Source organism: Natrarchaeobius halalkaliphilus (assembly GCF_003841485.1).
Lineage (GTDB): Archaea > Halobacteriota > Halobacteria > Halobacteriales > Natrialbaceae > Natrarchaeobius > Natrarchaeobius halalkaliphilus.
The window spans coordinates 1-55,751 of the sequence record NZ_REFY01000008.1 but is presented as its reverse complement, the minus strand read 5'-3'; the positions used below and the strand labels follow the sequence as shown (position 1 = coordinate 55,751).

The following is a 55,751-nucleotide window of genomic DNA, read 5'->3' as shown; positions in this document are numbered from 1 at the left end:
GGGCGTCGACAGCTGGCACGCCGGACTATCACTCGAGGACTGAGTCCGACCGGGACGCCGATCACTCGTCCTTGCCAACGCTGATGACCTGTAACAGCGAGTAGACGGGAACGCCGTCGACCTCTTCGATCCCCTGTTTGTCCGCGAGGACGATGCACGCGAGCGGATCGCCACCCTGTGCACGGATCGCGTCGATCGTCTCGCGCATCGTGGTCCCGCTCGTGATCGTGTCGTCGACGACGTAGCATTCGCGGTTTCGAATTCCGGCGAAGTTCCGCGAAAACGTTCCGCCGAGATCGTCCATGTCGCCTTCCTCCCACTGATGCTTCGCCGGAGTGTACGTCGAGAGGTCGGTCTCGAGTTCGCGTGCGACGAGCGTCGCGACCGGGCCGCCGGCTTTCTCGATACCGACCGTCAGATCGACGTCTTCGCCGTGCTTGGCGAGCATATCCGCCATCGCAGCCGCGATGTATTCCATCCGCTTGCTGTCGCGGCCGATCGCGGACCAGTCGACGTGGATGTCCTGTGGTCCGCCGACGGATCGCTCGTTCGTGTCCGCGGCGCTTTGACCCGTCGGTGCCGTGTCGCTCCGTTCGACCAGCCAGCTCGCCGTCTCGCGGGAGACGTTGAGCTCGTCCGCGATCTCACCCTTGGACAGCCCGCGAGTGGCGAGCTCGGCTGCACTCTCGATCAGATCGTCAACGTTCTTCATATACCGGCGATTCGGTCGCCGTTTTTATAGTCGTATCGTCGTCCGGCGAGCGCCGTGGGGAACCTATAACTCCCTGAAACAGCCTGTTCGTGATATGGAACGATACGATCTCGTCTATCGGCTCTTCGATGAGTACGATACGCAGACGCTGCGCGAATATCAGGAGTTCGTCGACATCTTTCCGGCCGTCGACTCCCGAGTGGCACTCGAGCACTGGCAGACGGCGACCGAGGAACTCGAACGCCGAAAGGACGAGATCCGAACGGGCTTCGCAGCGGGAGAGACGTTCGCGGAGGTCGCCTCGCGGGCGAACCGGGATCAGGCGTTTACCGCGCTGGATCTCGAGACCAAGTACGGACGCGACGTGAACGTCCTCGTTCTCGACGTCGACGAGACGCTACGGTCGGCCGGCGGAACCGACAACGAGATCCCGCGGGAGACGCTGTACGTCCTGACGGAGTTTTACGACGCCGGCGTTCCGATCGTCATCTGTACCGGCCAGACACTCGAGAACGTCAAGGGGTTCGCGATCCAGGGTCTCGGAAGCGAAATCGTCCACTCCGGCGATCTCTCGATCGTCTACGAGGCCGGGACCGGAGTGTTCACGCCGGGCCACGGCGCGGAGACCAAACAGCTACTTTACGAGGACCTCGAGCCGGAAATCAGGGACGTTTTCGACGATATTCGCTCACGGGTGCTTCCGGAGGCTCCCGAGCAGCTTCGGCGGGGCTGTCACCTCCAGGGCAACGAGTTCAACGTGACGATGAAGCCGAACTACGAGACCGGTTCGACGAGCGCCCGGGAGATCATCGACGAGGCGCTGGTTTACCTGATCGACCTGCTGGCCGATGCGATCGCCATCGAACTCGACTCGATCGGTGTGAGCGACGACGGCGAGAGCGACTCCGAAGCCGTCGTCGACTGGACCCGAACCTTCTACGCCACCCAGGACCCCGAAATCCGGACCGTTCTCGAGCGCGAGGGTGCGTACCCCGACCTCGACGTCGGTGGCGTTCCGGACGAACTCTCGGCCGTCCTCGAGCGAATCGACGTCGCGTACTACGAGGCAGACGCGGCCGAAATCGGAAGCCTCGAGTTGAACAAAGTGGTCGGCGTCGAACGAGCGCTCGACGTACTCGGCGTCGACGATCCGTTCGCGCTCGTGATGGGCGATTCGAAGAGCGATCTCCGCGTCATGGAATGGGTCACGGAGAACGACGCAGGCATTTCGGCTGCGCCCGAACACGCCTCCGAGGACACCCTGGCTCACGTCCTCGAGACGGACGAACTCGTTTTCGATCGGGGACAGAGCGTCGACGTCCTCCGAACGGTGTACGCCCTCAACCGGCTGGCTCGCCTCGAATAGCGATTACCGGCAGGGCGGTCGTCTCACCGACTGCGATCACGACCGACAGTATATCGGCATCGACCACGAACTGCGGGTATGACCGACTACGACGCCGTCGTTTACGATCTGGATGGAACGCTCGTCGAACTCGACGTCGACTGGAACGCAGTCGCCGCCGACGTTCTCGCGGTGTACGACTCGGCGGACGTCGAACCGCCGACGACGGATATCTGGGATCTCCTCGAGAGGGCACCGGAGTTCGACCTCGAAACCGAGGCTCACTCGGCCGTCGCCGCCCACGAACGCGAGGGTGCGCCGACGTCCCCGCGACTGGCCCACGCGGACGACCTCGAAGAGCGGTCGGTCCCCGTCGGCGTCTGCTCGCTCAACTGCGAAACGGCCTGTCGAATCGCGCTCGATCGACACGGCCTCGACGAGGCGGTCGACATCGTCGTCGGCCGCGACACCGTTGCGCGCCAAAAACCCTACCCGGAGCCGTTACTCGAGGCAGTCGACAAACTCGACGCCGTCCCGGAGCGGACGCTGTTCATCGGAGACTCCCCGAGCGACGAACTGACGGCCGAACGGGCGGGAACGGCCTTCGAGTACGTCCACGAATAGATCCTCATCACCGGCGCACCCGGGCGACGTCACGTCGACCGGTGGCGGGTTTCCTCGCACTCAGTTCAGCGGTCGAGTTGGGTCACGTCCGGTCCGTCCGTGTCCGCTTTGCGTACACGAAGACGACGACGGCAGTCGCGAACCAGATCGGCGCACCCACCCGGATCGCGAACTCCGCTCGCACACCCCAGGTCGGAAGCTCGGCGGACAGCGAGAGTAGGGCGACGATCGGCGCGCCGACGACGATCGTGACGACGAAGGTAACTTGCATCACCCAGCCGTAGTCGACGCCGTCGGGCGTGGTCGTTTCGACGGGTTCTGGCACGACTGTCACTCCTGACCCGGTCCTCTTAAGCGTCGCGGGTCGTTGCGTGACCGCGCACGCCTCGTTCCGGAGAGCGTTCGTGCCGAGAGCGCCGCGGAACGATGGCGTTTAGTCCACGGAGGCGAATCAGCGTCTATGCCCACCGTACGGGACGTCAGGGCGAAATCCGGGGAGGAACCGATCACGATGTTGACGGCTTACGACGCCCCAACGGCCGAAATCGTCGACGAGGCCGACGTGGACGTGATCCTCGTCGGTGACAGCGTCGGTAACACGAGTCTCGGATACGAGACGACGCTTCCCGTCACCGTCGAAGACCTTGCTCGCCACGTCGGCGCGGTTTCCAGATCGACGGAGGACGCTCTCGTCGTCGCGGATATGCCCTTTCTCTCGATCGGCGTCGACGAGGCAGACAGCATCGAGAACGCCGGCCGAATGCTCAAAGACGAGGGTGCCCACGCGGTCAAACTCGAGTGCGGTCAACACACCGTCTCGCTCACCGAACGAATGGTTCAACTCGGCATTCCGGTGATGGCACACCTCGGCCTGACACCACAACACGTCAATCAGTACGGCGGGTATCCGAGACAGGGGACCGACCAGGACGGGGCCGAACGAATTCTGGAACTCGCGCGTGCACACGAGAACGCCGGCGCGTTCTCGCTCGTCCTGGAGCACGTCCCGTCGAACCTCGCGGCCGACGTCACCGACGCCCTCGACATACCGACGATCGGAATCGGTGCCGGCCCCGACTGCGACGGACAGGTGCTCGTCGTCGACGACGTGGTCGGGTTGAGTGCGTGGTCCCCCTCGTTTTCCAAACAGTTCGGAACGGTCCGCCGGGAGATGGAATCTGCGATCGATGAGTACGTTTCGGCCGTCGAATCCGGTAGCTTCCCCGCGCCAGAACACAGCCACGAAGCGGACGACCTCGAGGATCTGTACTGAGAACGCGCGGCGGTCTGCTGTAACTGTTTACCGGCGCACCCGGAACCCGGCTCCGGATACGCCGATACTGACTTACAGCGGACCGTATCAGCCCTCGACCGTCTCCAGAAACTCCCGAACGGTCTCGTTGAACGCCGCCGGTTGCTCCAACATCACGAGGTGGGCGGCGTCTTCGATGGTGACGACCGACGCGTCGGGAATCTCGTCGGCGAGGTACTCGTGAAACCAGGGCGGCGTTAACTGGTCGCGTTCCCCACAGATCGCGAGAACGGGAACGTCGATTTTTGAAAGATCGCTACGAACGTCAAACGTGTGGCAGGTTTCGAAGTCACGTCGGACGACCGGCTGTCCGCAGTCGCTCATCGCCGCCTTGGATCGCTCCAGTAACGCCGGCTCGGGGTCGGAAAAGAGACGTCCCGGTTCGTGGAGGAATTCGATCGCCCGATCGAAGTCGGTTTCCAGCCAGATGAGGAGGTCCTCGAGAACGCCGAGTCGTGCGCCGGCTCCGGTCAGGATCGCCGCATCGGGGCGGACGTCCCGTTCGACGATGGCGTGCATGATCGCTGCACCGCCGAGCGAACTTCCGAGCAGGACGCTCGCACCCGTCGCGTCGGTGACGGCGAGTACGTCGTCAGCGTACGCCGAAAGGGCCGAGTACCCCGCTTCCGCCTCGATATCGTCGGACGAGCCGTGGCCGCTGAGATCGAGGGCGACGAGCGGATTCCGATCCGCGAGAGGCAGTTGTGCACGCCAGCGAGCGTGCGTGGATCCGGTTCCGTGGACGCAACAGACCGACGGCCCGTTTCCACCCCGGTCGGTCACCTCGTAGGCGGTCTCGCGCCCGTGGTGTGATACCGTGTGCATACCATCTCACACGAGCGGCGACCGCATAAAGACTGGATTTCTGCCGGAGCCGGTGACCGCGACGGAGGTCGATCGATACGAATCGTCGAAATACCTGAACTACGAACAATGGTCTTTCGCCTATCGTACCGCCCTCTCCGTGTTATTGGGCGAAGGGTTTATATAGTTTGATAGCTTACTTCTGGTTAGTTACAACATGAACATCGAACACTTCGCCCACGAAACAGGCCAGGCGGTCCGACGCTATGAGTACGACGATCACTCGATGCTCGCGGTCGATTTCGGCCCACGAAGCGAGGCTACTGTCGATCTGGTCGGCGGCACCGTCATCGTCGTCGACGGTGGCGATCAGTACGAACTCGAGTTGCCCGACGACGCAGGTGACGCGCACACGTTTATGAAAAACGGCGTGCTCACTATCGAACTGGAGGCCGACCTATGAAACTCACCGTCAAACCACTCAAACAGAAGGACGCGAGTCGCGGATTGGCCGCGATCGATCGCGTCTCGATGAGCGAACTCGACCTCGAGAACGGGGACTATATCGTCATCTCGGGCAACGGCGACGGACAAGCGGTCGCTCGCGTCTGGCCCGGCTACCCCGAAGACGAGGGTCGCGGGATCGTGCGAATCGACGGTCGACTGCGCCAGGAGGCGAACGTCGGAATCGACGATCGCGTGACCGTCGAGCCCGCGGACGTCAAGCCGGCGACGTCGGTCACCGTCGCGCTGCCACAGAACCTCCGGATTCGCGGTGACATCGGGCCGCTCGTCCGGGATAAGCTGTCCGGGCAGGCCGTCACCGAGGGTCAGACGGTTCCGTTCTCGCTGTCGTTCGGACCGATGGCGAGTTCGGGTCAGTCCGTCCCGCTGAAAATCGCCGGCACGTCCCCGGAGGGGACGGTCGTCATCACCGAGTCGACGAGCATCGAAATCTCCGAGACGCCCGCTGAACAGGTCAGCGCCGGCGGTGGCCCCTCCACCGAGGGCGTTCCGAACATCACGTACGAGGACATCGGCGGCCTGGACGACGAACTCGATCAGGTCCGGGAGATGATCGAACTGCCGATGCGCCACCCCGAGTTGTTCCAGCAACTCGGTATCGAGCCGCCGAAAGGCGTCCTCTTGCACGGACCACCGGGAACCGGGAAGACGCTGATGGCGAAAGCCGTCGCCAACGAGATCGACGCCTACTTCGAAACCATCTCCGGTCCGGAGATCATGTCGAAGTACTACGGCGAGTCCGAAGAGCAGCTGCGCGAAGTCTTCGAAGAGGCCGAAGAGAACGCGCCCGCGATCATCTTCATCGACGAACTCGATTCCATCGCCGCAAAGCGCGAGGAGGCCGGCGGTGACGTCGAACGCCGTGTCGTCGCCCAGCTCCTCTCGCTGATGGACGGCCTGGAGGAACGGGGACGCGTTACCGTCATCGCCGCGACCAACCGCGTCGACGACATCGACCCCGCGCTCCGCCGTGGCGGTCGCTTCGACCGCGAGATCGAGATCGGCGTCCCGGACAAGGACGGCCGCAAGGAGATCCTTCAGGTCCACACGCGCGGCATGCCCCTGACGGAGTCGATCGATCTCGACCGCTACGCCGAGAACACCCACGGCTTCGTCGGTGCCGACCTCGAGTCGCTTACACGCGAAAGCGCGATGAACGCGTTGCGCCGGATCCGTCCGGAACTCGACCTCGAGGAAGACGAGATCGACGCGGACGTTCTCGAGTCGCTGCACGTCACCGAAGGGGACTTCAAAGAGGCCCTCAAGGGCATTCAACCCTCGGCGATGCGCGAGGTCTTCGTCGAGGTTCCCGACGTCACCTGGAACGACGTCGGCGGTCTCGAGGACACCAAAGAACGGCTCCGCGAGACGATTCAGTGGCCGCTCGATTTCCCCGAGGTGTTCGAGGCCATGGACATGCAGGCCGCAAAAGGCGTGATGATGTACGGTCCGCCGGGGACCGGGAAGACGATGCTTGCGAAGGCGGTCGCCAACGAGGCCCAGTCGAACTTCATCTCGATCAAGGGCCCGGAGCTCCTCAACAAGTACGTCGGTGAGTCCGAAAAGGGCGTCCGCGAGATCTTCGAGAAGGCACGGTCGAACGCACCGACCGTGATCTTCTTCGACGAGATCGACTCGATCGCGGGCGAACGCGGCCAGCGCCATGGCGATTCGGGCGTCGGAGAACGCGTCGTCTCCCAGCTGCTGACCGAACTCGACGGCCTCGAGGAACTCGAGGACGTGGTCGTCATCGCGACGACTAACCGACCGGATCTGATCGATTCGGCACTGCTCCGTCCGGGCCGCCTCGACAGACACGTCCACGTCCCCGTTCCCGACGAGGACGGTCGCAGACGGATCTTCGAGGTCCACACCCGCAACAAGCCGCTGGCCGACGCGATCGACCTCGACTGGCTCGCCGCTGAGACCGGGGGCTACGTCGGAGCGGACATCGAAGCGGTCTGTCGCGAAGCGTCGATGGCGGCAAGCAGGGAGTTCATCAACTCCGTCGGCGCCGAGGATATCACCGAGACGCTCGACAACGTCCGTATCGCCAAAGCGCACTTCGAACACGCACTCGAGGAGGTCCAACCGAGCGTGACGACGGAGACTCGAGAGCGATACGAAGAGATCGAACAGGAGTTCCAGCAGGCCGAGCCGGGTCAAGAACAGGATCAGCTCGGACGGACCTTCCAGTAAGTAGTCCGTCTACTATCGACTGGTTCGATCCTCGAGCGGGGGTAATGATCGAGAGAAGTATTGGGAACAGCTGTCCGAGATAGTACCACTACAGGAACCAGCTGTCGGCAGGTGGAGTAGAACTATTCCCAGGACTTAGCTAATCCATTACGCCGCTCGAGGGAGTCGGTTCCGCGCCCGAGGACTCGAGGGAGTCGGATTGATTTCGAACGAGTGTCCGCCGCCTTTTCGTTGAAAGGTTTAACACGGTGTCTACCGTGGATCAACTTGGCGTCTAGAGCCGTTCGACCACCGACTGAAAGCGGCTCTTCGATGAGGTGTGATATCATTTCACTCCTCAACACTTAACAGGAGAGACCCCATTATAAATAACAGGTGTAATCCATGACTGATCACGAACTTCCACCACTTCCATACGATTACGACGCACTCGAGCCATCGATCTCGGAACAGGTCGTCACCTGGCATCACGACACCCACCATCAGGGCTACGTAAACGGCCTGAACTCGGCCGAAGAAACCCTCGCTGAGAATCGCGAATCCGGCGAGTTCGGCTCGACCCCCGGCGCGCTTGGCAACGTCACTCACAACGGCTGTGGACACTATCTCCACACGCTGTTCTGGGAGAACATGGCACCGAACGGAGGCGGCGAGCCCGACGGGGATCTGGCCGACCGAATCGAAGAGGACTTCGGTTCCTACGAGGGCTGGAAAGGCGAGTTCGAGGCCGCAGCCGGTGCCGCCGGTGGCTGGGCACTGCTCGTGTACGACCCCGTCGCAAAGCAGCTGCGTAACGTCGCAGTCGACAAACACGACCAGGGCGCACTCTGGGGCTCGCACCCGATCCTCGCGCTGGACGTCTGGGAGCACTCGTACTACTACGACTACGGCCCAGACCGCGGCAGCTTCATCGACGGCTTCTTCGACGTCGTCAACTGGGACTCCGTCGACGAGGAGTACCAGAAGTGCCTCGACCACTTCGAGTAAGCGACGAGTCAGTCAATCTCGATTTTTTGGTGCCGATCGACGAGCAGCGACCGCGTCCTCGTCCGCCGGATAAACGAACGATTTAGGCACTCGAGGAAGTAACTATGGCGTATGCCCGTTCCGAAATCCGAGTTCGACAGTCTTTCACCCTGTGACTTCTATACGCCCGACGAACTCTTCGAGCAAGAGCAGATGTACACGGTCTACGAGATCGCCCGTCTGCTCCAGGGTCTCGATCCCGACGCGGAGATCGACCGGGAGACGGAGGACGTTCTGCTCGACTGGGCGATTCCGTGGATCATGACCAACGCGGACGATCTCGTCGTTGCTGAGCCGCGAAGCGGGGACGAACCCGGCTACTACGGCCTGACGGAGTGAGAATCCCGGATCACAGGCGTTAAGACCACCCGGTGGAACAACCGTGTAATGAGACGACGAACCTTCGTCGGTGCGATCGGTGGTGGAGCGACGCTCGGGTTTGCAGGCTGTGTAACTCGAGACGACGAAAACGGTGGGAACGGTGGGAACGGGTCGGACGACGGATCCGGGTCGGACGATCCCGCGGACGGAACCGACGACTCGAGTACCGATTCGGGCGAAGACGAGCTATCGGGAACGCTCGAGGTCGTCACCTACGAGTCGATGATCGACGGCGAAAATCCCGCCGGTCCCTGGCTCAAAGACGCCTTCGAGGACGAATATCCCGACGTCGAACTCGAGTGGACGCTCCTGCCGGACGGCGGGATCAACCACTACATCCAGCGGGCCGATCAGGGGGCGGACATCGATCCCGACGTCTATCTCGGATTGAACATCGACGATCTCGTCACCGTCGACGACAACTTAGCGGACGGCGGGCTGTTCCAGGAACTCGACACCGGAGCGATCGAACACGCGGATCGGATCCGTGACGGCCTCGACATGGGCGACCCACACGGTCGCGCCCTCGCCTACGACACGGGCTACATCAGCCTCGTCTACGACGAGAGTGAGGTCGACGCACCTGAGACGTTCGACGATCTGACCGAGCCGGAGTACGAAGACGCGTTGTTGGCTCAAAACGCCCAGACGTCCGACCCCGGGCAGGCGTTCCTCCTGTGGACGATCGACGCATTCGGAGAGGACGGCTATCTCGACTACTGGGGCGACCTCGAGGAGAACGGCGTTCGCGTCCTCGAAGACTGGACGGAGTCGTACTACGGCGCGTACATGGAAGAGGAGCGACCGATGGTCGTCTCCTATTCGACCGATCAGGTGTTCGCCGTCGCGGAGGGCAACGATATGACCCGTCACCAGATCGCGTTCCCCAACGATCAGGGCTATGCAAATCCCGAGGGGATGGCGATCTTCGACGACAGCGAGAGCGCGGATCTCGCTGCGGCCTTCTTCGATTTCGTCCTCTCGAACGAACCTCAGGCCGAGATCGCCCAGCGAAACGTCCAGTTCCCAGCGGTCGACGAGGAGTACGTCGACCTCGACGAGGAGTTCGACGAGTACGCCCACGTTCCCCTGGAGGCGGTGACGGTCGGTTACGATCAGCTCCGCGGAAATCTGGACGGGTGGGTCGACGACTGGGCACGCGAGTTCGCGAGTCAGTAACCGGACGCCGAATCCGTGCCCACAACGCGTCGTTTTCCCGCAGCGTTCGATCGCGTTCTGAACTGGCTCGAGCAGCGCCTGCTCTGGCTGGCTGCGATCGTCACGGGAGCCGTCCTCGTCGTGATGCTGTACCTTCCCGTCGGCGTCGTGTTCGTCGAGGCAATCCTCGAGGACGGAGCTCCGACGCTGGGACACTTCGCGGAGGTCCTGACCGATCCGTTCTACTTCGGCGCGCTGGCGGACGTCTTCGCGGATCCCCTCGCCGTCGGCACGCATCTCGGCTCGCTCGCGGGATGGCTCGGAGCGGTCTCGCTCTCGGTTTCACTCGAGTATCCCGTACCCGTCGTCGACGTTCCGGTGCCGTGGATCGCTCTCGAGACGCCCGGCGTTCGGATGGGCCTGTTCGGGTTTACGGCCTATCAGGCAGGGCTCTCGACGATCGCGAGTCTCGCACTCGGATTGCCGGCTGCGTACGTGCTCGCGAACTACGAGTTCTACGGACGACGCACGCTCCGTTCGCTGACGATCGTGCCGTTCGTCCTGCCGGGAATCATGGTCGCCGTCGGCTTCTACGCGATGTTCGGTCGGACGGGAACGCTCAACTCGATCCTCAGCGTCGTCGGGCTCGGCCCGTTCGCGTTCATCGAGGCCAACCCGCTCGCGATCGTCGTCGTCGCCCACGCCTTCTACAACGCGCCCCTGGTCGCCCGGATCACCGTCGCGGCCTGGGAATCGGTCGATAGACGAGCGGTCGAGACCGCCCGCAGCCTCGGAGCGAACGAACGCCGTGCGTTTCGAGACGTCGTCGTCCCACAGCTCACGCCCGCGATTTTCACCGGCGCGCTGTTGACGTTCATCTTTACGTTCATGACGTTCCCCATCGTCCTCGCGCTCGGCGGGCTCGGCCTCGCGACCGTCGAAGTCTGGATCTACGACCGGATCCAGCGACTGGATTACGCCGAAGCCGCGACGCTCGCGATCCTCGAGACGCTCCTCTCGCTCGGACTCACCTACGCCTATCTCAGGTACGAGTCGGCCCAGACGGGATTCGCCCAGAGCGCGTCGTCCTCCCCCAAGGAGCCGCTGTTCCCCGATCTTCGAACGACGTTCACGCCGAAACGACTCGCCGTCGTGGCGTACGGACTCGTCGCCCTCGTCGTCTTCGCCGGTCCGCTCGCGAGTCTCGTCGCCGGGAGCGTCACCGACGGGGGCGGGTTCACGCTCCGGAACTACGCGTTCTTGCTCGAGCGCCAACTGGAGGGGGCGAGCTTCCAGACGCTGCCGTTGCCGGCTATTCGAAACTCGCTGCTGTTCGGATTCGCGACGCTCCTCGTTGCGGTTCCGATGGGCGTCGTCATCTCCGTGCTCACGGTTCGTGCCGGCCGCAGTGGAACCGTCGTCGACACGCTCGCGATGCTTCCACTCGCCGTCAGCGGGATCGTCTTCGGGATCGGCCTGTTGCAGGGACTCGTTTTCGGCGTCTCGCTCCCCGGCGGCTGGCGGATTCAGATCACGGGTGCAGTCGCCATCGTCATCGCACACGCGGTCGCCGCCTACCCGTTCGTCACGCGAACCGTCTCCCCGCTGCTCTCGAGTCTCGATCCCGCGATGGTCGAGTCGGCCCGCGCGCTCGGCGCCTCGCGTTACCGCGCGCTCGTCGACATCGAGCTTCCGCTTGTCGCGAGCGGAATCGTCGCCGGCGCGGCGTTCGCGTTCGCCATCTCGATCGGTGAGTTCTCTTCGACGGTGATTTTGGCGAGCGGGAGCGACAGCTACACCATGCCGGTCGCCGTCGAACGATACCTCGGCCGCCGCTCGGGGCCAGCGATCGCGATGGGGACGCTACTGTTGCTCGTCACCGCGGCCAGCTTCGTCGTCATCGACCGCGTCGGCGGGAGGTACGAACTGTGACAGAGCTCCGACTCGAGGGGGTCTCGAAACGCTACGGTGCGAGCGGATCCGGGGCTGCCGACGACGAGGACGACGAGCGGACGGGAGAACGCCGGACGGTCGCGCTCGAGGGCGTCGACCTGACCGTCCGAGACGGCGAGTTCTTTACGCTCGTCGGTCCATCGGGCTGTGGAAAGACGACGACGCTCCGAACGATCGCGGGGTTCGAGGAGCCGACGACCGGAGTCGTGACGTTCGACGGTGAATCGATGGCCGGCGTGCCACCGGAGCGCCGTAATATCGGCGTCGTCTTCCAGAGCTACGCGCTTTTTCCACACATGAACGTCGCGGAGAACGTCGCCTACGGTCTCCAGTTCCAGGAGCCACCGGCGGGAACGACGTCAGACGAGCGCGTCAGCGAACTCCTCGAGCTGGTCGACCTCTCGGGAATGGGCCATCGAGATCCGGATCAGTTGTCGGGCGGCCAGCAACAGCGGGTGGCGCTCGCTCGCGCGCTCGCCCCGCAGCCGGAGTTGCTCTTGCTCGACGAGCCGATGAGCGCCCTCGATGCGCGCCTCAGGGAGTCCCTTCGCCTCCAGCTCGCACAGATCCAGTCCGAACTCGGAATCACGACCGTCTACGTCACGCACGACCAGGAAGAGGCGCTCGCGATCTCTGACCGACTCGCTGTACTGAACCGGGGACGAGTCGAGCAGATCGGGACGCCACAGCAGATTTACCACGAGCCGGCTACCAGATTCGTCGCGGATTTCGTCGGTGACAACAACGTCTTCGACGGGAGCGTCCGTCACTCGAGCGGGGACCGGATTCGAGTTACCGTCGACGGCGTGACGTTCGAGCTCGGTTCACCCGTCGATCGGACGGCGGATCCGATCGGACCCCCCACTGACCGGGAACGCGATCGGGTCAGTTTCTGCGTTCGTCCGGAGGCGCTCACACGAACCGCCGATCGAAATCGGTTCTCGGTCGCCGTCGAAACCTGTGAGTTCCTTGGAGAGAGCGTTCGCGTCCACGGGTGCTGGAACGAGGTTCCGATCGTGTTACGACTCTCGGACGTTCCGGACGGCGAAGAGGTAACTGTCGGATTCGATCCCGCGGACGCGCGGCTCCTGAACGCGACTCCGTCTCAGACCTGACGGGCCATCTCCGCCGATAGCTCGACGTGGTCGTACGGATCGACCGTCACGCTCGGCCCGTGGCCGGTGTGCATCTCTTCTAGGTCCTCGTCGATCCGGTCTACGAGGCGATCGATGCTTCGTATCAGCATCTCTCGGTTTCCTTCTTCGAGATCCGTTCGACCGAAGCTTCCGTTCTGAAAGACGAGATCGCCGGCCAACAGGACGCCCGCCTCCTCGGAATAGAAACAGAGGTGGTCGTCCTTGTGGCCGGGCGTGTGAAGGGCGACGTACTCGTGGTCGCCCAGCCGGACTGATTCGTCGTCCTCGATCGCGTGATCGACGCCGTCGACCGACGCGTCGTACCCCCACGCGTCCGCGTCGAACGCGTCTTTGACTGCCGCGAGATTACCGACGTGATCGGGATGTGTATGCGTGAGAACGACCGCATCGAGACCGTCGACGCGATCCCGAATTCGCTCGACGACGTCGAAGTTCGAACCCGGGTCTATCAGGACCGTTCGCTGGCCCTTGAGGAGGTAGACGTTGCTGGTAAACGCCTGTACACCCTGTGCGAGGTTGCTGAGCATAGCCGTGGATACAGCCCCGATCCGTTTGTGCGTATCGACACGGACTCGAGGACAAATCTGTCAGGCAGGATACTGATTCGGGCGAGATCGTAGACACCCGGTATTCACAAGGATTTTTAGCTCCGGCACGTAGTGATAGCACGAATGATTCGGTCGGTTTCCGTTGGGTTCGTCGTTCTTCTCGTCGTCCTCTCAGTCGCCGGTGTCAGTAGTCCGACGATGCTGACCCACACCGCGGCCGGAGACGGTTCCGAGACGTATCAGACGGTCGAGGAACCGATCGCTCCGTCGACGTTGCCGATCAGCCAAAGCGACATCGACTCGAGTGACTTCGACACGACGACCTTCGAAATCGTCGTCCACAAAAACGGTAGCGCGACGTGGACGTTCCGCCACGAACAGCGCCTCGACGGCTCCGAGGACGAAAGCGAAGCCGAGGCGCGCAGTACCTTTCAGGCGTTCGCTGAGGAGTTCGAATCCGAGGACGCTGAACCGGGGCTCTACCAGCGCTTTACCGACCAGGCTCTGGCCCTGACCGACAGAGGGAACGAAGTCACGGACCGCGAAATGGACGCCACCGATTTTACCAGATCCGCGAGGATCGACGAGCAACTCAACCCGATGGGGATCGTCGAGATGTCGTTCGTCTGGCACGGGTTCGCAGCCGCGGATAACGGCACGGTCGTCGTGGGCGACGTCTTTCAGGACATCTACATCACGGACGACCAGTCGATCCTCATCGAGGCCGACGACGACCTCGTCTTCCAGACCGCAGAACCCGATCCACAGTACGTCGGAGCGAACCTCGAGAACGCAGACTCGGTCCAGTGGAGCGGCGAGCGCGAGTTCCTCGATGGTCACCCACGGGTCGTATTCGAGCACGCGGAGCCCGAATCTGGCAACTCGAACACCGGACCGCTCTCGAGTGTCACCGGCGGAGACGACGGGGAACGCTCGTGGTCCAGTGTCGCGCCAGTCCTCGGCGGCGTCATCCTGACCGCGCTCGCTTCGGTCTTCGTCTGGCATCGTCGTCGAGGCACGAACGCCGACGACGATCACGGTGACGTCTCGCAGATCTCTCGGCCGGCCGAAACCGACGCTGTCGCAGCCGATAGCGGGGGTGCCGAACTCCGATCTGAGCCTGAGAAAGGCGTGGAGGCGGAGACGATATCCGACGGATCTCTGAACGACGACGACTTGCTCACCGACGAGGATCGGGTAATCAAGCTCATTCGAGAGAACGGTGGCCGAATGAAACAGGTCAACATCGTCGAGGATACCGGCTGGTCGAAATCCAAAGTCAGCATGCTCCTCTCGGATATGGAAGACGAAGGGACGATCAGCAAGCTTCGGGTGGGCCGCGAGAACATCATCAGTCTCGACGGGTTCGAACCCGAGGCGACGAAGTCGCCGTTCGAAAAGTAATCGTCCGTCAACTTCCTCACCTCATTCGCTTCGCTCGTTCCTCGAGAAAGAGGACTCCGCGCTACCGCTTCAGTTAAAACGTGAGACGAGTGCTCACGGGTAATTCGAAACGGAATGCTTAAACACCGTACGGCGCTACTGCAGAACGCACACGTCGCGCGCTCCGATGGTGTAGTCCGGCCAATCATATTGCCCTCTCACGGCAATGACCTGGGTTCGAATCCCAGTCGGAGCACTCCTTTCCCGACGCCTTCTTTCGGTTTTGGCCTGCGGAGGTCACCAATGTTCGACTCAACGCTCAGGCCAAGTAAACTCGAAGGATTCACATACAGCCACGCCTTCTTGCGATTCCGTTGTTTTGCCGGGCTATCCGATTCGCAGGACTCCGCAGCAAACTCGGAGTCGTCTGGTGATTTCGGGATTTGGCCACAATTGATGGATTCGCAAAAAGCTGCTCAAAGCCACAGGACGGAGGCGTAACAATGATCGATCTCGACGAATACCCAATCACTACCGAAAATTCGGAGTCGTACCTGAACAAACGACAGCTACTCGACTATCGATCAGAACGTGAGGAGTGTCTGGAGTGGCTACTTACGTTCGGAAAGAAGCCAGTGGAAGCGACTGGGTACGCCCCAGGTACGGTAAAACCGCGGTGCTACCGTATGGACCGCTTCTATCGGTACGTATGGGAGTTGGAAGACGGTTATACTGTGAATCTCACACACGAACATGCCGACTCCTGGATGAACCATCTCGCTCGCCGTGACGTGAGCGCCACGCACAAGCGAAACTGTATGAAGTCACTCATGATGCTGTACAAGTGGCTCCATCACGAACGCGGACTCGGTGAGTGGGAACCGGAGTTCAGATTCTCTGCTGATAGCAGTAATCAGCCTCGGGACTACCTCACCATGGAAGAACGACGGGAGATCCGTGATGCCGCGCTTGAGTACGGATCCGTACCTTCGTACAACAACCTCACCTCTGCTGAACGAGATCGCTGGAAACAGTACTTATCACAGAGGTTCGAGAAGCCGAAATCAGAAATCACACCGGACGATTGGGAACGAGCCAACGGGTGGAAATTCCCGTCACTCGTCTGGACGAGTCTCGACGCTGGGCTACGGCCTATCGAGGTCGAGCGGGCAACGCTCTCATGGGTTGATGCCGACAACAGTGTGCTTCGAATTCCGAAAGAGGAGAGCTCGAAAAACACAGAGCACTGGGTCGTCGGCCTGCGAGACCGAACCGCGGAAATCCTCCGAAAGTGGTGCCAGCAGCGCCGAACGTATCCGCAGTACGATGGAACTGACACGCTCTGGTTGACCCGTCAACGGAACCCGTATGGTCAGTCAGCACTCCGTGATGTCCTGCACCGACTGTGTGATATTGCTGGTATCGATATCGAACATCGTCAAATGAGTTGGTATACCATACGCCACTCCGTTGGCACTTATATGACTCGTGAAGAAGATCTCGCTGCAGCGCAGACACAACTTCGTCACAAGAGTCCGGAGACAACAATGAAATACGATCAAACTCCAGTTGAAGACCGACGGGACGCTCTGGATCGTATGGGATAACTCTTCACCATCACATAATCTCAGCCGCTTCGCGTTTGAGTTCCGGCAACTTGTGAACATACTTACTCGCAGCTTCAGTCGTGTTCTGTCTGAGTTGCTCTGCAACGATTTCGAGATCCCGGTATTCGTCGTAGATGTAGGTCCCGATCGCATGCCGAAATGAATACCAGACAAGCATTCGGCCACGTGTTTCAATGCCAGCCTCCTCCATGAGGTTTCTTAGAAGATAATTCAACGGCCCGGAATCGTACGGGTTGCCTTTTCGGTTGAGCCAGATTTCATCGCGGCCATCATAGCACTCCAACAGTTCTCGCTGTTCTAACCAATTCTCAAGATAGAGGGCCTCTTCATCAGTCAGTTCAACGTTCCACGGATCATCGTTTTTCGGAGCTTCACCCGCCGGTATGTGAATTGTTTGGGTCTTCGGTTCGTACCACTGCAGCTTCATTCGTCCAACCAGATCCGGTCGCCATCCGTGCCCACGGCTCGTTCGGATGAGCGAGGGAATCTTCCAAGAGCGATTGATTTTCTCCCAGTCATCGGGATGTACGTTTTCTTTTGGCTTGCCAAGCTCCTGAGCAATATAGGCTCTGCACCTGTCTCGTTCATCAGGCGTCTGATTGCTGTAACTCTTGATGGACTTGTAGGTGAGTGCTGCTTCCGTCAAGAGCTTCAGTTCCTCCTTCGTAAACGGATCTGGTCTGTTTTCCTTCTGTGGACCGTTATCACTGAACTCATACTCTGGCTGCCAATCTTCATTCTGGAATGAGCACCAGTTCTTCAGTACGTCGTTAAATTTACGTTTGCTACCGTCCACGTATGGATCTCCGTCGAACTTCTGGAGCTGATCCTTCTCTAGTGCAAGATTGATTTTGTCTAGATCATCGGTACCAATTTCCGTTATAACTTCTTCTGAGGTCCAGAGCCACTTTATCATCCTGTGGAAGCGAGAAACTCGCTCGGCAACTACACCGTCCGAGTAACCGATATTCCGTTTTGGCTCTTTGGCTTCGGTCGCTAGATACTCACTAAATCGAACCAACTTTGCGTTGTAGACCTCTTTTTGCCGCGCATTGAGCAGCGCTAACTGGTCGTCAGAGACGGGTTGCTCAGGATCTTCTTCACGGCTGCTCATTATATACCTCCTTGTGATGGCAATTGCCCACCGATAGGCGTGGTTAGATCGAGGCGTTGAATGCAGGATAAATACAGCCTGCGTCTGCCCAATTGCGTGGTACGACGCCTGTCGTTCATTGCACACAGCCCAATGAATTGGGTACTTAAAATCTCTCGCCGTGTGAGATGCAGCGGATGACAATTCGATGAATATCGCCTTATCAAGGTCTGTACCAACCGAATTAATTATGCCATTTTGAAACGGGGATGATATATTACTTGATTAGCTGATTATAGAGAGACGACCAATCGTGTTGTGTTTTACAATTTCAGGTGTTTCTATCGATCGATTAGTTAATGATATCCATCGGAGAGATCTTCTTCGGTCCACTCCCCGATCCCAACAATCACCTATACATATCGGGTATCTCTACTATGAAGTAGAAAATGGGTCATGTCTACTATCATCACCCAGGGGACAAGCAATTCTCACTGGATTATATTACCCAAACTCCCGAGGAGGTAGTCTCTCAAATCACCTCATACAGAGATGATGTGTCGGTAAAGGTGAGCGAATATGACCTCGACGAACACTTCTACGCGATATATACCTCCCGTGGAGGGGGGAAGCCGGTAAGTGAACTGGAGTTAGATGTCTCCGAGGCTCTCGAACAATTAGAAGCTGAGAACGGCCAAATCGTTGCGCGCCTGTTAGAAACCTATCGTGCTCTCATTCAGCGGAATGAAGAAGAGGAGGGGTCGCCAGTGATCGCCTACAAAGACCCCGACATTGAAGCATTAGGGGAGGTTCTCGATCGAGTTTCGTGGACTGGCTCTGCAACTGATGTCGCAGGTCGCCTGTCCTCAAACCTGATCCTGAAACATGCTCTCCCGAATGCCAATCATCGAGCTGCGGTTGCAGTTATCCAGGTCTATCTGCGATGTTACGATCCTGATTTCTCACTGCCAGAAACCAAAGGAGAGGCTGGTCCGAATGAATTCGATTGGCAGGATTGGGTAAATGCGTACATCAACGAATCCAAGCGAATCCTCACCGTTAGACGAAAGAATGTGATTTTCAAAATCCTTCGTCAATTTGGTGCAACCACTGTAGAACGAAAGCACAACGTCGAAATTGATCTTACGTCGTATACCCTCGATCTGTATCCCAGCGAAGCAAAAAAGCGATACGCCGAAGAGCACGAGCAACTGTGGATATCATTCGTCGAAGAGGTTGTTGAACGTGTTGAGCGCTCAGATCTAAAGGACACGCCCGCGCTGTCTAAGTCGGCATTTGCAGAGGAAATCAGAAACCTCGATTAAAAAGACTCGTCAGTCCTGAAGTGTGGCGACTGTTTCACCCGCTTCTTCCGCCTGCTTACTACGCTCCATATCGTACGTAGCAAGTGCTTCTTCAACTGCCTCATCAAGGCTCATTTCTACCAAAATATTGGTTTCGAAGGGATAAAAGCCCTTGGTTGAAGGGCCGTGTTTAATCCCTAGACGGCGTCAGATCAGGTCGCCAGAGTAAGGAAGATGAAGCGGAAGAGTGCGGCTTGTGCCAACGCAAATCTTCCGCTTCACTGAACGTGTGGTCTTCGCAGTCAACTGGTCTACTGTCGTCGGAACAGCGTCGGTATCCAGTTCCCAGGGAACCGTATTGAATACGATCGCGAGAGTCGTGTCTGTATTCTTGCCCGTATCGAGACGGTAGAGACGATCGCGAACGAGGTCCTGGCCGAGAGCGGTGTCGAACCTCGATGCCTCGAAGGTTTTCGCCGTTTGAACGATCCAGTCACTCTCGTCCGTCTCGATGATGGCATCGACCGTCCGAGTGACTATTTTTCCGACGGAACTGTTCACTCCATGCGCAGGCGAGTCGGGAAGTTGTGACGTCCCGATAACAGCATCTCGATGAACAGTGCCGTCAACGACGTCTGCTGCGAGGAACTGCTCAAGGACGGTTCGCTCGCGTTCGTCTTCATCCATGTACTTCTCCTCGATCACTTCCAACCCGTGAGTGGCGACCTGATCGAGAAATCCGAGTGTGGTGTCCGTAGCGTCGACGTCCGGCCCATGGCCGATTGAATCACCGCGATAGGTCGTCGCCCAGATGAGTCCGTCGTCGATGATGCCAACGTATCCATCGATGTCGACGTGTCGGCCACTGGCTTTGAACGCCTGTGACGGCGATTCGTCGATGTTCGAGCCGAGCGTCCGGTTGTAGTGGAAATCCCGGTCGTAGACGTCTTCCGGCGAGTTCTCGCGTATACTTCCCGGAAATACCTGGATCGACCCATACCGGTTGTTCACTCGCTCGATATCGACTGTGATGCCGTACTTGTCGGAGATCGTGTACAGGAGGTCGATGATCTGCTCGTGATCGTCGACGTTCGGTGCGTCTGCATAGTATCGAAGCTTCATGGCTCTTCAGCTCCCCTTTCGTTGGACGCCCTCGCGTCAGTCAGTCGTCGTTCGACTTCCTCGAGACGGTCGGCTACCATCGTCGCTCCTTCGAGAGGACCCTCGACGTCCAGCGCTGCTCGGTACAGTTCCGCAGTACGCTCCAGCTCATCGATCGATAGTTCGTTGGGATCATCGAGCCAGTAGTTATCCGCGAGTTTCTTGTACGCCCAGGAATCCTCGGGATACTCCTCGATGAGCGCCTCGAACTCGGCCCTGCTGGCAGCGGTTCTGTCCAGTTCCGCGAGCGAGTCGGCGACGAAGTGGCGAAAGTCAAGCAGGAACTCCTCGTCTGCGTCCGGAAACTTCTCACAGACCTGCCGACAGAACTCGAGTCGGTGCTCGTGATACGTGGGATCGTCCTCAGCGACGGTGGCAAGATCGTTGTCGAACGATCGAATGAACGCCTCGAGCGAGAGAAACGTCGGTAATGTTCGGTCTGCCTCTTCGATGGTCGTACTGTCGTCGGGTATAACGGCGAGGATGTCCTCCCAGGCAGTTAGCCACTGATCGCAGGCCTCAGCGCGGTTTCCCTTCTCTCGGAGATCGCGTCCCTCCTGCACGAAGTCGTAGATCCGTTCTTTATTCGGAGTTTCGGGTGCCCACCGCTCCCAGAGTTCCTGTGCCGCCATCCAGATGAAGTCCTGATCGTAGCCCGTGGCGTCAACCTCGTATTCGGCTTCCCACTGCTCAGAGAGTGTCGTCGCCGAATCGAGGTCTTCAACTCGGTTCCGAAACGTCGTCTCGTTCGTTTCAATGCCGTGCTCTGTGAGTTTCGCGACGATTTCATCCGTCGAGAGTGCTTCGACGTCGCTGAGTTCCCACCTATCAGCGGGGTAGATACCGTCTGATGTATCGACTGTTCGTTGCTCACGCTGAATGGATTGATCGGGACTCTGCTCTTCCTCGTTGTCACTCTCGTCCAAGCCGTGTTCATCGACGTATTGCTCAACTCGCTTTTGGTCAATCCGACTGAATTCGTCACGTTCGTGGACCTCGTAGAGATGCTCACGGAGCGCAGACTCTTCCTCAAAGGTTTGCTCGCAATAGCGACACTGGACCATTATTTGAGAGCTATGTATGCAGGTGGAAAAAGCAACAGGTGTCAACAAGACGTGCACTACGAACCGACGAGAAAGCACGTACCCAGGACATCATTTCACCGAAGCGCCTACCTTACCAAGGAATTGGATCACTTCCGTTCGAGTCGGTTGGTAAGGCGGAAGCGGCGGGACGGCCTCTACGACGGAGTTGGGCCTATTCTATCTCTTCGGGAACTGGTTCCTCGAATTGGAGCGCCTCTCGGACGGCATCAGGAAGCGATGGTCGTGGAGCCGTTTCGTGTCGGCGAACTTTCTCTGATTTGTTCGTCTCTTCGTAGACTGCCCGGGCGACCGGGACACCGCGAAGGAAGTTGTGTTCGTACAGTACGTCGACGCCACGTTCGGTTGGGCCCCAAAACCGAGACGGCAGATCACGTGTGGAGATGTTGGGCTCGTGGACGTAGACGTCCAAGAGACCGGCCTCTTGAAGCGTCTCGAGTTGATCAAGAACCGCTCCCTCATTTTTCTGGATCATGTAGGTAAGTTCGGCAAGCGACGCAAGATGGTGAGGATGGCCCAGCAGACACTGGACGATCAGATGACGAGTCTCCTGGGAGAGTAGCTCCCGCATTTCGCGTTGCTCGGCGAAAGGATCGTCGAAGACATCGTCCGCCGTATGGCTCATAGTGGACTGTAGCAGAGCTCTGCATTTAACGATTTGGGATAACTAAGTGAGTAGATGCCCCGAATGACTAAGTTAATCAGAAGACGTATCACTGTACTAGTTGTCGAACAAAATATGACGACTCCATCTGTACCGCCGAACGCAGGACAAATCATGGGTGCTGTCCGTCGCGCTCTGCGCAACGTTGATGTCACACCGACAGAAGCGATGGATATTCTCTCGTGGGCTCAGGATGAACTTCCAGCCATCTACGAACGGGATCAGACGGCATATCTCGTCTTAGGAAGTTATCGGTCGCCCTATATTCGCCGGGTGCGGTCGGTAAGTGACCGACTCAACCGCCGCTACGGGACCTATGCATTCCTGATCGGTGACCTGGACGATATCGACGTATCACGACTTCCCGAGTTTCGCGTCAAGTTTCATCTGACAGCGGCGCTCGCTGACTACATCACGACCGTTATCGAGCAGGATGCAGGCGGCGAGATTAACGAACTGGGCAAACTTTCGGAGACAGAATATTTCAGGAAGGCGTATGTTCTGCCGCGAGGTTACCGGTGGGACACAGAATCAAATCTTCGAGACAGGGAAGACGTCCTCGCTGCAGCGGCTCAAATCGAGACCGCAACTGGTGCTGACGAGGAGACGAAACAGTCCGAGCTATCGAAACTCGTCGATCGAGCCACTGCGGCTGGGATCGATGTGACTGTTGAGGGCCTCACAGAGTGGCTTGTCGATCACGATTTAGCGGTTCCCTCCTACAGTTGGGTCCAGTTAAACGATTTCAGACTGTTCGAGTTACAGGATCGGTGTTGCCCATGGCTAACCGAAGATGAGTTGGTGGAACGAACAGACGAATTACCAGGTTCTCCGCGACCTCAGTGGGAAGAATAAACACTTTCGTAATTACGCAACCCAGCCACACGAGCCCAGTGAGTTGGAGAGGCATCGTTTCCGACATCAGCTACCAACGGCCAATCTCGTTCTCGTATCGCCGTTTTAACCCGCGACAAATGACTTCACAGAACGGCTTGCCGGCCGTGATGTATCGTCACTGTCCTAAGTTGGGCTCAATTGAGTGGTGTCAGACTGTTCGAGTTACAGGATCGGTGTTACCCGTGGCTACCGAAGACGAGCTGGTGGAACGGACGAGTTCTAAGATTCCCCGCGACCTCATACGGTTTGCTGTGACTTTTTACCGGAGCGACCGCGAGCCGTCCTGCGGTCGCTCCGGTAACGACTTACAGTAGACCGTATCGGTGGGGATGACGAGAGGATATCGATGACATGCTCCGCGGTAAACGGCGAATTTTTCCACACGCGGAGGCGTGTTGATCTGGGAAAGGGACCGACCGTTGGGTCGCGAGCGGGGTCGGATCGTTGGTTGGTCCAGATCGCTATAGACGAACATCGACGGATCTTCGGGTGGGTACCGTTCGACAGTAAACCATTAGCATGCGGAACCGGTATCGCACGCATGGACGTTCTCGAGGCACTGTGTGCGGAGTCTGGACTCGTCGCCGTCGTCGGTGCGGGCGGGAAGAAAACGACGCTCTACACGCTGGCCGAACGCGCCGCTCGAGAGGGACACCGGTCAGTCGTCACCGCGACGGTTCGCATCCCGATCTTCGATTCGGCAGTCGAGCGTGTCGCCATCACCGAAGAACCCCTCGAGACGCTCGAGCGTTCGGAACGCTGGCCGGTAGGTGTGGTTCCCGAACGCGAGCGAGAGGATCGGTACCTCGGCTACGATCCGTCGGTGATCGACGAACTCGCAGCGGCTGACACGGCCGGTCCGATTCTGGTCAAAGCCGACGGTGCGCGAACGCGAGATCTCAAAGCGCCCGACGAACACGAGCCACAGCTCCCACGGACCGTCGAGACGGTCGTCCCGATCGCAAGCGTTCAGGTCGTCGGAGCACCGCTTACGGCAGACCTGGTCCATCGCCCGGAACGGGTGGCGGCGATCACCGGCCGGGAACTCGGCGCACCGATCCGGGCGACGGACGTGGCTCGAGTGCTCGCGAGCGATCGCGGCGGACTGTCGGCCGTGCCCGAAGACGCGACGGTCGTCGCCTTGCTCAACAAAGTCGACGACTCCGATGACCGGGCTGTCGGAACCGAGATCGCCTCGGACTTACTCGATCGCACGGATCGCGTGAGCCACGTCGTCCTCGCGCGGATGATCGACGACGACCCGATCGTCGACGTCGTCCACGCAGGGAACGGAGTGTTGTAGCGCTCGCTTAGGATCCTCCCGTGCCGACCGCGACCGTCCAGAACCCGATGACGCTCATCGCGACCGTCAGGGCGATCGCCATCGTAAAATCACCGGTGTAGGCGACGGTGATCGTTCCGAGCGGTGGCATCGCTAGCGCGGCAATCCCTCCGGCGAGGTTGAAAACGCCGACGATAGCGGTGTCCTTCTCGGGCGAGTAGATACTCATGAGAAGCGGAATGTACAGGGTTGCGGTACCGCCCAGACCGAGTCCGATCAGGAAAACTGCGATCACCAGCGTCGGAACGGCGGAGACGAACAACAGGAGGAGGCCGGCAGTGATACTGACGAGCGACGCGAGGAACGCTTTCCGGGAGCCGACGACGTCACCGAGATAGCCGCCACCGATCCGCGAGATGATACTGACTCCGCCGATCAGACCGAACGCCGTCGACGCACCGGCCTCCGTCAATCCACGGGCGACGAACAGGTCGACCGCGTATGCGGCCAGCAACTGATACCAGGTGAAAGAGAGGGCAATCCCGACGAACAGGAATTGAAACGTTCGCATCCGCGCGAGTCGAGCGATCCACTCGAGGAGTTCGTCGGCGGTCGCGGTCGATTGCTCGACCCAGGTCGGTCGTCGACAGACGAAACCGGTGAGGGCGAACGCAAGTGCGCTCACCGAGATAATGATAAAAAAGCCTCGACGGACGCCGACTTCAGCCAGAGCGAACTGCCAGACGGGAGGGAGCACGAATAGTCCGAGGCCGTTGCCAACGAAGATGAGTCCGGTGGCAGCGCCGCTACGGGTATCGAACCAGCGCGGGACGACCGATGCGACGAGAACGAAAACGGTCCCGAGGGAGAGACCGAGGACGGCGAACACGACAGTCAGCCCGATGATCGACTCCGTGAGATAGATCGCCGGTGCGAGAACACCGGTCGTGATCGCACAGACGAGCAACACCGCTCGAGCCGGAAACCGTACGCCGAACACGCCGACGAGACCGGAGCCGATGAAAAACGTAAAGAGCATGATCGCGAATACCCCGGAGAGAGCGACCGGGGAGATGCCGAACGCGTCGCTGAACGGCTCGCGAAAAATGCCGTACGAGACCGGCGTTCCGAACGTGAAGATCATCGCAATCGCACCGGTAATCGCTACTATCCAGCTGCGTCGGCTGTCTGGACGTTCCGAACCGTCGGTTGGCACTTCGGAAGCTGGATTGGCTACGACCGAAAACGTTCTGATTTATTGGCGGTGAGGATGCAGAGGAGAATCCCGCCCAGAACGCTTCCTGCGATGCCGACGAGGATTTTGTCGTAGTAGTTCATCCCCGACGGTCACCAGTCACTCCGCTAGAAGCACGGCAACGACGAAGAGTCCCTGTCAGAGGGAGAGAACTCCGTTTCCCGAGATCACTCAGACGAAGAGTTCCCGTCCAGACGATCAGCGACGCCCTCGAGTTCAGCACGCGTGTTGACGTTCTCGAACGTCTCGAGTGACGCTTGTTCGCGAACCTCCGTCTCCTCGACGACGACGTACTCCAGGTCGGCCAGTGCCGTGACGATCCGTCCGTCGCCGTCCTCGAGAGCGCGTTCGCAACCAGCAGCCATCGGCTCGCACCGGTAGACGGCCTGGGTGGTCTGGAACCACTGATCCTCGAGTTGCGGGACTGCGCCATCGCATCCGCGTGCCCGCTCGAACAGGTAGTCGACGAACGCTGGATCGACGAGTGGCATGTCACAGGCGACTACGACGGCGTACGTCGCCGTCGTCTCACGAAGGCCGACTAGAATCCCGGCCATCGGACCCCGATCCGGCACCGGATCGACGGCGAACGTAACGCCTGGCCCATCTCGAAGTGTCTCCCGGATCGAGGCCACTTGCTCACCTCGGCAGTTGACGACGAGTTCGTCGACCATCGGGTCGAGACGCTCGAGAACGCGACGGATCATCGGGATTCCGGCGAGCTCCGCCACGGCTTTGTCCGTGTCGTCAAAACGGGTCGACTGTCCACCCGCGAGGACGATTCCAGCTCGTTCGGTGCTCGTGTGGTGGTCCATGCGTCGGTGACGGGAGATCGGTTCGAACGGAATCCGGATCGGCGACGCCGATCGGACGGGTCGCTAGCGGCCCTGTCGAAGTTCGACGATCAGTTGTTCGATCGTTTCCTGTTGTTGCTCGAGGAGATCGTTCTGACGAGCGAGTGACTCCTCGAGCGTTTCGATGCGCTCGAGGAGGTCCGATCGAGAAACGTCGCCGGTCGTAGAACGCACTTTTTTCCGGTCGGCGTCCCGCGTTTCGATCGAATCGTCCGGGTTTTCGAAGACGTCACCGGTTTCGACCGTCGCGACTCGCTGGCCCTCACTCGAGTCGGACGCCGACTCGTTCGGATCCGAGGGTACTGTTGCTGCGGAGGCGCTCGAACTGGACTGCCCTCGCGTTCGCTCATCGTCGTCCGGACGGTCCGGTTGTGCGTCGATCGAATCGGGAACGGCGGCCTCGCGTCCGTCCGCTTCTTCGACTGTGTCGCCTTCGCCGTCTTCCGAAGAAGAGGTGTCGAGCGGATCGATTCCGCCACCGAAATCCATTCCAGAATCGGTCGGCGCGTCATCATCCCCGTCGTCACCGACTTCCTCGTTGAGTTGCTCGAGTGACTTGACGTCGTGATAATCGAAGAGGGCACGTTTGAGACGTTCGCGAAGATCGTTCGCCTCTTCGTTGGGTGCCTTGATTCGCTGTGGACGACCCCCGACTTCGAGTACGATCTGGGTCGCGACACTCCCGTCCTCGAAAGACAGGTTCGTCACGTCTCCGAAGTGATACTCCTCGTAGTCGTCGTCCCAGACTGCACCACCGATGTGTTTGACGAGCCGATCGCTGGTGATGATCAACGTGAGTTCACTGAAGCGGTAGGTCTGGACGACGGTTTCGCCCGGATCGGTGATCTCGTTTCCGTTTAAGACGCCGGCCAGCACCGGATGAAGCACGGCGTCGGTCTTGCTCGAGGGGACGGTGAATTCGTAGGAACCGTCGAGTGGATACTCGAGAGAAAACTTCGTTTTCCGCCGTCCTTCGGAGAGAGTGAGGCGGTCGGCGTCGTGGGGATACTCATCGACCGATTCGTCGCTCAAGAGCCCTTCGGCACGGTAGACGATCGTCCGTGTTGGTGTGATGAAGAGTTCGTCGTCGCCGCCGAGAGAGACTCGCGCTGCGATATCCTCGTCAGTGAGAGTAGACTGGACGATGCCGGGAACGCTCATATCGCGGTAGTTCGTAAGCGTATATCATAAATCCGTGGGTCCCCGTTGCACAGCGCCAGCGAATGAGAAGCTTAATGAAACGCTCCGCTCTACGGGAGAACGAGCCCGGGTGGCTTAGCTGGACATAGCGCCGCACTCATAGGGTTCAGAGATTCGGTGCGGTTTCGCCTTGGAAGCCTCCGTGTCCCTCGAGGACTGCCGAGCCTCGAACCTGGGACATGCGGAGATCGAGGGTTCGGAGCCCTCCCCGGGCATACATAAAAAGGGTTACAACGCCCTCTTGCGTTCCAAATACTTAAAGAGACGTCTGTAGCCACAATCTGGTTAGAGAAGAATGTCCTGACGCTCAATACCGCGCAACTGAAAGCAAACACGGACGATTCCCGGTAGTGTCGATCCAAGCACAACCGATGAGCAAATTTGCCCCCACGTTACCGGTACTCCACGGGTCGTAGTGGCTGACGGCGGTACTCTCAGCTTCGCTGAGGACGGGCCTGACGAATGCGACTGTGCGCCGAGATTTGATGATCGTCTATGCTTCCGCGAACGGATTCCGTGAACCAAACACCGAGAAACAACTTGGATCCATTCCAGATACGGTGAATTTATTGGTGGATCACTCGATAGTGTAGATTCAGTACTTCGCAAAGCCGCTCAGTTAGAACGTCTGCTTGCTGTGAACGTGCCCAGCAAACACCAGCAAGTAGACAGTGAAATCCACGAAGACCAGCTCCTTGACTTTCTCGTTAACGGATACTCGTCGATGTGCTCCTGGCGGATCGAACTCGAGATCTGTCTCGTCGGTCATACTCCCTACTGAGTGTGTCAGAGCTCGTGTCCAGTGTTTGTCCGACTCAGCCGGTTGAACAAGGTTTGTTATGGTCGTCTGGATATTGACGGTCGATCGATCAACTGCCGTCTCGACCACACAATATGTCCTTATATAATCAGTATCCGTTCCCAGATTGGTCGAGATGTGCGTTTGACACCAGATAGCTTCGTGTTTTTAAACGGACAGGGTTTTAGTATCGTAGATTGTTATCCTTTCTCGTGAATATGTGCTCGTATACTCCCGATTTTGGTCCAAAAACGTCCATATGCATATCTGACTGCGCTGGACAGTACTCGAGCAGGTGGTCCTCGTGAGCGAATTTATCCAGACGACCTGTCTTCGATGTGCGGTCGGCTGTGGTCACGTCCAGCGAGCCGTCGACAACGGCTACGGGCTGGATCTCGTCAGAGGAAACCCCGAACACCCGGTCAACAACGGCCTTGCCTGCCAGCGTGGCGTTCGCGAGACCGCAGACCCCGACGGCGAGTGGCTTACCCGCCCGCTCGTTCGGCGCGACGGCGAACTCGTCGCGACCACACTGGACAACGCGCTCGAGGAAGCCGCGGATGGACTCGCCGAGGCACTCGAGGCGAGTTCCGACGCCGTTGCAGTGTTGGGAAGTGGCCAGCAGACGAACGAAGCAGCCTACGCACTCGGCAAACTCGCCCGCGGTGGCTTTGGAACTCGGTACTACGACGCGAATACGACGCTGTGTATGGCCAGTGCCGTCACGGCCTACTACGATGCCTTCGGAAGCGACGCGCCGCCACCGACCTACGGCGATATCCCGGATGCGGAAACACACCTCATCTGGGGAGCGAACCCCGCCGTGGCCCATCCGGTCATGTTCAGTTGGATCCGACAGAGTGTGGCCGACAACGACTCCGAACTGCTCGTCATCGACCCGGTCCACAGCGAGACCGCAGAAGTAGCAGATTACCACGTCCCGGTCGAACCCGGTGGGGACCTCGCACTCGCGCGAGCGATTCTCGCCCGAATCGTCGAGACCGACCGCGTCGACGAAACGTTCGTCGCCGAACAGACCGAGGGCTTCGAGGAGTTACTCGAGACGCTTCCGAGCGGCGAGGCGGCCACCGACGACGCGGGCGTCTCGCTCGCAGCTGTCGACAAACTCGCGCGTGCGTTCGAGACACGGACGCTCGTTTACTGGGGAATGGGCGTCAATCAGAGCGCCCAGGGGACCGCAACTGCAGGCGCCCTGATCGACCTCTGTCTCGCGACGGGCAACCTGAAGCCGGGTTCCGGACCGTTCTCACTGACGGGACAGGCAAACTCGATGGGGACACGCGTCTGTTCCTCGAAGGGAAGTTGGCCCGGTCACCGGTCGTTCGACGATCCGATTCATCGCGGTATCGTCGCCGACACCTGGGGCGTCTCTCCTTCGAGACTACCCGACGACACTGGCCCTGGACCCGTCGGGATCGTCGAGGCTATCGATACCGACATCGACGCGATCTACGCCGTGGCGACGAACCCCGCCGCCGGCTTACCCGACGCTGGCGCTGCCCGCAACCGCCTCGAGGAGAGTTTCCTCGTCGTCCAGGACGCCTTCCACAGCGAGACCGTCGAACTCGCTGACGTCGTCTTGCCGGCGGCGACCTGGGGCGAATCCGAAGGAACCGTCATGAACATGGAACGGACGATCTCACGCGTGCGTGCTGCGACCGACACACCGTCCGGCATTAAGACGGACCTCGAGTTGATCGGCGAGGTCGCGACCCGCGTGGTTCCGGGGCTGTTCGACGAGCCACCGGAACCCAAAGCAGTGTTCAAGGAGTTCGTCAACCTCACCGAGGGAACGGTCGCCGACTGTTCTGGAATCGGCTACGAGCGTCTCGAGGCCGAACACGCAGTTCGGTGGCCTGCCCCGTCACCGACGACGGCGGGCGGCTACCGGTACTATACGGACGAGGCCGACGAAGACACGGTGAACGAGAACTGGGAGTTCCCGACGCCCACGGGACGGGCACGCTTCTCGAGCGCTGTCGCCGACTCGGTTCCAGAGCCCCCCAGTGAGGCCTACCCGCTGACGCTGACGACCGCTCGAGGAGCAGACGCCTACAACACCGGCGTCCGAACCCGCGAGGACGAACCGCCGATCGCTCGCATCAATCCGGCAACGGCTTCTGCGATGGCAACCGAGATCGACGGGCACGAGGGTGACAGCGACGGCGAGTCCACAGTCCGAGTGACGTCCAGACGGGCGAGTATCGACGCCCGTGTCGAAGAGGACGATGCCATCCCGGACAGCGTCGTCTGGCTCCCGATTCACCACCCCGCAGTGAACGACCTCACACTTCCCACGGTCGATCCCCGGTCGAACGAGCCCAATTTCAAGCAGTGTGCCATTCGACTCGAGGCCCCCCGTAACTCCGAGGAAATCGCCTCCGCAGAGGGCAGCGCTTGATGGCAGTCCACTCGAGAGAACGTCCCTCAGAGACCGATCGTACGACCTCGAATGAGCCATCGTCGACGACCAGTGGCGTTATCGTCGCCGGTGGTTTTTCGGAGCGATTCGGCGATCAGGAGAAAGCCCTCGTACCGGTCGATGGCAAACCGATGCTCGCTCGCGTTGGGAACGCCGTCGCACCGGCCGTCGACGAACTCGTAATCAACTGCCGAGCGGAGCAGCGGCCTGCGTTCGAACGGGCACTCGAGCAGTCTGGCCCAGCACTAGCACTCGAAGTCCGATTCGCGCTCGATCGATCGGACGAACGCGACCAGGGTCCGGTTGCGGGACTTCGACGCGGGCTCGAGGCGGTTTCGGGAACGACTGCAGTCGCCGTTCCCTGTGATTTGGCGCTGCTCGAGGCGGAGTTCGTCGCTCAACTCGTTGGGGAGTACGACCGTGTGACAGACACTGACGCCGTCGTTCCGTACGCGGATGACTACAGCCAGCTGCTGTGTGCGGTCTACGACGTCGCTGCGACACAGATCGCATGCGAACGGGTACTCGAGACCGAGCGGCGACGGTTGTTCGACGTCCTCGATCATCTCGCAGTGACGACCATCGACGATGTCGAATCGTGGACTGATCCACGCCGATTGCGGGCGATCGACACGCCGGACGCGCTTGCTGCGTGTCGGGACGAGTATTGATCGTCGACGCCGTCGGCATAGAGCTACCACGCTTTGCGAATGTAACAGGATTTTGTACCTTTTCTACGGGTGCCCTTCCCGGGTATTTTTCGAAGCGGTCACGAAAATATAGTGCGCTAACTTCAAGGTACGACTTCACGAATTCGGACTGATGACTGGATGGATCTACATCAGGTCTCGGTGGCTCCGAATCCCGTTCATACTGGCCGGATTTCTCGTTTTTCTCGCGGCCGTAGCTGTGGTCGTCGTCGCGGTCAGTACCGTGGCCTATACCGCATTTGGCCTTCTTCTGGGAGTTCCAATGACGGACGTCATCGCTACGCTATCGATCCATCAAATTGCATCCGAACGGGCCACAGACCCCCTCTCGTGGATTGCTGCGTTCCTCGTCAGTATCGTGTTGCTTCCGTGTTTCGACTGGTATCAGCGCTGGGTGAGTCGCGCCCTCCGGACAACCGACTCCGGCGCGAAGATGGAACGGTGAACAGCATGGATCCGACGGCAGTCACGGCATTCAACGGCGGTCTTTTGTCCGTACGGCGCGTAGCGTACCGCGATGAATCCCCACTATCACTCACGACGGAAGAACGAGCGCCAGTCGGACCGAACCGGTCTGGAGGTGATATACCGTCGCATCGAGGCGATCGAACAGGACGAGCGCGTACTGAAGAACACGCTTTTCGCCCTCGCACGCGAGTCGGGAGTCACGATATCCGGGCCGTGTACTCACTGCAACAAATCGTACCTGATCGGTAAGAACGGGCAGGTCTACTGTCCAGTCTGCGGTAATCAGTTTTCTACCTAACTCTCTCGAGAACGTCCGTAAGCGGTGGTCGATCGCTGCCTTGATCTACGCCCTCCCCGTTCCACTCCGTCGAAGCGGTTAGAGACCTGAAGCGAGATCGGATCGGATGGGCCTCTCAGCTATCGATACGGAGAGTGACAACTCCGCAGCCGACTGGTGTACCTGATGCATAACCACCCCAGAACCGGATAGTGGCGACGTCGACTTAGAGCTGATCGACCTGAATATCACCGGAAGCGGTGACCGTTACCATGCAATCGTTGTATTCGAACGCTACTGAGCCGTTAGATCGGAGCCCATCCGAGCGCGGTTCGAACAGTCGCTCGAGTGCGTCGGCGTTGATCGAGTAGTGAAGCGGATCGAGATCGGTAATATCGACGTTACAGACTGTCGCGACGGCGTCGGCTACGGCGACGCTGAGTGGTTCATCGTCGAGTCGATCGTACTGTACAGAATACTGCGCCCCCGTTTGTGCGGATGGCGATCGTGAAGTCATCTCGGTCATTGGTTGTACGTACCCCCAGTACGCCCAGTGGGTAGACATCCTTACCTATGGACGTTCCCTGTAAAGAGCCTGATTGTTAACTGTATAATGGTGATGAACAGTAGGGGTTAACCAATTAACCCCTCTCCTCGAGACGGTCGTCGAAAAGGGTCTCGAGCAGTTTCTGTTCGGTCGACCGGACGTGCCTGTGGAACGCGGGGGAGGAGATGTCCAACGACGCGGCGATCTCTTCGCCCGTCGTTCGTCGGGGCCATTCGAAGAAGCCGCCGTGGTAGGCCGTCTGAACCACTTCTCGCTGTCTCTCCGTGAGGAGATCGAGCAACCGCGTTCGGCTCGAGGCATCGAGCGTCGGACGGTCGTCCGTCGACTGTTCGCGTCGCGCGACCATCGTTGCTGGGATGCCGCGTCGGTTGATCGTCGAGACGACTTCGCGGACGTCGACAGTTCCCGGTATGTCGATGGTCGCCCACGCGGTTCCATTACCGGCAACGAACTCCCGAACCGTTCCCCCATGGGCGGTGACGATAGAGTCGAGAACCGGATCCTCCGTCACCAGCTGGAGCAGCGTTCGTTCGTCGTTTTCGATGATCGAGACGTCCACGATCCCCTCCATATCCTCGAGTTCGTCGTCGAGAATCGCTTCGTCGATCGGCTCCTCGAGCGAGACGAACACGATCGTCACCTCGTCGCGGGTGGTCGATCCCTCGAAGACGATCCGCTCGTCGAGGTGTTCGGAGAGCTCGAGCAGGATCGACTGTCGATCGATTTCGAGTTCGAGTTCGGTGACCTCGTCGCCAAGGAGAGCAGTTTTTCGCTTGACAGCGTCGATGGTGTAGGCGATCGTCTCGGCCTGGTCGGCGAGCGTCGATCTGAAGACGCTGTCGAATGCGTTTGATTCCTCTCCGTAAAGAGACAGGACACCGTACAAGAACCCGTCGTACACCAGCGGAACCGCGTACACTGACTGGAAGTTTCGAGACAACGCCTGGGCTCGCCAGGACCCGTCGTGGACGGAACCGGCAACGTTCTCGACGTACACCGCCTCGCCGGTTCGAGCGGCACGTCCCGTCGGCTCCGTCGCGGAATCGTCGGCCGTCGTCACCGTGATAGCTTCGAGATAGCCGTGGTCGCGGCCTGCGCTGGTCCGGCTCTCAAGTCGGTTTCCACTCGGATTCGGCTCTCCGAGCCAGGCCATCGAACACGCATCGAGGTCGACAAATCGTTCGCAGATCTTCCGTTCGATCTCCGCTCTCGAATCGGCCATCAGGAGGTGCTGTCCGATCTCCTGGCGTACCTCGTTCGTCTCGTTGAGGCGCTCGAGATATCGGTTCTGGCGTTTCAGCTCCCGTTCCCGATCGTGCAGACGCTGAGTTCGTCCGATGCGATCGAGCGCTGCCTCGGCCGTCGTCGCGAACAGTTGAGCGAGTTCGGCGATCTGCTCGTCGAACGCCCCGTCTACCGGCGAGGCGGCGACGAAGACGCCGTGCTCTCCGAGCGGTACGTACAGTCCGCTCCGAACGTCAGTCTGGCTGTTGTACACCCGTTCGGACTCTCGCACGTCGTCGTACATCACCGGCGTTCGCGAGACGAACGTCTCCCACGTGATGCTGTCGTCGCGCGGACGAAGATCGGGCGGCGATCCGACCAGTTCCGCCAGACCCGGAGAGTACGCTGCCGGGATCAGTTCGTTTTGTTGGTCGTCGAACCGGTAGACGATCCCCTCGAGATCGAGAACGCCGGACGCGACGTCGACGATATACTCGCAAGCGGCCTCTTTCGATTCGACGGTCAACAGGTGGTTGGTCGCATCGTGGAGGGCGCTCAGCGCATCTCGATACTGCGCCCGATCGGTCACGTCGACGGCGATACCGGTGACCCGCTCGATCGTTCCGTCACGGACGATCGGTCGACACCACGCCTCGAAGGCCCGACCACAAATCCGCCACTGTTCGTAGACCGGATACCCCTCGAGGGACGCCCGGAGATCCGCCTCCACCCGAGAATATTCCGAAAGGATGTCCGATATCGAGTTCCCGACGACCTCGCTCGAATCGATCTCGAGATCCTCCAGCGCTCGGCCTTCGGCAAACGTAAACGTCCCGTCGCTGTCGAGATCGAACAGCACGACGGGAACGTTCTCGATGAGCGTCTTGAGACGCTCGGTTCGTTCGTTCAGCGTCCATTCGCGTTCGATGCGATCGGTCACGTCCCGCCAGTAGACCGAGACGCCCGTCGGTGACGGATAGATTCTCGCTTCGATCCAGCTGTCGTAGGGCTCGAAGTAGCCCTCGACCGTTCGAGACTCCTGGTGATCCATCGCATCGATCGCCGCGTGGTGAAAGACGGATCCCTCGAGTTCCGGAAAGATCTCGAGGACACTTCGTCCAACGAGTTTCGATCGGTCGACCGCCAGCCCTTCGAGGGCTCGGTCGTTGAGGTACGTAAACCGCCACTCGGGGTCCAGTGCGAAAAAGGCGTCCGTAACCCGCTGAAGCGATTCGTCGAGTTCCCGCTCGACTCGATGATACGCCGTAACGTCTCGAACCGATCCGACGATTCCATCGAGGACGCCGTCACCGAGGCAGTTCGTAAACGTCGCCTCACAGATACGACTGCCGTCGTCGTGACGATGGGAGTACTCGACGGTCGTCGTCGAGCCGTAAGCTTCCGCACTGAGCGTGTCGAGCGCGTCGAGCACGACCGTTCGGTCGTCGGGGTGAATCGTATCGAGGAAGCTCTTGGCGCGGTGCGATCTCAGGTCCTCCCCATCACTCGACTCGGAGTTCGGCGTGATCGTCGTAATTCTGTAGCGCTCGTCGAGAACGATTACCGTATCCGATGCGTGTTCGAGCAGCTTCCGGTAGCGCTTCGACTCTGGTCCGTCGGCGGACCGGGTTGAGGCGAACTCGACCGTTCGCCTGATTCGGTGCTCCAGCACCGCCTGTGAGTCCGTTTCGGCGAAAACGACGTCGGTCGCACCATCCTCGAGCAGTTGCTCGACGGACGAACCATCGCAGTCGAGGTCAGCGTCGCCGGTGACGTAGACGACTGGACAGCGGTCTTCGACGCTCGAAAGAACGTCGCGGTCGTCCGTGAGGAGACAGTCGATCGCCCCCGGTTCGCGGCTATCGAGCGAGTCCCGATCCCAGTCCGTCCGCGACGAGACCGGCCCTTCGATCCCGAGGGGACTCTCTTCGAGCGCCGCCGTCGTCGTCCGTCCCCACCCTGGCGATCCGACAACCAGGACTCGAAGCGGGGAGGTGTCGAGCGCCTCGAGGCTGCCATCCATACAATCGTTGTGTTCGGGAACGGATAAAAACCTCGCGTCGGTTCGGACGGACCGCTGTCAGTCAGTAGCCGCTCGCAACGCCGTCTTTTCGGGGCTCGCTCGCTCCCGAGAGCGTTCCGTGTCGTCGACGAACGAGCTGTGCCCCGCCGAACAGCACGGGCGGTGAAACGGTTACCTCGTGTCCCATCCGAGCGAGCTTCGCCGCGTTCGGGAGTCGTTCTTCGACGGCGAGCGATCCGTTTTCGCGGTACCGCCAGCGGGGCGCATCCAGCGCCGCCTGAAGATCCATTCCGTAGTCGATGAGGTTCGAGAGCACCTGGACGTGTCCCTGTGGCTGCATGTACCCGCCCATCGTGCCGAACGCGAGCCAATCGTCCGTGTCGAGCTTCGCAACTGCCGGAACGAGCGTATGAAACGGTCGTTTTCCAGGCTCGAGCGAGTTCGGATGGTCTGGATCGAGCGAGAACGACGCGCCGCGGTTCTGGAGGGCGATTCCGGTGTCGCCGGCCACCAGTCCGGAGCCAAAGCCTGCGAACCGGGAGTTGATGTAGCTGACGAGATTTCCGTCGTCGTCACCGACGGTCAACAGGACGGTGTCTGCGTCTTCGGCGTTCGAGTTCGGAACGCCCACGACCGGATTCACGATCGGTTCGTCCCCGATCGCGCGAGCGCGCTCTCGTGCGTACGTCTTCGAACCCAGCGGAGGAGCTGACTCGTACTCCGGATCCGTGATGTAGTGGTGGCCGTCGACGAACGCGAGTTTCGTGGCTTCTGCGAAGGCGTGGACGCGTTCTGGCGAATCGTAATCGTGCTCGCCCGCACCGATCTCCTCCGCGATATTCAACGCCTCGAGGGCGATCAACCCCTGATTGTTCGGCGGCAGTTCGTAGACTTCGGCTCCGTTGTAGGTGGTGCTGACGGGATCGACGAATTCCGGTTCGAACTCCGCCAGGTCGTCGTGACGCATGAACCCGCCGGCTGACTGTACCTCCTCGACGATCGCGGCGGCGATCTCGCCCTCGTAGACCACGTCTGCACCCTGGTTCGCGACCATTCGGAGGGACCGTCCCAGCTCCGACAGCGTCACCGTCTGTCCCGGTTTCGGTGCGCGTCCGTCGACGAGATACGCCCGTCGGGCGTTCTCGTTCGTAAACAGCTCCGCTGCTCCGGTCCAGTGATGGGCGATCACCGGAGAAACGGGAAACCCCTCCGTCGCGTAGTGGATCGCCGGCTCGAGGACTCGCGAAAGCGACAGTCGACCGAACTCGCGAATGGTCGTCTCCCAGCCGCGAGCGGTTCCGGGGACGGTCACCGCGTGAGGCCCGAGAAACGGCATCTCCAGTTCGTCCGGATGAGCGTTCGCGTCGACGGCGTAGCCGCGAGACCGTGGGTAGTACCGACCGGGATCGTCCGTGGTCTCGAGTGCGGTCCGGACGGCCTCGATCGTCGCCCCCCGCGGCGCCGGGCCGCACGAGCGCATCCCCCCTACTTCGCCGTCGGCGGTTCGATAGAGCGCGAAGACGTCCCCGCCCAGCCCGGTCGAAGTCGGCTCGACGACGTTCAACGCCGCCGCAGTCGCAACGGCCGCATCGAACGCGTTGCCGCCTTCGCGCAGGATCGTCAGGCCAGCCTGGGCAGCAAGGGGCTGGCTCGTCGCGACCATGCCGCGATTACCGTACACCGTCGACCGTCGAGAATCGAACCGATCGAGATCCACCCGGTGATCGAAGGAATCGGTCATGATCCATCCTGCGAGCGCCACCAACAAAAACACTCGTCGGATCGGTACCGATAACTCGCCCGTCCGAGCGCTCCACGAAACTATCCAGCGGAGGCGATGCGGTGGAATAGTACCATCCAACGGATACCGTCCGGCGGAACAGCAGCTCCCACGAGGACTCACCCGGTGGGTGACTCGAGCGAGATCGACAGCGGCCGGTGTTCGACTCGGTAGCCGTCCGAACGTTCGTCGATGGCGGTCGCCTCGCGAAGCCTGATCGATCGCTCCATCTTCGTGACGACCGGCGTCTCGTAGTGAACGGCCTCGTAGCCGAGGCTCTTTCCGTCATCGCGACGGTTTTCGACGAACGAGCGGTGACGATCGAGACGCGACCGGCCGATCGAACGCGACAGTTCCGGAACGGCGTCGACCCGATCGTCGAACACCTCGAGAAAGGCGTCCTCGAGTTCGTAGCCGACGGAGTTTCGGCCGGCACAGATCGCCGCACGCGAGGTCGTACCGGTCCCCCAGAACGGATCCAGAACGGTATCACCGTAGGTCGAATACATACAGATCAGCCGGTAGGGTATCTCCAGGGGATAGGCGGCCGAACGCTCGCGAAGGTCGCTTCCCTCGCCGTCGAACTCGAGGTCCTGTAGCTCGCCGCGGACGTCCGTCCAGACGTCCGAGAACCACCGGTTTCGTTCCTCCCAGAAATACGCCGCCTCGTACCGTCGGTCGGCTCGCGGTTCGAACTCCCGCTTTTCTCCGCCGTTTCTGAAGACGAGAACGTACTCGTGCTCCAGGGTGACGTAGGCGTTCGGCGGTAGCGTCCCGCTCCCCATGAACTTGGCGGCGCTGTTGGTCGGCTTTCGCCAGAGGACGTCGGGAAGCGGGTCGAACCCGCGGGCTTCGAACGATTCCAGTATTCGTGCGTGATTCGGATAGACTCGAAAGCGCCCGCCGATGGACCGCGTCGCGTCGCCGACGTTGATACACGCGAGGCCGCCGTCGACGAGGACCCGCTCGAGTTCGTCCCAGACGGCCTCGAGTTGGGCGTGCATCGCGTCGAAGGCGGCCCGATCGTCGCCCGACTCGAGTGCGTCCCCGATGGCCGGGTCGAGGTCGGTAAAGAGGTCGTCCCACATCTCGATCATCGGATACGGTGGGGACGTGACGACGAGTTCGACGGAATCGTCGTCGAGATTCGAGAGGTCGCGCGAATCCTCGACGTAGACGCGATGGGTCGTCTCCATTGGATGTACACTGGCGTCGTCGTCCCCTTAGCTCCTTCGTCAGGCGACGCTACGACGAAACCGTACCAATAATCGTGCCAGTTAGAGCGCCCTGTTCGGCGTCGTTCTTGTCCGTTCGGAGCGTTACTCGTCGTCCGCGCCCAGATCGCTTTCGAGGTCGTCGGAGTCGTCCGCGTCCGCCTCGTTCTCGTCGGTCGCCTCCGCCCCCTCGTCCGCGTCGATGCTCGTCGCGGGCTCGAACTCCTCGATCGGCTCCCAGTCGTCCTCGTCGTCGCCGAGTCGCCGTCGCAATAGCGCGATCCCCGCGATCGCTCCCAGAACGAGTACCAGCCGTGCGAGACGGCTCGAGGAACCCTCTTCCTCGGCTTCGTCCGTTTCCTCCGAACCCACCTCGAGTGGCCTCTCGTCGTCGCTCTCATCGACGTCGATGAGTTCCGTCTCGTCGAGATCCTCGAGCGGCGTCTCCTCGAGCGACGGACTGTGTCGACCTGCGAGAAAGCCGACTGCTGCACCGAGGCCGAACAACGCCCCCGCGAGCGGAACTCGGCTGTCAGATCCGCCGGCCTCGCTTTCGTCGACCGCCTCGAGAATCGACTCCCGGAGTGGGGTATCGAGGCCTTTCCCGATCGCTTCCTTTACCACGAGCTCGGATAGCGTCTTGTCCTGTTGTTCCGTTTCGGGCATAATCCGTCACGACCACATCGCTGTACATAATTCTGTCCAACGTTTCGCGATCATCCACGATGACAGGTCCGACTAACAGAATATTACTCGAGTGAGTGGGAGCGAAACACGATATTACGACGTCGCGACATCTCTCGATCGTCGCCGCGAAACCCGGTCTTCGCGGGCGGTCAGTCGGGTTTCGTATCGAACACACGGCTGGTGTCGGCTGTGGGATAACTCAGAAACACGCACGAAGAAACAGCGTATTTCTCTCCTATAAAGTCACGAACGGTATCCGTTCGCCACGGTAACGTCTTGCATAACGAAACCGGACGCGCTCGAGTTCGGACTATGAGCGTTATTCGACAGCCCGGAATGCTCGGTCGGACTACCCGTCACCGAGTCGTCGGACTGACGGTGGCGCTCACGGCAGCGACAGTCGAAACCCTCGCGGTGGGCCTCTGGTTCGTTCTGGTCGTTGGCTCTCGGTCGACCACGACAGCGCTCGCCGGACTCGGAATCCTGTTCTGTGGCTCGCTGCTCAGAACGGGCGTCTTCGGTGTTGCAGTCAGCGATTTGAACGATCTCCTCCGGCCACACCGACTCGCCGTTGCGCTCTCGCTTACGGCCGGCTGGGTGATCTGGCTGCTCGTTGCCGAACTCGTCGGCGGAACCCAGGGAATCGCCATCGCGACCGTGACGCTCGTCGTCGTTCTCGTTTGTCAGTTCGCGTTCGAACGGTGCGTATTCGAACAGCGACCGTCGCCTCGGCCGACGGTGGAGTCGGCGCTGACGGCGATCACACTCGCCGTCGGTGGCGCAATACTGCTCGCGTCGGTCTGGTTCGTCGATCTCACCCTCGTCACTCCACCGCTTTCGTTCGACGTGACGACGATCGTGTTCCGCCTCGAGGCCGTCCAGTTGGGTTCGCTCGCGTTCGGAATCTGTGCCTTTCTCGCCCACCAGTATCGGTTTACTCGACGTCTCGAGCAGTGAGCCGCTCGAGCTAGACGTTCGGTCGCCGGTCACTTCCCCGTTGCGCCCACGTTCTGGTCGCTCTCGAAGGAATCCGGATCCGGCTCGATCGTCGCGTACTGGACCGCTCGCTGACCGAGCGTGCGGATTCGCTTCTCGAGGGTCGAATCCGCGAACTCGCCGTCCTCGAGCACCGAGTTCGAGTTCGAAACTGCGGCTTCGTGGGGAATCACCCACGCGTTCAGCGCCCGGCAGACCGATCGCATGTGCTCGAGAGCCGTCACCGGAAACGCCCCTCCAGAGACCGCGAGCAAGCCGACGGTCGTGTCTTCGAACTCGTCGAAGCCACAGTAGTCGAGGGCGGTCTTCAGCGGCGAGGAGTACGAACCGTGATACATCGGTGACCCAAGAACGATTGCGTCTGCCCGTCGCATCCGGTCTGCTAGCCGCTCCGCATCGCCCGCATCCTCGCGGTCGCGGTCGGCATCGAACACCGGGAGATCGTAGTCCCGAAGATCGATCAGTTCGGTGTTTGCACCGAGATCGGCTGCGGCCTCCAGGGTTTGCTCGAGTGCGGTCCGAGTGACGCTATCGCCACGCAGGCTTCCACAGAGTGCAACGACGTGAACGTCGGCCATACCGATCTAAAGGAGCGGCGTTCCCAAATATCCCGTGTTCGGACCTTTCCGTCGGATTCGAATGTACAATCGCTCGACGGCCGATTGTCCCGTCTCTCACGCGATGGTCGCCGTCGGTTCGTCGTTCCCGCTGGAACCGTCGAAGACCGTTAGCGCCGTCGGATCGATCACGATCGGTCGGTCGTCCCCGATCGCCGGCGGATCACCGGTGTGCTCGACGACGAGTTCCGCACCGGACTCGAGGCGAAGGCTCACGTCGAACCGTCTGCCGACGTCCGCGACGTAGGTGACCGTTCCCGTCATCGACGGCCCAGAGTTCCGAGCGCCGCGGCTCGCCAGCGAGAGGTCTTTCGGACGAACGTGACACGTGAGTTCGTCCCCCGCAGAACCCGTCCGCGAAGCGTCATCGAGTTCGACGGTCGCACCCTCGACCTCGATCGTTGGCGGTCCACGATCGACGACGGTCCCCGTGAGCGCGTTCGAGCGCCCCAGAAATGAGGCGACGAACGGGTTCGGTGGCGACTCGAAGAGGCTGCGCGGGGTACCGACGCCCTCGAGACTCCCGTCGTTCATCACGACGAGACGGTCGGCGAGCGCCATCGCCTCTTCCTGGTCGTGAGTGACACAGAGCGTCGTCACGCCGGTTTCGTGTTGAATGCGAGCGATCTCCCCGCGCATCCGTTCGCGCAACGCTCGATCGAGTCCCGACAACGGCTCGTCGAGAATCAGGACGTCCGGTTGCGGCGCGAGCGCTCGTGCGAGTTCGACCCGACGTTGCTGACCTCCGCTCAGTTCCGCCGGGTAGGCCTCGCCTCGCTCCTCGAGCCCGACCAGCTCGAGATACTCCCCGACGCGGTCGGCTCGCCGTTCGCGGTCGATACCCTGGGCGGCGAGTCCGTATCCGACGTTTTCGTCCACGGTCAAGTGCGGAAACAGCGTCGTCTGCTGAAATACGAGACCGACCGTCCGCGACTCCGGCGGATCGTCGGTGACCGCCGTTCCGCGAAGGCGGACTTCCCCGGACGTGGGACGAACGTGGCCGGCGATCGCCTGAACGATCGTCGTCTTCCCACAGCCGCTCGGACCGAGAAGCGCGACGAGCTCTCCCGACTCGAGGCCGAACGAGACGCCGTCGACGGCCGATTCGCTTCCGTACCGGTGCGTGAGATTCTCGAGTTCGAGAATCATCGGTCGATCACCGTCGGAACCCGACCGAAACGCTGTACTGCAGCCAACACGGCGAGCGTGATCGCGAGCAGCGCGACGCCGAGCGGAACGATCGCGTCGATCCCGCCGGCGATGAAGTCGACCCAGATCCGCGTGGGCATCGTTCGCGGGTTGTACGCGACCATCATCGTCGCGCCGAACTCCCCGATCGCCCGGACGAACGTCAGCGTAATTCCCGCGACGATCGAGCCGCGAGCCAGCGGAAGTGAGACGTTCCAGAACGTCGCGAGCGGTCCGTATCCGAGCGATCGTGAGGCGCGTTCCAGGCGCTCGTCGACGGCCCCGAACCCCGCTCGAGCCGTGATGATAACGAACGGTGCGGCGACGAACGTCTGGGCGAGGACGACGCCGACGAGGCTGTCGGTGAGCGAGATCCCGACCGCGGCGGCCGCGGATCCGATCGGGGTGAACCGGCCGACCGCGGTGAGGACCATCGCTCCGCCGACGACGGGCGGGACGACGAGAGGTAGGATAACCAGCGCCTCGACGAGACGTTTCCCGACGAACGATCGCCGCGCGAGGACGTACGCGAGCGGGACCCCGAAAACGGTCGCGATCGTCGTCGAGAGCGGGGCGGTGATCAGTGAGTTGCGAATCGCCACCTGTGCGTTCGGCGTCGTCAGCCCGGAGACGACGTTCGCCGTCCCGGTTCTCGAGAGAAACGTCAGAAACGGGAGGGCAAAGTAAGCGAGGATAACCCCGCCGAGCAGTGCCGGAACGAGCAGTTCCGGGGTCCGCCTCGACCGGCCGGAAGCGGACTCCGCGGAGAGACTCATACGTCGATCGCTCCGGGAACTTCGCCGGACGCTCGTGGAATCTGTTCGCCAACGGTCAACCCGGCGTCGACCAGTCTCTCGGGATTGTCGCCGAGAAACTGAACGAGCCTGAGGCCAGCGTTCGGTTCGTCCGCTTCGTCGTTCACCGTCGCGTTGTACACCACCGGTCGTCCCTCCGCGGTGTAGTCGCCTTCGTCCGTCGTATACTCGACCGTGGCGTAGTGATCCGCTCGCTCCGGATCAGCGAAACTGTACGTCTCGGGAAACTCGAAGAACGGGATATCGTGATCGACCGCCATATTTCGGTAGGCGACGGCTGCGGCGCGCGATCCGCTTTCGACTCCGGTCAGCAGTTGTGGCTCTTCGGGCTCCTCGTAGACCAGTTCCATCATCTCCTCGCGAAACCCGTCCAGATCGTACTCCCGCTCGGCAAGTTCGAACGCCTGGACGGCACGATACCCGAGCGGATCAAGGTTCGGATCACCGATAGCGAGATCGCGCGCGTCGGTCTCTCGAGCCAGTTCGTACCAGGGCTCGCCGTCCTCGAGACGCCGACCGAACTCGCTCTCGCGAGCGTACGCGAGACCAACACTGTTGGTCGCAAATTCGATATCCCAGTCGGTGAACTCGCCGTAGAGCCTGTCGCGGAGCAGGGTAGCGTCCGCGCTGACGATGACGTCCGGATGTTTGGTCCGGTCCTCTACCATTCGCATCACCGCGTTGGCCCCGTAGTACTCCCCGTGGACGGCGATTCCCGTCTCATCTTCGAACGCCGGTCCGACGTGGTCCTCGAAGGTGTGAGCGAGGCTCCCCGCGGACAGGACGCTGACGGAGCCGCCGGCCCGTCCCAGACAGCCACCGACGACGCCAGCGCCTGCGACCCCGCCGACCGCCGCGAGAACCGTTCGGCGCGTCGTCCGGGTACTGTCGTCTCTCCCAGACTCCATCATCTGGAAAACGATTCTTTGCCGAGGTATATAACTTCTCGTGGTTTCAATAGCTTATTTGAGTAACTAGTATCAGTTTCCCCTACCGGCGAAGTCGGGCGACCGTCCCGTCATCGCGTCGCTCGACGTCGACCAGCCCGTCGTCGTCGAGGTCGGAAAGTAGCTCCTCGAGCCACTCGCGGCCGTTCTCGCCGTCCGGCGCGTAATCGACGCGAATCCGGTGGCCGAGCGTATCGACCGCGAGTTCGTCGTACTCCCGGAGGACGGCGATCACACGACCCCGAAACTGTCTGCGGCTTCCGTCGAAACTCGGCTGCGTCGGGACGTCGGGCGCGGTGAAATCCCCGCTCGCGTAGGCACCACACCACTCGCGCCACGGACAACCTGCTTCGTCACACCGGGGCGTCTGACCACACGCAACTCCGCCGAGTTCCATGACGGCGTTGTTCCACACCCGCGACCGGCCCTCCGGCATGAGTTCGTTCGCGGCCGCTTCGAACGCAGCGTCGTCGTCCGGGACGCCGAACGCGCGGTAGCAAACCCGCTTTACGTTCGTGTCGACGACGGCATCGCCCGCGTTGAACGCGAAACTCGCCACCGCGTTCGCGGTGTAGGGTCCGACCCCCATCAGCTCCTCGAGTTCGGCGGGCGTCTCGGGGAACTCGCCACCGTACTCGGCTTCGACCTGCCCGGCGGCTTCGTGGAGGTACCTCGCCCGATTGTTGTAGCCGAGGCTGTGATCCGTCCAGAACCCGACGATTTCGGCCCGGTCGGCCGCCGCGAGCGCCGCCGTCGTCGGCCAGCGCTCGATGAACGCGTTCCAGGCCTCGACGACCCGTCCCAGCTGAGTCTGCTGGCTCATCACCTCGCTTACGAGGATCGCGTACGGGTCGTCGGTCCGACGCCACGGGAACTCGCGGTGGTCGTCCTCGTACCACCCGATCAGCGCCTCGCGAGCGGCCTCTAGGTCGTCCGGCCGGTCCCACGTCGGTTCGTCGTCCTCGGCGGTCATCGACGGGCGGTTGGTAGGGCGTCCGTTTAGCCGTGGTGATTTTCCCCACCATTTCCGAACCACTCCCGCTTCACCGAGCCGCCACCGCTAAATCCGCGGCCGTTCGATCGAAACCCATGCGAACGCCAGCCCAGAACGCACAACTGGCCCTCCTGCTCGAGGTTGCGGGCACGCCCAAGCCCGGTAACGTGGACCGTCGCCGCGACCTCGACGACCTCCGGTTCGAACACTTCCTCGCCGGAGCGGTGGGCGCTCAGCGCGGCCTCGAGATGGCGGCAAACGGTGCGGCGGTCGGTCGGTCGTTCGAGGTCGCAATCGAGGGGATGTCCGATCAGCGTGGCGATAACACCCAGTTCGGCGCACTGTTGTTGACCGTCCCGCTGGTCCGGGCGGCTCGCGAGGAGCTGTCACCGTCCGCCGTCGAGTCGGTCGTCGAGGGGACGACGGTCGACGACGCCGCGGCGTTCTATCGCGCCTTCGAACACGTCGACGTCTTCGTCTCCGACCCGCCCGAGGAGATGGAGTCCCTCGACGTCCGCCGGGGACGCGACGCGGTCCCGACGCTCGAGGACCGATCCCTGACGCTGTTCGACGTGCTAGAGCGCAGCGTACCCGGGGACGACGTCGCCCGCGAGTGGGTTTACGGGTTCGAGCGATCCTTCCTCGCGAGCGAGCTCCTCGCCACCGCAAACGGAACACCACTCGATCGAACGGCAGCGGTCTTTCTCTCCCTGCTTGCGGAGCGACCCGACACCCTCATCGCCAAACGACACGGCGACGCGGTCGCACGCGAGGTCACCGACCGTGCCAGCGAACTGCTCGACCGAGACGCACTCGAGACCGAGCCGGAGGCCGTCGAGACGTTCGCGGACGAGCTCGTCGAGCGAGGGGTCAACCCCGGAACGACGGCGGACGTCACCGCAGCCGGACTGTTCATCGCCCTCGAGTGCGAAACCCTCGAAATATGACCGACAGACCGCCTTCGAAATCGTCGGACGAGTCGGTTCCGGACAGCGAGCCGTCAGCGGGATGGCCGGTCTCACTCACCGGCGTCACCGAAACCGTCGTCGCGACGCTCGGTCCGAACGATCGGTGGAACGTCGCCGCACTCGGCCTGTTCGCGGGCGATCCGGTGACCGCGAGAACCTGGGGGAACACCCGAACTCGACGGAACTTCCACCGACGGGGTGCGGGGTACGTCCAGTTCGTCGACGATCCCGTCGTGTTCACCGACGCCGCGCTCTCGATCTTCGAGGTTGGCGAGCCCGTTCTGGACGACGCAACCGCCTGGGTTCGCGTCTCCGTGTCTCGGATGTCGACTGGAGCCGACGACGGAACCGACTGGGAGGAGTGGGAGCTCGAACCAGTCGACTCCGCGGTTCGTTCGACGACCGTCCCCACGATCGGCCGCGGATTCAATGCCGTCGTCGAAGCGACCGTCGCCGCCTCGCGCCTCGAGGTCGATAGCTACGACGAGGACGAGCTTCGACGGCGTCTCGAGTACTACGCGGCGGTCGTCGACCGGGCCGGCGACTCACGCGACCGGGCCGCGCTCGAGCGCGTGCGTGAGCACTCGAAGTGGTAACTCGTCCTGGTGAGGTGACTATCCGGTAGTTGAGCGCGGTCTCGCGTGGCGACTGAGGAAACCGATCCGAACAGGATCTGCCGTGGAGTCCACGATCGTGCTCGTATATCTATAGGTTTTTAACACGTGGCGAACAACGATAAATCTACATGGTACTACACTTCAGGAAAGCAACGAGCATCTTTCGGAAAACGATGCCGTTCGTCTTGCTTCGAATGGGAGTCGGCATCCTTCTCGGGCTCGTTACGGTACTGTACTTCGGGGTGATCCTCTGGTTCGGACTGAGTCTTCTCGATTCGGGAACGCTCTCGGGCCCGATCGCAGGCGTCGGGTTGCTCGTTGCCGTTGTCCTGTTCGTCGGCGCGTGGCGACTGGCCGCGAGGTACATCCTGTATATGGTCAAAGCCGGACACATCGCCGTGATCGCCCACATCGTCGAAACGGGCGAGGTCCCGCCGAATCAGTTCCAGTACGGAAAAGAGCGGGTGACGGAACACTTCACCGAAGCGAGCGCTCTCTTCGCCGTGGACGCGCTGATCAAAGGCGTCATCAAGCAGTTCAACGACGGCGCCCTCTCGTTCGCGAAATCCTTCGCCGTCGTTCCGGCGTTGCGCCAACTGATCCAGATCGTCGGGAAAGCCGTCGCGATCGCGGCATCCTACATCGACGAAGCGATCATCGCCTACATGTTCACCAATCCGGACAAAAACGCCTGGACCGCCGCCAGAGACGGCGTCGTCCTCTACGGAAAGAACTGGAGACCGGTGCTCGGATCGACCATGCTGATCGTGCTCGGAATGTACGCAGCCGGGCTGGGCGTTCTCCTCGCACTGACGCCACTCGCGAACGTGCTCGGAAACCTCTCACCGGCACTCGAGGTCACCGGCTGGGCCGTCGTCGGTGGGCTGTTTCTCACCATTTACGTCGGCTTCCTCAAACCCTGGGTAAAGACCGTCGTCATCACGACGTTCCTGATCGAAGCCGGGGAGACGTCCCCCGACAGCGCTACGATGGATCGGATCGCCGACCGCTCGGAGAAGTTCACCGAACTGATGAGCAAAGCGGACGAGGAAACGCCCGACGACCGATCCGAGCAGCCCGACCGAACGCCCGTCACCGGAGCAAAGGCACAGTAGCACGCCAACAAGAAAGGGATTAAGAGCCTCTGGACGGAAGCACTTTCTATGGCAATCAAACCGGCCTACGTCAAGAAGACCGGGAACCTCCTCTTAGAGCGGTACCCGGACGCGTTCACGACCGATTTCGAGCAGAACAAAGACAGCGTCACGAAGCTCACCAACGTCGAATCCAAGGGCGTTCGAAATCGGATCGCGGGCTACGTCACCCGGAAGAAAAGCGCTCAGATTCCCGCATAATTTTTCGAGTGTTCCTCGAGCGATCACGATCTCGAGCGGCGCGACTCACGATCGTCGACGCCGTTCGAAGTGGTTCTCACGCGTACTACCGGACGAGACCCGGTTCCGGGTCGAGAGATCAGTGATCGAAGCCGGGCTCCATGTAGGCTGCGGCGATCAGCGCAACGACGGCGATGAACAACGCCATCATCGCCCCGGCCATCCCCGTCACGACGTCCATCTCCGTCCCGACGATCAACAACTCATCCCCCCGATATCCAGTCCAGGCAAAGAGGAGTGCAACGAGGACGCTGATCGCAGCGAGCCCAGCCGCACCGATACTGAATCGGGTCTTGAGCAGTCCGGTATTCTCACTCGAGTTCGTGGCAGTACTCGTCATCGATCTCTAGGTCCAACTGGGTTTTCTTAATCTCTTCTATACGACGCGAGCGCTCGTACTCTCGACAGAAATACACGATAGTATACCATTCTAATCCGATAGGACAGCGACGAAAACCCAAACGGTTTTGCGGACACGTCTCCGAGTGGCGGAAAATGGCAGTACGAGTAGGCGTACTCGGCGCAACGGGTGCCGTTGGACAACGACTGATTCAGCTTCTCGAGCCCCACCCGGAGTTCGAGATCGCAGCACTGACCGCCAGCGAATCGAGCGCTGGCAAAACGTACAGAGAAGCAGCGAAGTGGCGCGTCGACAGCCCCATTCCCGACGACATCGCGGACATGACCGTGACGGCGACCGACCCCGATGACGTCGACGACGACGTCGATCTACTCTTTTCGTCGCTTCCCTCGAGCGTCGGCGCGGCCGTCGAGCCGGCGTTCTGTGAGGAGGGCTACGTCGTCTCGTCGAACTCCTCGAACAGCCGCATGGCCGAGGACGTTCCGCTCGTCATCCCCGAAGTCAACGCCGATCACCTCGACTTGCTCGAGGTTCAGCGAGACGAGCGCGGCTGGGACGGTGCGCTCATCAAGAATCCGAACTGCTCGACGATCACGTTCGTTCCGACGCTCGCCGCGCTCGCGGAGTTCGGACTCGAGCGCGTCCACGTCGCGACGCTTCAGGCAGTCTCGGGAGCGGGCTACGACGGCGTCAGCTCGATGGAGATCATCGACAACGCCGTCCCCTACATTGGCAGCGAGGAGGACAAACTCGAAACCGAATCCCGCAAGCTGCTCGGCGAGTTCGACGGTGCATCGCTCACGCACGACAGCGTCGAGGTCGCGGCCTCGTGTAACCGCATCCCGACGATCGATGGCCACCTCGAGAACGTCTGGGTCGAAGCCGCAGACGAACTCACCGCCGACGACGCGAAAGCCGCGATGCGCGAGTACCCGTCGCTCGACCTTCGGTCCTCGCCCGATCAATTCATTTACGTCTTCGACGAACCGGACCGACCGCAGCCGCGAATGGATCGTACTCTCGGTGACGGAATGGCGATCGCCGCCGGCGGCCACCGCGCGTCCACGTTCGGTCTACAGTACAACTGCCTCGCACACAACACGATTCGCGGCGCTGCCGGCGCGAGCGTGCTGAACGGCGAATTGCTGCTCGAAAACGGTTACCTCTAACGGCGACGGTTTTTCCCGCCCTCACTCCTGTGGGAGCCCGACGACCGGAATCGTGGCCTCCCTGACGATTCGTCGCGCCACGTCGCCGGTCAGCAGTTCCGCGAGTCGGTTCCCTTTGCGCGGAGTGAACGCGACCGCGTCCGCGCTTCTGTCTTCTGCCGCCGCGAAAATCGTCTCAACGACGTCCGTTCCGTACAGCGTGTCGAACTCGACCGACGCCGGCGAATCCTCAAGCGCTCGTCGCGCTCGCTCGTATATCTTCTCGGCGTACTCCTCTCGCTGCGCCATCGGTGCCTTATCGATTCCGCCGCCGGCTTTCTCGATGACGTTGACGACGACGACAGTGCTCGTGGACGTGAGATAGGGCTCGAGCGCGGCGGTCGTCCGCTCACCGTCGTCGGGATCCGCCACTGGAACGACGACCGTCCCGTCGAACGTCAGCGTCACGGCGATCCCCCCGCTCGAGTGACGGTCGCTCGGTTTACTGGCACGGTCTCGAGCGCCTGCGTCTTCATCGGTTCCATACCCCACGTTCGAGTCAGTGTGTGAAAAAAGTGTACTAGATTCGGACCCGGTTTTCGAAATCCGCGTCGAGTCCGTCTTCGACGTACAGGCGTGCGTTTCCGGCAACGATATCCGCCAGCCGATCGTAGTATTTCGGCGTGTGACCCGCATTGTGCGGCGTGATCTGCACGTTGTCGAACGTCCACAGCGGGTGCTCCTCCGGAAGCGGTTCGGGGTCGGTCACGTCCAGCGACGCGCCCCGTATCCAGTTCGACCGGAGCGCACCGACCAGCGCATCGGTGTCGATAACCGGCCCGCGCGCAACGTTGACGATAACCGCGTCGGGATCGATCGTCATCATCGCGTCCTGATCGATCAATCCCTGGGTCGTCTCCGTCAGCGGGCACGCGAGCACGAGGTAGTCCGTCCGTGCGAGCGCATCGTGAACCGAGGCCGTTTCGAATCCGATGACCTCGTCCGTCGGCCCACCCTTTTCCGGCGAGTACCGAACTCCGACCGTCTCGACGCCGAAGGGCTCGAGTCGATCACAGACCGCGTTCCCGATCGCACCCAGCCCGACGATGGTCACGGTCGATCCCTCGAGCTCGTGGCTCTGATAATGGCGCCACTCCCGTCGTCGCTGCCTGCGCGCTCCGACGTGAAACCGACGTGCGAACCGCAAGATCGCACCGAGAACGTGCTCGCCGATGTTCGGTCCGTGAACGCCCGACGCGTTCGTCACCGTCACCCCCCGCTCCGCGAGGCGCTCGAGGGGAAGGTGGCCGGTCCCGGCGTACGCACACGCGAACACCTCGAGCTCCTCGGCCGCATCCAGAACGTCGTCCTCGAGAACCATTCCGGCGACGAACGAGGCGTCGCGGATTTCCTCGCGTTCTTCCGCAGGCGTCCGCGCGAGCCGAACGCGACCGTTCGGCAGCCGCTCTCTGAGTGCAGCCACGTACTGTTCGATCGGCATTCCGTGTGTCCCCTTCCGGAGAACGAGAACGTCCGTCTCTGGGTTCGCCATACCGATCCCCTCGGCTGGATGCGCCAAAAGCGTTCGTCTCAACGCTCGAGTTATCCCGTGGAACCACGACCGCATTCTCCGGCGGGAATTTCATGCCGTTTAATACATCCGGCCGAGAGGCCACGGTATATGGAACACGTTGACGTCGCGATCGTCGGTGGCGGTCCCGCCGGAGCGTCCGCTGCCGAGCGAGCCGCAGCCCACGACGCCGAGGTGGTCCTCTTCGAGCAGGGTGTCCCTCGCGAGGACCGCGACGGACCCGGCCCGGATTCGACCGACGCTGCGGGTATGCTCGACTACTGGATCGACATCATGGACTTCGACTACGAGGAGATTCCGGACGACGTAATCCTCCAGGAGCTCGAAGGCACCGAATTCATCGGACCCGAAAGCTCCGTCGAACTGGCGACGACGGGTATCGACGCGCGCTATCCGAAGTTCGGTTACACGTTCAACCGAACCCGAATGGACGACTGGTTACACGAACGCGCAGCCGATGCTGGTGCCGATCTTCGCGTCGGTATCGGCGTCTCCGACCTCGAGACCGACCTTCGTGCGTCCAGTGCGAACGGGCCGACCCACACGCTTTCCCTCTCGGACGGAAGCCAACTCGAGGCCCAGTACGTCGTCCTCGCCGACGGACCCCAGCGCCGAATCACCCTCGACGCGCTCGATCAGTTTACCGCACCCGGACGGAGCGTCTCCGACTACCTCTCGCCACCCGAGGCGAATCACATCGCCTATCAGGAGTACCGGGAGTTCCCCGAGGAACTCTTCGATGACGACTGGCTCACGTTCTGGTGGGGATACATGCCCGGCGAAACCGCCTATCCCTGGGTGTTCCCAAACGACGGCACCGTCGCCCGCGTCGGACTCACGATGCCGATCGGAATGCGCCTCGAAGACGTCGACAACCCCGGCTCCTACAAGCTCCTCGAGCCCACCGACGACGGGCTTCCATCGGGTTCGGAGTACATCACTCGGCTCCTCGAACACGAGTACGGCGACGAGTACGACGTCGAAACGGATTTTCCGCTCGTCGAGGATCGCGGCAAATCAAAGGGAACTGAGACCTATCCGATCTCCTCGACTCGACCGATCGAATCCCCCGTCGGCGCGAACATCGCCGTCGCCGGCGGCGCGATGGGAACGACCTCCGCGTTCCACGAAGGCGGCTACCACGTCGCCGTTCGCTCCGGGAAAATCGCCGGCCGACTCGCGGCGACGGACTCGCTCGAGAACTACAACGACCGCTGGAAGAACGCCATCGGTGATGAAATCCTTCGAAACGTCGCATTCGCGGATATCGTCAAGGACTACGAACCCGACGACTGGGACTGGGCGTTCGACGTCGTCACTGACATGCAACGCGGCGGCGGAGACAACGTTCTGATCTCGAAGCGATACTCCGCCGGTCTCGACGCGACGAGGATCGTCGCCGCCTACAAGCGACGCAAATTCACCTATCGGGACGGACGCTACGTCCAGCTCACAGAAAACGACTACCTCTACTGAAAACCGTTATACGGCCCACGGCCGTAGAACGAGTGCGCGCCTTTAGTCCCCGTCCGAGCATACCCATTCGGGTGCGATGACAGCACGGCGAACCCGGGCGCGCGACAGCGACTGGGGAGCCATAGTCGTTCCCCCACCCGGCACGAGGGTTAGCCAGCCGACGCGGCACGCCGCCACGGGATGAGGCTGGACGTTAGTGTTCCGGGTGACACTTCTACAGCCATCGAAGATACGTTCCTAACGAATCGACGACCTGATCGACAAACTCGTCTGCGACCCGCCTTTGCGATCAGACCAGATCCTCGACACGGCTCGAGAAGAATACTGTCAGTATTCATACGGAAATTGGCGTCTCGAAGACGGTCCATACAGCCCAGCAGCCGTTACTCAACCTATCGGGTTGCGAATGAGCTGGCCGTGTTCGACTTTCATACAACGGTCCTGAACGACATCCAACCCGGCCGTCTCGGCCTCCAGTGCTGCCTCGTCGTTTTGAATTCCGGACTGCATCCAGATCGCCTTCACGTCTTCACGAGCGAGCGTCTGCGCGATGATCTCCGGAACGTCCTCACTCGGGCGAAAGATTTCGACGACGTCTACGGGTTCTGTAACGTCCGCCAGTGAATCGAACGCACACTCACCGAATATTTCGTCCGCGTTCGGATTGACCGGGCGCAGTTCGTACCCGTGACGCTGGAGATACGCCGGAACGATGTGTGCTGCTTTCTCGTACGACGTCGATGCCCCGACGACTGCAACGCGGTCGTATCCGAGAATCCGTCGAAGTTCGTCGGCGTCTTCGGTTGGCATGTACGCGAAACGAGGTGGTGAAAAATCAATGTGCCGCTAGGGAAATCTACCGCTAGAGACTCGTTCAGCCGATCCCATTCCCAGGGCCTCGACGTATCTATCTCTCGGGTTTGGAGGCGACTGGACTAACCATTGAAGACCTCTACGAGGCCGTCGATACGGCTCCGGCGTCGATCGGCGCGCTCACAGAAACGGATACCGCTACATCACGGTTCTGCGAGGCTCTCGGAGGCTAACACGTGTGTTACCACGTTCGATGAACGTCGCTTCCATATTTAAATGGTTTCCGTTCGAATAGTGACGCACGATGTTGTACGATCACTTCTCCGATCTCGAACTCCGAATCGAGGATTACGACCTCGGACAACGTAAGCGAGAGACGTCCAGTGGCTTCACGCGGGCGACGACAATAGTCTCGTTACACGGCGACGGTGTGACCGGGTCTGGGGAGGACGTCACGTACGACAACGACGCACACGAGACGCTCCACGACGCAGCGTCGGATCTCCCCGTCGCGGGAGAATACGCTTTTGATGAGTTCTCGGACCTGCTGTCGGATGTCGATCTCTTTTTCGGTGATGAACCCGGACAGGCTATCTTCCGAAACTACCGCCGGTGGGCCTTCGAGAGTGCTGCACTCGATCTCGCCCTGAAACAGTCCGAAACCAGTCTCGCCGAGCGTATCGGTCGCACGTACGATCCGATTCGATTCGTCGTGAGTACGCGCTTGGAGGAGCCACCGACCGGAGACAGGATCATCGACTGGCTCGACCGTAATCCCGAGCTGGAGTTCAAACTCGACCCGACCTCCGAGTGGACAGCAGACGTCGTCGAACGGCTTGCTGCGACCGACGCAGTACGGACGCTCGATCTCAAAGGCCAGTACCACGGTACGACGGTCGATCAACCCGCCGACCCAGAGCTGTACGAACGTGTCATCGAGGGGTTTCCCCAGGCACTCATCGAAGACCCAGAACTGAACGAAGAGACGCGACCGCTGTTCGAGGAAGCGCAAGCACGCGTGACGTGGGATTATCCCATTCGAGGAGTCGAGACGGTCGAAGACCTCCCCTGGAAACCGAAGTGGCTCAACATCAAGCCATCCCGGTTCGGCTCGGTTCGGTCGCTTTTCGACACCATCGACTACTGCCACACCCACGAGATACAGATGTTCGGCGGCGGACAGTTCGAACTCGACGTCGGACGCGAACACATCCACGCGATTGCCTCGCTGTTCTATCCCAATGCACCGAACGACGTCGCCCCGACGGCCTACAACGATCCCGATCCGAGCGGAAATCTACCGACGAGTCCACTCGCCCCGCCAGAGATTGCTCAGGGACTCTCGTGGAGATAGAGACGAACCGCAGGTGGTCCGAACGGTAAGATAGGGTTCTTCGATGCCGTAGGCAGTCATCACCCGTCCGAGAACACCTCCGACTGCGTCGCTGGAACGCCGTCGACTTCGATCTCTTTGCTCCGTTCGACAGCCGCTTGGATATCATCGAATCGCTTCGTGAGTTCGACCCTGTCGTCTCGTCCGTCGTACTCCACGATTCCGTGATCCACGAGACGAGGGACGTGATTGTGAACCAACGAGATCTCGATCTCCTCCATCACGTCTTCGTCGGTTGCTCGCCCCTCTGTGAGCGCAATTTCTCGAGTGAGTTCGTCGATCGTCGCGTTGTCTCCGTCCAATAAAGAGTACAGCACTAACCGGCGGCGAGAGTTCGAAAGCAGATCGTACACCGTACTGGGCCACCAGTTCCCGTGGTTGTCCATAGCTCAATCTACTCACACAGTTGGATAACAGTCGTTCCAAATAAATTTGGGATCGCGGAGGATCCACAGTCTCGAAAACACCCGGTTGTGACGGGACGGACCGCCGTCTACTCGGGTATGGGGATGAGTTCCCCCGGAGAGCGCCCGCGCTCTCCGGGAGAGTGTAATGAAATGAAGTATGAGTGGTGGCGGCGAATCCACGTTCCCAGAGGGTCTCCCACTCCAGTAGTTGCGAATACGCAGGCGGGCTTATCTTCCGTGTTCGGGATGGGTACGGGAGGAACCC

General features: G+C 60.9%; 55 protein-coding genes, 2 tRNA genes and 1 rRNA gene (1 of these 58 running past the window's edge). 29 read left to right on the top strand and 29 right to left on the bottom strand.

What is annotated here, in order from left to right; translation table 11 throughout:
- Positions 1-43, top strand: the final stretch of a protein-coding gene (locus EA462_RS16875) for a nucleoside phosphorylase (protein ID WP_124179753.1). It extends 782 nt beyond the left edge of the window; only the last 43 of its 825 coding nucleotides appear in the window; its start codon lies beyond the left edge, outside the window; it ends in the stop codon at positions 41-43.
- An 18-nt stretch (positions 44-61) separates the two neighbouring features.
- On the opposite strand, the gene gfcR is transcribed toward EA462_RS16875, so the two are convergent.
- Positions 62-712: a transcriptional regulator GfcR gene (gene gfcR, locus EA462_RS16870; RefSeq protein WP_124179752.1), complete on the bottom strand. Its 651-nt coding sequence runs from the start codon at positions 710-712 to the stop codon at positions 62-64.
- 94 nt (positions 713-806) lie between these two features.
- On the opposite strand from gfcR, the gene EA462_RS16865 reads away from it, so the two are divergent.
- Both EA462_RS16865 and EA462_RS16860 read left to right on the top strand, forming a co-directional pair.
- Complete coding sequence (locus EA462_RS16865; RefSeq protein WP_124179751.1) at positions 807-2,078, top strand: HAD family hydrolase; 1,272 nt, start codon at positions 807-809, stop codon at positions 2,076-2,078.
- Positions 2,079-2,156: 78 nt separating this feature from the next.
- Positions 2,157-2,681 (top strand): HAD family hydrolase, encoded by a 525-nt coding sequence (locus tag EA462_RS16860; RefSeq protein ID WP_124179750.1) that lies wholly within the window; start codon positions 2,157-2,159, stop codon positions 2,679-2,681.
- A gap of 82 nt (positions 2,682-2,763) precedes the next feature.
- Here EA462_RS16860 and EA462_RS16855 read toward each other — a convergent pair whose 3' ends face one another.
- Entirely contained in the window at positions 2,764-3,006 is a 243-nt protein-coding gene (locus tag EA462_RS16855) for a DUF5822 domain-containing protein (protein WP_124179749.1), read from the bottom strand.
- A 135-nt stretch (positions 3,007-3,141) separates the two neighbouring features.
- Between EA462_RS16855 and panB the strand changes: the two genes are divergently transcribed.
- Entirely contained in the window at positions 3,142-3,954 is an 813-nt protein-coding gene (gene panB / locus EA462_RS16850; protein ID WP_124179748.1) for a 3-methyl-2-oxobutanoate hydroxymethyltransferase, read from the top strand.
- A gap of 87 nt (positions 3,955-4,041) precedes the next feature.
- On the opposite strand, the gene EA462_RS16845 is transcribed toward panB, so the two are convergent.
- A complete protein-coding gene (locus EA462_RS16845; RefSeq protein ID WP_124179747.1) occupies positions 4,042-4,818 on the bottom strand; it encodes an alpha/beta fold hydrolase in 777 nt (258 codons plus the stop codon).
- Positions 4,819-5,014: 196 nt separating this feature from the next.
- Between EA462_RS16845 and EA462_RS16840 the strand changes: the two genes are divergently transcribed.
- From EA462_RS16840 to EA462_RS16810, 7 genes are all read left to right on the top strand, one after another.
- The gene (locus EA462_RS16840) at positions 5,015-5,260 is read left to right on the top strand and encodes a DUF7127 family protein (protein WP_124179746.1); all 246 of its coding nucleotides are present in this window, start codon (positions 5,015-5,017) and stop codon (positions 5,258-5,260) included.
- Entirely contained in the window at positions 5,257-7,521 is a 2,265-nt protein-coding gene (locus EA462_RS16835; protein WP_124179745.1) for a CDC48 family AAA ATPase, read from the top strand. The genes EA462_RS16840 and EA462_RS16835 overlap by 4 nt, the downstream gene beginning before the upstream one ends.
- 384 nt (positions 7,522-7,905) lie before the next feature.
- Complete coding sequence (gene sod / locus EA462_RS16830; RefSeq protein WP_124179744.1) at positions 7,906-8,508, top strand: superoxide dismutase; 603 nt, start codon at positions 7,906-7,908, stop codon at positions 8,506-8,508.
- A gap of 111 nt (positions 8,509-8,619) precedes the next feature.
- Positions 8,620-8,886, top strand: coding sequence for a DUF5827 family protein (locus EA462_RS16825; protein WP_124179743.1), 267 nt, complete (start codon positions 8,620-8,622; stop codon positions 8,884-8,886).
- Positions 8,887-8,934: 48 nt separating this feature from the next.
- Complete coding sequence (locus EA462_RS16820; protein WP_124179742.1) at positions 8,935-10,107, top strand: thiamine ABC transporter substrate-binding protein; 1,173 nt, start codon at positions 8,935-8,937, stop codon at positions 10,105-10,107.
- A 15-nt stretch (positions 10,108-10,122) separates the two neighbouring features.
- Positions 10,123-12,018 (top strand): ABC transporter permease, encoded by a 1,896-nt coding sequence (locus tag EA462_RS16815; protein ID WP_124179741.1) that lies wholly within the window; start codon positions 10,123-10,125, stop codon positions 12,016-12,018.
- Positions 12,015-13,154: an ABC transporter ATP-binding protein gene (locus tag EA462_RS16810; protein ID WP_124179740.1), complete on the top strand. Its 1,140-nt coding sequence runs from the start codon at positions 12,015-12,017 to the stop codon at positions 13,152-13,154. The genes EA462_RS16815 and EA462_RS16810 overlap by 4 nt, the downstream gene beginning before the upstream one ends.
- Here EA462_RS16810 and EA462_RS16805 read toward each other — a convergent pair.
- Positions 13,145-13,723 carry an MBL fold metallo-hydrolase gene (locus EA462_RS16805; RefSeq protein WP_124179739.1) on the bottom strand — a complete coding sequence of 193 codons (579 nt, stop codon included), beginning with the start codon at positions 13,721-13,723 and terminating at the stop codon, positions 13,145-13,147. The genes EA462_RS16810 and EA462_RS16805 overlap by 10 nt on opposite strands.
- Before the next feature lie 144 nt (positions 13,724-13,867).
- Here EA462_RS16805 and EA462_RS16800 point away from each other — a divergent pair, with 144 nt between their 5' ends.
- The 3 genes from EA462_RS16800 to EA462_RS16790 all read left to right on the top strand — a co-directional run bounded on the left by EA462_RS16800 (position 13,868) and on the right by EA462_RS16790 (position 16,734).
- Positions 13,868-15,148, top strand: a complete 1,281-nt coding sequence (locus tag EA462_RS16800; protein ID WP_124179738.1) for a helix-turn-helix transcriptional regulator — start codon at positions 13,868-13,870, stop codon at positions 15,146-15,148.
- Positions 15,149-15,308: 160 nt separating this feature from the next.
- A tRNA-Glu gene (locus EA462_RS16795) sits at positions 15,309-15,383 on the top strand.
- Positions 15,384-15,630: 247 nt separating this feature from the next.
- Positions 15,631-16,734: a tyrosine-type recombinase/integrase gene (locus EA462_RS16790; protein ID WP_124179737.1), complete on the top strand. Its 1,104-nt coding sequence runs from the start codon at positions 15,631-15,633 to the stop codon at positions 16,732-16,734.
- 10 nt (positions 16,735-16,744) lie between these two features.
- Here EA462_RS16790 and EA462_RS16785 read toward each other — a convergent pair whose 3' ends face one another.
- Positions 16,745-17,869, bottom strand: coding sequence for a tyrosine-type recombinase/integrase (locus EA462_RS16785; protein WP_124179736.1), 1,125 nt, complete (start codon positions 17,867-17,869; stop codon positions 16,745-16,747).
- A 428-nt stretch (positions 17,870-18,297) separates the two neighbouring features.
- Here EA462_RS16785 and EA462_RS16780 point away from each other — a divergent pair, with 428 nt between their 5' ends.
- On the top strand, positions 18,298-19,173 hold the full coding sequence (locus tag EA462_RS16780) for a hypothetical protein (protein ID WP_124179735.1): 876 nt from the start codon (positions 18,298-18,300) through the stop codon (positions 19,171-19,173).
- A 186-nt stretch (positions 19,174-19,359) separates the two neighbouring features.
- Here EA462_RS16780 and EA462_RS16775 read toward each other — a convergent pair whose 3' ends face one another.
- The 3 genes from EA462_RS16775 to EA462_RS16765 form a co-directional block, all read right to left on the bottom strand.
- Positions 19,360-20,274 (bottom strand): hypothetical protein, encoded by a 915-nt coding sequence (locus EA462_RS16775; RefSeq protein WP_124179734.1) that lies wholly within the window; start codon positions 20,272-20,274, stop codon positions 19,360-19,362.
- A complete protein-coding gene (locus EA462_RS16770) occupies positions 20,271-21,377 on the bottom strand; it encodes a tetratricopeptide repeat protein (RefSeq protein WP_124179733.1) in 1,107 nt (368 codons plus the stop codon). The genes EA462_RS16775 and EA462_RS16770 overlap by 4 nt, the downstream gene beginning before the upstream one ends.
- 193 nt (positions 21,378-21,570) lie before the next feature.
- Positions 21,571-22,041: an ArsR family transcriptional regulator gene (locus EA462_RS16765; RefSeq protein ID WP_124179732.1), complete on the bottom strand. Its 471-nt coding sequence runs from the start codon at positions 22,039-22,041 to the stop codon at positions 21,571-21,573.
- Between the two features lie 114 nt (positions 22,042-22,155).
- On the opposite strand from EA462_RS16765, the gene EA462_RS16760 reads away from it, so the two are divergent.
- Together EA462_RS16760 and yqeC are read left to right on the top strand one after the other, a co-directional pair.
- The gene (locus EA462_RS16760) at positions 22,156-22,935 is read left to right on the top strand and encodes a hypothetical protein (RefSeq protein WP_243641462.1); all 780 of its coding nucleotides are present in this window, start codon (positions 22,156-22,158) and stop codon (positions 22,933-22,935) included.
- 583 nt (positions 22,936-23,518) lie between these two features.
- Positions 23,519-24,280, top strand: coding sequence for a selenium cofactor biosynthesis protein YqeC (gene yqeC, locus EA462_RS16755; RefSeq protein ID WP_124179731.1), 762 nt, complete (start codon positions 23,519-23,521; stop codon positions 24,278-24,280).
- Positions 24,281-24,287: 7 nt separating this feature from the next.
- Here yqeC and EA462_RS16750 read toward each other — a convergent pair whose 3' ends face one another.
- The 3 genes from EA462_RS16750 to EA462_RS16740 form a co-directional block, all read right to left on the bottom strand.
- Entirely contained in the window at positions 24,288-25,475 is a 1,188-nt protein-coding gene (locus tag EA462_RS16750; protein WP_124179730.1) for an MFS transporter, read from the bottom strand.
- A gap of 206 nt (positions 25,476-25,681) precedes the next feature.
- Positions 25,682-26,329: a molybdenum cofactor guanylyltransferase gene (locus EA462_RS16745; protein ID WP_124179729.1), complete on the bottom strand. Its 648-nt coding sequence runs from the start codon at positions 26,327-26,329 to the stop codon at positions 25,682-25,684.
- A 63-nt stretch (positions 26,330-26,392) separates the two neighbouring features.
- Positions 26,393-27,529 (bottom strand): DUF7115 domain-containing protein, encoded by a 1,137-nt coding sequence (locus EA462_RS16740; protein ID WP_124179728.1) that lies wholly within the window; start codon positions 27,527-27,529, stop codon positions 26,393-26,395.
- A gap of 103 nt (positions 27,530-27,632) precedes the next feature.
- Here EA462_RS16740 and EA462_RS17430 point away from each other — a divergent pair.
- Positions 27,633-27,783: transfer RNA gene (locus tag EA462_RS17430), tRNA-Met, on the top strand.
- Positions 27,784-28,187: 404 nt separating this feature from the next.
- Here the strand turns inward: EA462_RS17430 and EA462_RS17425 are convergent.
- The gene (locus EA462_RS17425; RefSeq protein WP_165872119.1) at positions 28,188-28,337 is read right to left on the bottom strand and encodes a hypothetical protein; all 150 of its coding nucleotides are present in this window, start codon (positions 28,335-28,337) and stop codon (positions 28,188-28,190) included.
- 334 nt (positions 28,338-28,671) lie between these two features.
- Here EA462_RS17425 and nasA point away from each other — a divergent pair, with 334 nt between their 5' ends.
- From nasA to EA462_RS16725, 3 genes are all read left to right on the top strand, one after another.
- Positions 28,672-30,789: an assimilatory nitrate reductase NasA gene (gene nasA, locus EA462_RS16735; protein WP_124179727.1), complete on the top strand. Its 2,118-nt coding sequence runs from the start codon at positions 28,672-28,674 to the stop codon at positions 30,787-30,789.
- Entirely contained in the window at positions 30,789-31,481 is a 693-nt protein-coding gene (mobA, locus tag EA462_RS16730; RefSeq protein ID WP_124179726.1) for a molybdenum cofactor guanylyltransferase, read from the top strand. Before nasA ends, mobA begins: the two co-directional genes overlap by 1 nt.
- A 301-nt stretch (positions 31,482-31,782) precedes the next feature.
- Complete coding sequence (locus tag EA462_RS16725; protein WP_124179725.1) at positions 31,783-31,965, top strand: hypothetical protein; 183 nt, start codon at positions 31,783-31,785, stop codon at positions 31,963-31,965.
- Between the two features lie 90 nt (positions 31,966-32,055).
- On the opposite strand, the gene EA462_RS17420 is transcribed toward EA462_RS16725, so the two are convergent.
- The 6 genes from EA462_RS17420 to EA462_RS16700 form a co-directional block, all read right to left on the bottom strand.
- On the bottom strand, positions 32,056-32,211 hold the full coding sequence (locus tag EA462_RS17420) for a hypothetical protein (protein ID WP_165872118.1): 156 nt from the start codon (positions 32,209-32,211) through the stop codon (positions 32,056-32,058).
- A 280-nt stretch (positions 32,212-32,491) separates the two neighbouring features.
- Positions 32,492-32,791 (bottom strand): HalOD1 output domain-containing protein, encoded by a 300-nt coding sequence (locus tag EA462_RS16720; protein ID WP_124179724.1) that lies wholly within the window; start codon positions 32,789-32,791, stop codon positions 32,492-32,494.
- Between the two features lie 115 nt (positions 32,792-32,906).
- Entirely contained in the window at positions 32,907-36,080 is a 3,174-nt protein-coding gene (locus tag EA462_RS16715) for a GAF domain-containing protein (RefSeq protein WP_124179723.1), read from the bottom strand.
- A 61-nt stretch (positions 36,081-36,141) separates the two neighbouring features.
- Positions 36,142-37,821 carry a gamma-glutamyltransferase family protein gene (locus EA462_RS16710; protein ID WP_124179722.1) on the bottom strand — a complete coding sequence of 560 codons (1,680 nt, stop codon included), beginning with the start codon at positions 37,819-37,821 and terminating at the stop codon, positions 36,142-36,144.
- A gap of 158 nt (positions 37,822-37,979) precedes the next feature.
- Positions 37,980-39,056 (bottom strand): DNA-methyltransferase, encoded by a 1,077-nt coding sequence (locus tag EA462_RS16705; RefSeq protein ID WP_124179721.1) that lies wholly within the window; start codon positions 39,054-39,056, stop codon positions 37,980-37,982.
- Positions 39,057-39,179: 123 nt separating this feature from the next.
- Complete coding sequence (locus tag EA462_RS16700; RefSeq protein WP_124179720.1) at positions 39,180-39,740, bottom strand: hypothetical protein; 561 nt, start codon at positions 39,738-39,740, stop codon at positions 39,180-39,182.
- A 333-nt stretch (positions 39,741-40,073) separates the two neighbouring features.
- Here EA462_RS16700 and EA462_RS16695 point away from each other — a divergent pair, with 333 nt between their 5' ends.
- Positions 40,074-40,718, top strand: a complete 645-nt coding sequence (locus EA462_RS16695; RefSeq protein ID WP_124179719.1) for a hypothetical protein — start codon at positions 40,074-40,076, stop codon at positions 40,716-40,718.
- A gap of 29 nt (positions 40,719-40,747) precedes the next feature.
- Here the strand turns inward: EA462_RS16695 and EA462_RS16690 are convergent, their stop codons facing one another.
- The 5 genes from EA462_RS16690 to EA462_RS16670 all read right to left on the bottom strand — a co-directional run bounded on the left by EA462_RS16690 (position 40,748) and on the right by EA462_RS16670 (position 45,297).
- Positions 40,748-41,335 (bottom strand): NADPH-dependent FMN reductase, encoded by a 588-nt coding sequence (locus EA462_RS16690; RefSeq protein WP_124179718.1) that lies wholly within the window; start codon positions 41,333-41,335, stop codon positions 40,748-40,750.
- A gap of 96 nt (positions 41,336-41,431) precedes the next feature.
- A complete protein-coding gene (locus tag EA462_RS16685; RefSeq protein ID WP_124179717.1) occupies positions 41,432-42,523 on the bottom strand; it encodes an ABC transporter ATP-binding protein in 1,092 nt (363 codons plus the stop codon).
- Positions 42,520-43,338, bottom strand: coding sequence for an ABC transporter permease (locus EA462_RS16680; RefSeq protein ID WP_124179716.1), 819 nt, complete (start codon positions 43,336-43,338; stop codon positions 42,520-42,522). Before EA462_RS16680 ends, EA462_RS16685 begins: the two co-directional genes overlap by 4 nt.
- Positions 43,335-44,288: an extracellular solute-binding protein gene (locus tag EA462_RS16675; RefSeq protein WP_124179715.1), complete on the bottom strand. Its 954-nt coding sequence runs from the start codon at positions 44,286-44,288 to the stop codon at positions 43,335-43,337. The genes EA462_RS16680 and EA462_RS16675 overlap by 4 nt, the downstream gene beginning before the upstream one ends.
- A 79-nt stretch (positions 44,289-44,367) precedes the next feature.
- Positions 44,368-45,297, bottom strand: a complete 930-nt coding sequence (locus EA462_RS16670) for an A/G-specific adenine glycosylase (protein WP_124179714.1) — start codon at positions 45,295-45,297, stop codon at positions 44,368-44,370.
- Positions 45,298-45,413: 116 nt separating this feature from the next.
- Between EA462_RS16670 and EA462_RS16665 the strand changes: the two genes are divergently transcribed.
- The 4 genes from EA462_RS16665 to EA462_RS16650 all read left to right on the top strand — a co-directional run bounded on the left by EA462_RS16665 (position 45,414) and on the right by EA462_RS16650 (position 48,258).
- Positions 45,414-46,265, top strand: coding sequence for a triphosphoribosyl-dephospho-CoA synthase (locus EA462_RS16665; RefSeq protein ID WP_124179713.1), 852 nt, complete (start codon positions 45,414-45,416; stop codon positions 46,263-46,265).
- Positions 46,262-46,882, top strand: coding sequence for a DUF447 domain-containing protein (locus EA462_RS16660; protein ID WP_124179712.1), 621 nt, complete (start codon positions 46,262-46,264; stop codon positions 46,880-46,882). Before EA462_RS16665 ends, EA462_RS16660 begins: the two co-directional genes overlap by 4 nt.
- 149 nt (positions 46,883-47,031) lie before the next feature.
- Complete coding sequence (locus EA462_RS16655) at positions 47,032-48,018, top strand: hypothetical protein (RefSeq protein ID WP_124179711.1); 987 nt, start codon at positions 47,032-47,034, stop codon at positions 48,016-48,018.
- Positions 48,019-48,066: 48 nt separating this feature from the next.
- The gene (locus tag EA462_RS16650; protein ID WP_124179710.1) at positions 48,067-48,258 is read left to right on the top strand and encodes a 30S ribosomal protein S17e; all 192 of its coding nucleotides are present in this window, start codon (positions 48,067-48,069) and stop codon (positions 48,256-48,258) included.
- Positions 48,259-48,376: 118 nt separating this feature from the next.
- Here EA462_RS16650 and EA462_RS16645 read toward each other — a convergent pair whose 3' ends face one another.
- Positions 48,377-48,637, bottom strand: a complete 261-nt coding sequence (locus tag EA462_RS16645; RefSeq protein ID WP_124179709.1) for a hypothetical protein — start codon at positions 48,635-48,637, stop codon at positions 48,377-48,379.
- Positions 48,638-48,792: 155 nt separating this feature from the next.
- Here EA462_RS16645 and asd point away from each other — a divergent pair, with 155 nt between their 5' ends.
- A complete protein-coding gene (gene asd / locus EA462_RS16640) occupies positions 48,793-49,827 on the top strand; it encodes an aspartate-semialdehyde dehydrogenase (RefSeq protein ID WP_124179708.1) in 1,035 nt (344 codons plus the stop codon).
- Positions 49,828-49,848: 21 nt separating this feature from the next.
- On the opposite strand, the gene EA462_RS16635 is transcribed toward asd, so the two are convergent.
- Positions 49,849-50,274: a universal stress protein gene (locus tag EA462_RS16635; protein ID WP_124179775.1), complete on the bottom strand. Its 426-nt coding sequence runs from the start codon at positions 50,272-50,274 to the stop codon at positions 49,849-49,851.
- Positions 50,275-50,386: 112 nt separating this feature from the next.
- On the bottom strand, positions 50,387-51,358 hold the full coding sequence (locus EA462_RS16630) for a D-2-hydroxyacid dehydrogenase (RefSeq protein ID WP_124179707.1): 972 nt from the start codon (positions 51,356-51,358) through the stop codon (positions 50,387-50,389).
- Positions 51,359-51,487: 129 nt separating this feature from the next.
- On the opposite strand from EA462_RS16630, the gene EA462_RS16625 reads away from it, so the two are divergent.
- Complete coding sequence (locus EA462_RS16625; protein WP_124179706.1) at positions 51,488-52,873, top strand: NAD(P)/FAD-dependent oxidoreductase; 1,386 nt, start codon at positions 51,488-51,490, stop codon at positions 52,871-52,873.
- Positions 52,874-53,260: 387 nt separating this feature from the next.
- Here EA462_RS16625 and EA462_RS16620 read toward each other — a convergent pair whose 3' ends face one another.
- Entirely contained in the window at positions 53,261-53,683 is a 423-nt protein-coding gene (locus EA462_RS16620; RefSeq protein WP_124179705.1) for a CoA-binding protein, read from the bottom strand.
- A 307-nt stretch (positions 53,684-53,990) separates the two neighbouring features.
- On the opposite strand from EA462_RS16620, the gene EA462_RS16615 reads away from it, so the two are divergent.
- Complete coding sequence (locus tag EA462_RS16615) at positions 53,991-55,040, top strand: hypothetical protein (protein WP_124179704.1); 1,050 nt, start codon at positions 53,991-53,993, stop codon at positions 55,038-55,040.
- Positions 55,041-55,099: 59 nt separating this feature from the next.
- Here EA462_RS16615 and EA462_RS16610 read toward each other — a convergent pair whose 3' ends face one another.
- Together EA462_RS16610 and rrf are read right to left on the bottom strand one after the other, a co-directional pair.
- A complete protein-coding gene (locus EA462_RS16610; protein ID WP_124179703.1) occupies positions 55,100-55,465 on the bottom strand; it encodes a DUF7344 domain-containing protein in 366 nt (121 codons plus the stop codon).
- 183 nt (positions 55,466-55,648) lie between these two features.
- Positions 55,649-55,751 (bottom strand): 5S ribosomal RNA (rrf, locus tag EA462_RS16605); the annotation flags it as partial.

What these genes read in the sequence shown, in the direction of transcription:
- gfcR (WP_124179752.1), bottom strand. Translation starts at nt 712, where the DNA reads ATGAAGAACGTTGACGATCTGATCGAGAGTGCAGCCGAGCTCGCCACT.
- EA462_RS16865 (WP_124179751.1), top strand. Translation starts at nt 807, where the DNA reads ATGGAACGATACGATCTCGTCTATCGGCTCTTCGATGAGTACGATACG.
- EA462_RS16860 (WP_124179750.1), top strand. Translation starts at nt 2,157, where the DNA reads ATGACCGACTACGACGCCGTCGTTTACGATCTGGATGGAACGCTCGTC.
- panB (WP_124179748.1), top strand. Translation starts at nt 3,142, where the DNA reads ATGCCCACCGTACGGGACGTCAGGGCGAAATCCGGGGAGGAACCGATC.
- EA462_RS16845 (WP_124179747.1), bottom strand. Translation starts at nt 4,818, where the DNA reads ATGCACACGGTATCACACCACGGGCGCGAGACCGCCTACGAGGTGACC.
- EA462_RS16840 (WP_124179746.1), top strand. Translation starts at nt 5,015, where the DNA reads ATGAACATCGAACACTTCGCCCACGAAACAGGCCAGGCGGTCCGACGC.
- EA462_RS16835 (WP_124179745.1), top strand. Translation starts at nt 5,257, where the DNA reads ATGAAACTCACCGTCAAACCACTCAAACAGAAGGACGCGAGTCGCGGA.
- sod (WP_124179744.1), top strand. Translation starts at nt 7,906, where the DNA reads ATGACTGATCACGAACTTCCACCACTTCCATACGATTACGACGCACTC.
- EA462_RS16825 (WP_124179743.1), top strand. Translation starts at nt 8,620, where the DNA reads ATGCCCGTTCCGAAATCCGAGTTCGACAGTCTTTCACCCTGTGACTTC.
- EA462_RS16820 (WP_124179742.1), top strand. Translation starts at nt 8,935, where the DNA reads ATGAGACGACGAACCTTCGTCGGTGCGATCGGTGGTGGAGCGACGCTC.
- EA462_RS16805 (WP_124179739.1), bottom strand. Translation starts at nt 13,723, where the DNA reads ATGCTCAGCAACCTCGCACAGGGTGTACAGGCGTTTACCAGCAACGTC.
- EA462_RS16800 (WP_124179738.1), top strand. Translation starts at nt 13,868, where the DNA reads ATGATTCGGTCGGTTTCCGTTGGGTTCGTCGTTCTTCTCGTCGTCCTC.
- EA462_RS16790 (WP_124179737.1), top strand. Translation starts at nt 15,631, where the DNA reads ATGATCGATCTCGACGAATACCCAATCACTACCGAAAATTCGGAGTCG.
- EA462_RS16785 (WP_124179736.1), bottom strand. Translation starts at nt 17,869, where the DNA reads ATGAGCAGCCGTGAAGAAGATCCTGAGCAACCCGTCTCTGACGACCAG.
- EA462_RS16780 (WP_124179735.1), top strand. Translation starts at nt 18,298, where the DNA reads ATGGGTCATGTCTACTATCATCACCCAGGGGACAAGCAATTCTCACTG.
- EA462_RS16775 (WP_124179734.1), bottom strand. Translation starts at nt 20,274, where the DNA reads ATGAAGCTTCGATACTATGCAGACGCACCGAACGTCGACGATCACGAG.
- EA462_RS16770 (WP_124179733.1), bottom strand. Translation starts at nt 21,377, where the DNA reads ATGGTCCAGTGTCGCTATTGCGAGCAAACCTTTGAGGAAGAGTCTGCG.
- EA462_RS16765 (WP_124179732.1), bottom strand. Translation starts at nt 22,041, where the DNA reads ATGAGCCATACGGCGGACGATGTCTTCGACGATCCTTTCGCCGAGCAA.
- EA462_RS16760 (WP_243641462.1), top strand. Translation starts at nt 22,156, where the DNA reads ATGACGACTCCATCTGTACCGCCGAACGCAGGACAAATCATGGGTGCT.
- yqeC (WP_124179731.1), top strand. Translation starts at nt 23,519, where the DNA reads ATGGACGTTCTCGAGGCACTGTGTGCGGAGTCTGGACTCGTCGCCGTC.
- EA462_RS16745 (WP_124179729.1), bottom strand. Translation starts at nt 26,329, where the DNA reads ATGGACCACCACACGAGCACCGAACGAGCTGGAATCGTCCTCGCGGGT.
- EA462_RS16740 (WP_124179728.1), bottom strand. Translation starts at nt 27,529, where the DNA reads ATGAGCGTTCCCGGCATCGTCCAGTCTACTCTCACTGACGAGGATATC.
- EA462_RS17425 (WP_165872119.1), bottom strand. Translation starts at nt 28,337, where the DNA reads ATGACCGACGAGACAGATCTCGAGTTCGATCCGCCAGGAGCACATCGA.
- mobA (WP_124179726.1), top strand. Translation starts at nt 30,789, where the DNA reads ATGGCAGTCCACTCGAGAGAACGTCCCTCAGAGACCGATCGTACGACC.
- EA462_RS16725 (WP_124179725.1), top strand. Translation starts at nt 31,783, where the DNA reads ATGACGGACGTCATCGCTACGCTATCGATCCATCAAATTGCATCCGAA.
- EA462_RS16720 (WP_124179724.1), bottom strand. Translation starts at nt 32,791, where the DNA reads ATGACCGAGATGACTTCACGATCGCCATCCGCACAAACGGGGGCGCAG.
- EA462_RS16715 (WP_124179723.1), bottom strand. Translation starts at nt 36,080, where the DNA reads ATGGATGGCAGCCTCGAGGCGCTCGACACCTCCCCGCTTCGAGTCCTG.
- EA462_RS16710 (WP_124179722.1), bottom strand. Translation starts at nt 37,821, where the DNA reads ATGACCGATTCCTTCGATCACCGGGTGGATCTCGATCGGTTCGATTCT.
- EA462_RS16705 (WP_124179721.1), bottom strand. Translation starts at nt 39,056, where the DNA reads ATGGAGACGACCCATCGCGTCTACGTCGAGGATTCGCGCGACCTCTCG.
- EA462_RS16700 (WP_124179720.1), bottom strand. Translation starts at nt 39,740, where the DNA reads ATGCCCGAAACGGAACAACAGGACAAGACGCTATCCGAGCTCGTGGTA.
- EA462_RS16695 (WP_124179719.1), top strand. Translation starts at nt 40,074, where the DNA reads ATGAGCGTTATTCGACAGCCCGGAATGCTCGGTCGGACTACCCGTCAC.
- EA462_RS16690 (WP_124179718.1), bottom strand. Translation starts at nt 41,335, where the DNA reads ATGGCCGACGTTCACGTCGTTGCACTCTGTGGAAGCCTGCGTGGCGAT.
- EA462_RS16685 (WP_124179717.1), bottom strand. Translation starts at nt 42,523, where the DNA reads ATGATTCTCGAACTCGAGAATCTCACGCACCGGTACGGAAGCGAATCG.
- EA462_RS16680 (WP_124179716.1), bottom strand. Translation starts at nt 43,338, where the DNA reads ATGAGTCTCTCCGCGGAGTCCGCTTCCGGCCGGTCGAGGCGGACCCCG.
- EA462_RS16675 (WP_124179715.1), bottom strand. Translation starts at nt 44,288, where the DNA reads ATGATGGAGTCTGGGAGAGACGACAGTACCCGGACGACGCGCCGAACG.
- EA462_RS16670 (WP_124179714.1), bottom strand. Translation starts at nt 45,297, where the DNA reads ATGACCGCCGAGGACGACGAACCGACGTGGGACCGGCCGGACGACCTA.
- EA462_RS16665 (WP_124179713.1), top strand. Translation starts at nt 45,414, where the DNA reads ATGCGAACGCCAGCCCAGAACGCACAACTGGCCCTCCTGCTCGAGGTT.
- EA462_RS16660 (WP_124179712.1), top strand. Translation starts at nt 46,262, where the DNA reads ATGACCGACAGACCGCCTTCGAAATCGTCGGACGAGTCGGTTCCGGAC.
- EA462_RS16655 (WP_124179711.1), top strand. Translation starts at nt 47,032, where the DNA reads ATGGTACTACACTTCAGGAAAGCAACGAGCATCTTTCGGAAAACGATG.
- EA462_RS16650 (WP_124179710.1), top strand. Translation starts at nt 48,067, where the DNA reads ATGGCAATCAAACCGGCCTACGTCAAGAAGACCGGGAACCTCCTCTTA.
- EA462_RS16645 (WP_124179709.1), bottom strand. Translation starts at nt 48,637, where the DNA reads ATGACGAGTACTGCCACGAACTCGAGTGAGAATACCGGACTGCTCAAG.
- asd (WP_124179708.1), top strand. Translation starts at nt 48,793, where the DNA reads ATGGCAGTACGAGTAGGCGTACTCGGCGCAACGGGTGCCGTTGGACAA.
- EA462_RS16630 (WP_124179707.1), bottom strand. Translation starts at nt 51,358, where the DNA reads ATGGCGAACCCAGAGACGGACGTTCTCGTTCTCCGGAAGGGGACACAC.
- EA462_RS16625 (WP_124179706.1), top strand. Translation starts at nt 51,488, where the DNA reads ATGGAACACGTTGACGTCGCGATCGTCGGTGGCGGTCCCGCCGGAGCG.
- EA462_RS16620 (WP_124179705.1), bottom strand. Translation starts at nt 53,683, where the DNA reads ATGCCAACCGAAGACGCCGACGAACTTCGACGGATTCTCGGATACGAC.
- EA462_RS16615 (WP_124179704.1), top strand. Translation starts at nt 53,991, where the DNA reads ATGTTGTACGATCACTTCTCCGATCTCGAACTCCGAATCGAGGATTAC.
- EA462_RS16610 (WP_124179703.1), bottom strand. Translation starts at nt 55,465, where the DNA reads ATGGACAACCACGGGAACTGGTGGCCCAGTACGGTGTACGATCTGCTT.